This is a genomic window from Candidatus Aquicultor sp. (genome assembly GCA_036504445.1).
Classification (GTDB): domain Bacteria; phylum Actinomycetota; class Aquicultoria; order Aquicultorales; family Aquicultoraceae; genus DASXVE01.
The window spans coordinates 1-57671 of the sequence record DASXVE010000025.1; the positions used below are offsets into that span (position 1 = coordinate 1).

The 57671-nt window shown below is 50.9% G+C and carries 53 protein-coding genes and 4 tRNA genes (1 of these 57 running past the window's edge); 20 read left to right on the forward strand and 37 right to left on the reverse strand.

The annotated features are described in order from the left end of the window. The 4 genes from VGK02_07465 to VGK02_07480 form a co-directional block, all read right to left on the reverse strand. A partial coding sequence (locus VGK02_07465) for a GTP-binding protein (protein ID HEY3374884.1) occupies positions 1-122 on the reverse strand: 122 nt, incomplete at its 3' end. Positions 123-337: 215 nt separating this feature from the next. Next, a tRNA-Met gene (locus VGK02_07470) sits at positions 338-414 on the reverse strand. Positions 415-461: 47 nt separating this feature from the next. Then, positions 462-537: transfer RNA gene (locus tag VGK02_07475), tRNA-Thr, on the reverse strand. Between the two features lie 90 nt (positions 538-627). Beyond that, positions 628-709: transfer RNA gene (locus VGK02_07480), tRNA-Tyr, on the reverse strand. A 194-nt stretch (positions 710-903) separates the two neighbouring features. Here VGK02_07480 and VGK02_07485 point away from each other — a divergent pair. Further along, positions 904-1212, forward strand: a complete 309-nt coding sequence (locus VGK02_07485; protein HEY3374885.1) for an FmdB family zinc ribbon protein — start codon at positions 904-906, stop codon at positions 1210-1212. A gap of 77 nt (positions 1213-1289) precedes the next feature. Here VGK02_07485 and VGK02_07490 read toward each other — a convergent pair whose 3' ends face one another. Then, entirely contained in the window at positions 1290-1886 is a 597-nt protein-coding gene (locus VGK02_07490; protein HEY3374886.1) for an ATP-binding protein, read from the reverse strand. A gap of 491 nt (positions 1887-2377) precedes the next feature. Here VGK02_07490 and VGK02_07495 point away from each other — a divergent pair, with 491 nt between their 5' ends. Continuing rightward, complete coding sequence (locus VGK02_07495; protein HEY3374887.1) at positions 2378-3628, forward strand: divalent metal cation transporter; 1251 nt, start codon at positions 2378-2380, stop codon at positions 3626-3628. A 4-nt stretch (positions 3629-3632) separates the two neighbouring features. On the opposite strand, the gene VGK02_07500 is transcribed toward VGK02_07495, so the two are convergent. The 3 genes from VGK02_07500 to VGK02_07510 all read right to left on the reverse strand — a co-directional run bounded on the left by VGK02_07500 (position 3633) and on the right by VGK02_07510 (position 4812). Then, a tRNA-Arg gene (locus VGK02_07500) sits at positions 3633-3705 on the reverse strand. A 97-nt stretch (positions 3706-3802) separates the two neighbouring features. Continuing rightward, the gene (locus tag VGK02_07505; protein ID HEY3374888.1) at positions 3803-4327 is read right to left on the reverse strand and encodes a BON domain-containing protein; all 525 of its coding nucleotides are present in this window, start codon (positions 4325-4327) and stop codon (positions 3803-3805) included. Between the two features lie 65 nt (positions 4328-4392). Then, positions 4393-4812, reverse strand: coding sequence for a hypothetical protein (locus tag VGK02_07510; GenBank protein HEY3374889.1), 420 nt, complete (start codon positions 4810-4812; stop codon positions 4393-4395). 142 nt (positions 4813-4954) lie between these two features. Here VGK02_07510 and VGK02_07515 point away from each other — a divergent pair, with 142 nt between their 5' ends. Beyond that, entirely contained in the window at positions 4955-6328 is a 1374-nt protein-coding gene (locus VGK02_07515) for a sortase (GenBank protein ID HEY3374890.1), read from the forward strand. Positions 6329-6409: 81 nt separating this feature from the next. Here VGK02_07515 and VGK02_07520 read toward each other — a convergent pair whose 3' ends face one another. After that, on the reverse strand, positions 6410-7003 hold the full coding sequence (locus tag VGK02_07520) for a c-type cytochrome (protein ID HEY3374891.1): 594 nt from the start codon (positions 7001-7003) through the stop codon (positions 6410-6412). A gap of 433 nt (positions 7004-7436) precedes the next feature. Here VGK02_07520 and VGK02_07525 point away from each other — a divergent pair, with 433 nt between their 5' ends. Further along, on the forward strand, positions 7437-8720 hold the full coding sequence (locus tag VGK02_07525) for a hemolysin family protein (GenBank protein HEY3374892.1): 1284 nt from the start codon (positions 7437-7439) through the stop codon (positions 8718-8720). 20 nt (positions 8721-8740) lie between these two features. On the opposite strand, the gene VGK02_07530 is transcribed toward VGK02_07525, so the two are convergent. Both VGK02_07530 and VGK02_07535 read right to left on the reverse strand, forming a co-directional pair. Continuing rightward, complete coding sequence (locus VGK02_07530) at positions 8741-9484, reverse strand: hypothetical protein (GenBank protein HEY3374893.1); 744 nt, start codon at positions 9482-9484, stop codon at positions 8741-8743. 88 nt (positions 9485-9572) lie between these two features. Continuing rightward, a complete protein-coding gene (locus VGK02_07535; GenBank protein ID HEY3374894.1) occupies positions 9573-10121 on the reverse strand; it encodes a L,D-transpeptidase family protein in 549 nt (182 codons plus the stop codon). Here VGK02_07535 and VGK02_07540 point away from each other — a divergent pair. Beyond that, positions 10120-10587 (forward strand): hypothetical protein, encoded by a 468-nt coding sequence (locus VGK02_07540; GenBank protein HEY3374895.1) that lies wholly within the window; start codon positions 10120-10122, stop codon positions 10585-10587. The two genes, VGK02_07535 and VGK02_07540, sit on opposite strands and share 2 nt — an antisense overlap. A 119-nt stretch (positions 10588-10706) precedes the next feature. Here VGK02_07540 and hcp read toward each other — a convergent pair whose 3' ends face one another. The 5 genes from hcp to VGK02_07565 all read right to left on the reverse strand — a co-directional run bounded on the left by hcp (position 10707) and on the right by VGK02_07565 (position 14445). Beyond that, positions 10707-12338 (reverse strand): hydroxylamine reductase, encoded by a 1632-nt coding sequence (hcp, locus tag VGK02_07545; protein ID HEY3374896.1) that lies wholly within the window; start codon positions 12336-12338, stop codon positions 10707-10709. Between the two features lie 118 nt (positions 12339-12456). Then, positions 12457-12843: a 4Fe-4S binding protein gene (locus tag VGK02_07550; protein ID HEY3374897.1), complete on the reverse strand. Its 387-nt coding sequence runs from the start codon at positions 12841-12843 to the stop codon at positions 12457-12459. A gap of 117 nt (positions 12844-12960) precedes the next feature. Continuing rightward, on the reverse strand, positions 12961-13653 hold the full coding sequence (locus VGK02_07555) for a Crp/Fnr family transcriptional regulator (protein ID HEY3374898.1): 693 nt from the start codon (positions 13651-13653) through the stop codon (positions 12961-12963). Between the two features lie 142 nt (positions 13654-13795). Beyond that, positions 13796-14152: a cupin domain-containing protein gene (locus VGK02_07560; GenBank protein HEY3374899.1), complete on the reverse strand. Its 357-nt coding sequence runs from the start codon at positions 14150-14152 to the stop codon at positions 13796-13798. Between the two features lie 146 nt (positions 14153-14298). After that, positions 14299-14445 carry a hypothetical protein gene (locus VGK02_07565; GenBank protein ID HEY3374900.1) on the reverse strand — a complete coding sequence of 49 codons (147 nt, stop codon included), beginning with the start codon at positions 14443-14445 and terminating at the stop codon, positions 14299-14301. Positions 14446-14624: 179 nt separating this feature from the next. Between VGK02_07565 and VGK02_07570 the strand changes: the two genes are divergently transcribed. The 6 genes from VGK02_07570 to VGK02_07595 all read left to right on the forward strand — a co-directional run bounded on the left by VGK02_07570 (position 14625) and on the right by VGK02_07595 (position 24108). Continuing rightward, positions 14625-15956, forward strand: a complete 1332-nt coding sequence (locus tag VGK02_07570; GenBank protein HEY3374901.1) for an ammonium transporter — start codon at positions 14625-14627, stop codon at positions 15954-15956. A gap of 12 nt (positions 15957-15968) precedes the next feature. After that, entirely contained in the window at positions 15969-16307 is a 339-nt protein-coding gene (locus tag VGK02_07575) for a P-II family nitrogen regulator (GenBank protein ID HEY3374902.1), read from the forward strand. Between the two features lie 297 nt (positions 16308-16604). Further along, positions 16605-17924, forward strand: coding sequence for an ammonium transporter (locus tag VGK02_07580; GenBank protein ID HEY3374903.1), 1320 nt, complete (start codon positions 16605-16607; stop codon positions 17922-17924). A gap of 41 nt (positions 17925-17965) precedes the next feature. Beyond that, entirely contained in the window at positions 17966-18304 is a 339-nt protein-coding gene (locus VGK02_07585; GenBank protein ID HEY3374904.1) for a P-II family nitrogen regulator, read from the forward strand. 130 nt (positions 18305-18434) lie between these two features. Continuing rightward, positions 18435-21050, forward strand: a complete 2616-nt coding sequence (gene glnD, locus VGK02_07590) for a [protein-PII] uridylyltransferase (protein HEY3374905.1) — start codon at positions 18435-18437, stop codon at positions 21048-21050. A gap of 211 nt (positions 21051-21261) precedes the next feature. Continuing rightward, a complete protein-coding gene (locus tag VGK02_07595; protein ID HEY3374906.1) occupies positions 21262-24108 on the forward strand; it encodes an Ig-like domain-containing protein in 2847 nt (948 codons plus the stop codon). Positions 24109-24180: 72 nt separating this feature from the next. Here the strand turns inward: VGK02_07595 and VGK02_07600 are convergent, their stop codons facing one another. The 7 genes from VGK02_07600 to VGK02_07630 all read right to left on the reverse strand — a co-directional run bounded on the left by VGK02_07600 (position 24181) and on the right by VGK02_07630 (position 30913). After that, a complete protein-coding gene (locus tag VGK02_07600) occupies positions 24181-25047 on the reverse strand; it encodes an ABC transporter permease subunit (GenBank protein HEY3374907.1) in 867 nt (288 codons plus the stop codon). After that, on the reverse strand, positions 25041-25955 hold the full coding sequence (locus VGK02_07605; GenBank protein ID HEY3374908.1) for an ABC transporter ATP-binding protein: 915 nt from the start codon (positions 25953-25955) through the stop codon (positions 25041-25043). The genes VGK02_07600 and VGK02_07605 overlap by 7 nt, the downstream gene beginning before the upstream one ends. 105 nt (positions 25956-26060) lie before the next feature. Next, the gene (locus VGK02_07610; GenBank protein HEY3374909.1) at positions 26061-27230 is read right to left on the reverse strand and encodes a zf-HC2 domain-containing protein; all 1170 of its coding nucleotides are present in this window, start codon (positions 27228-27230) and stop codon (positions 26061-26063) included. Continuing rightward, positions 27220-27756, reverse strand: a complete 537-nt coding sequence (locus VGK02_07615) for a sigma-70 family RNA polymerase sigma factor (protein HEY3374910.1) — start codon at positions 27754-27756, stop codon at positions 27220-27222. Before VGK02_07615 ends, VGK02_07610 begins: the two co-directional genes overlap by 11 nt. 151 nt (positions 27757-27907) lie before the next feature. Continuing rightward, the gene (locus tag VGK02_07620; protein ID HEY3374911.1) at positions 27908-28192 is read right to left on the reverse strand and encodes a hypothetical protein; all 285 of its coding nucleotides are present in this window, start codon (positions 28190-28192) and stop codon (positions 27908-27910) included. A gap of 61 nt (positions 28193-28253) precedes the next feature. Beyond that, positions 28254-29624: a THUMP domain-containing protein gene (locus tag VGK02_07625; GenBank protein ID HEY3374912.1), complete on the reverse strand. Its 1371-nt coding sequence runs from the start codon at positions 29622-29624 to the stop codon at positions 28254-28256. 5 nt (positions 29625-29629) lie between these two features. Continuing rightward, positions 29630-30913 (reverse strand): hypothetical protein, encoded by a 1284-nt coding sequence (locus VGK02_07630; protein ID HEY3374913.1) that lies wholly within the window; start codon positions 30911-30913, stop codon positions 29630-29632. A 229-nt stretch (positions 30914-31142) separates the two neighbouring features. Between VGK02_07630 and VGK02_07635 the strand changes: the two genes are divergently transcribed. Further along, positions 31143-32510: a class I SAM-dependent RNA methyltransferase gene (locus VGK02_07635; protein ID HEY3374914.1), complete on the forward strand. Its 1368-nt coding sequence runs from the start codon at positions 31143-31145 to the stop codon at positions 32508-32510. 82 nt (positions 32511-32592) lie between these two features. Here VGK02_07635 and VGK02_07640 read toward each other — a convergent pair whose 3' ends face one another. Both VGK02_07640 and VGK02_07645 read right to left on the reverse strand, forming a co-directional pair. After that, positions 32593-33609: an S-layer homology domain-containing protein gene (locus tag VGK02_07640; GenBank protein HEY3374915.1), complete on the reverse strand. Its 1017-nt coding sequence runs from the start codon at positions 33607-33609 to the stop codon at positions 32593-32595. A gap of 144 nt (positions 33610-33753) precedes the next feature. After that, the gene (locus VGK02_07645; GenBank protein HEY3374916.1) at positions 33754-34791 is read right to left on the reverse strand and encodes a M28 family peptidase; all 1038 of its coding nucleotides are present in this window, start codon (positions 34789-34791) and stop codon (positions 33754-33756) included. A gap of 366 nt (positions 34792-35157) precedes the next feature. On the opposite strand from VGK02_07645, the gene VGK02_07650 reads away from it, so the two are divergent. Both VGK02_07650 and VGK02_07655 read left to right on the forward strand, forming a co-directional pair. Further along, on the forward strand, positions 35158-36549 hold the full coding sequence (locus VGK02_07650; protein ID HEY3374917.1) for a hypothetical protein: 1392 nt from the start codon (positions 35158-35160) through the stop codon (positions 36547-36549). Further along, entirely contained in the window at positions 36546-37721 is a 1176-nt protein-coding gene (locus VGK02_07655) for an MBOAT family O-acyltransferase (protein ID HEY3374918.1), read from the forward strand. Before VGK02_07650 ends, VGK02_07655 begins: the two co-directional genes overlap by 4 nt. A gap of 381 nt (positions 37722-38102) precedes the next feature. Here VGK02_07655 and VGK02_07660 read toward each other — a convergent pair whose 3' ends face one another. The 6 genes from VGK02_07660 to VGK02_07685 all read right to left on the reverse strand — a co-directional run bounded on the left by VGK02_07660 (position 38103) and on the right by VGK02_07685 (position 42322). Then, entirely contained in the window at positions 38103-39128 is a 1026-nt protein-coding gene (locus tag VGK02_07660; protein HEY3374919.1) for a L,D-transpeptidase, read from the reverse strand. 164 nt (positions 39129-39292) lie between these two features. Further along, positions 39293-39817: a hypothetical protein gene (locus VGK02_07665; protein ID HEY3374920.1), complete on the reverse strand. Its 525-nt coding sequence runs from the start codon at positions 39815-39817 to the stop codon at positions 39293-39295. A 121-nt stretch (positions 39818-39938) separates the two neighbouring features. After that, on the reverse strand, positions 39939-40076 hold the full coding sequence (locus tag VGK02_07670) for a hypothetical protein (GenBank protein HEY3374921.1): 138 nt from the start codon (positions 40074-40076) through the stop codon (positions 39939-39941). Continuing rightward, positions 40058-40216 carry a hypothetical protein gene (locus VGK02_07675; protein ID HEY3374922.1) on the reverse strand — a complete coding sequence of 53 codons (159 nt, stop codon included), beginning with the start codon at positions 40214-40216 and terminating at the stop codon, positions 40058-40060. The genes VGK02_07670 and VGK02_07675 overlap by 19 nt, the downstream gene beginning before the upstream one ends. Positions 40217-40276: 60 nt before the next feature. Next, complete coding sequence (locus VGK02_07680; protein HEY3374923.1) at positions 40277-41125, reverse strand: hypothetical protein; 849 nt, start codon at positions 41123-41125, stop codon at positions 40277-40279. Further along, positions 41126-42322 carry a hypothetical protein gene (locus VGK02_07685; GenBank protein HEY3374924.1) on the reverse strand — a complete coding sequence of 399 codons (1197 nt, stop codon included), beginning with the start codon at positions 42320-42322 and terminating at the stop codon, positions 41126-41128. A gap of 356 nt (positions 42323-42678) precedes the next feature. Here VGK02_07685 and VGK02_07690 point away from each other — a divergent pair, with 356 nt between their 5' ends. From VGK02_07690 to VGK02_07700, 3 genes are all read left to right on the forward strand, one after another. After that, on the forward strand, positions 42679-45639 hold the full coding sequence (locus tag VGK02_07690) for a PD-(D/E)XK nuclease family protein (GenBank protein HEY3374925.1): 2961 nt from the start codon (positions 42679-42681) through the stop codon (positions 45637-45639). Between the two features lies 1 nt (position 45640). Next, entirely contained in the window at positions 45641-49099 is a 3459-nt protein-coding gene (locus tag VGK02_07695) for a UvrD-helicase domain-containing protein (GenBank protein ID HEY3374926.1), read from the forward strand. 61 nt (positions 49100-49160) lie between these two features. Continuing rightward, on the forward strand, positions 49161-50141 hold the full coding sequence (locus VGK02_07700; protein ID HEY3374927.1) for an HD domain-containing protein: 981 nt from the start codon (positions 49161-49163) through the stop codon (positions 50139-50141). Between the two features lie 54 nt (positions 50142-50195). Here VGK02_07700 and VGK02_07705 read toward each other — a convergent pair whose 3' ends face one another. After that, positions 50196-50888, reverse strand: a complete 693-nt coding sequence (locus tag VGK02_07705) for a DUF6308 family protein (GenBank protein ID HEY3374928.1) — start codon at positions 50886-50888, stop codon at positions 50196-50198. A gap of 892 nt (positions 50889-51780) precedes the next feature. Here VGK02_07705 and VGK02_07710 point away from each other — a divergent pair. Then, on the forward strand, positions 51781-52170 hold the full coding sequence (locus tag VGK02_07710; protein HEY3374929.1) for a hypothetical protein: 390 nt from the start codon (positions 51781-51783) through the stop codon (positions 52168-52170). 4 nt (positions 52171-52174) lie between these two features. Here VGK02_07710 and VGK02_07715 read toward each other — a convergent pair whose 3' ends face one another. The 5 genes from VGK02_07715 to VGK02_07735 form a co-directional block, all read right to left on the reverse strand. Next, on the reverse strand, positions 52175-52738 hold the full coding sequence (locus VGK02_07715; protein HEY3374930.1) for a hypothetical protein: 564 nt from the start codon (positions 52736-52738) through the stop codon (positions 52175-52177). Continuing rightward, complete coding sequence (locus VGK02_07720) at positions 52728-53507, reverse strand: ImmA/IrrE family metallo-endopeptidase (GenBank protein ID HEY3374931.1); 780 nt, start codon at positions 53505-53507, stop codon at positions 52728-52730. Before VGK02_07720 ends, VGK02_07715 begins: the two co-directional genes overlap by 11 nt. Next, on the reverse strand, positions 53508-53831 hold the full coding sequence (locus VGK02_07725; GenBank protein ID HEY3374932.1) for a helix-turn-helix transcriptional regulator: 324 nt from the start codon (positions 53829-53831) through the stop codon (positions 53508-53510). It abuts the gene before it with no gap. A gap of 211 nt (positions 53832-54042) precedes the next feature. Further along, positions 54043-54207 carry a hypothetical protein gene (locus VGK02_07730; GenBank protein HEY3374933.1) on the reverse strand — a complete coding sequence of 55 codons (165 nt, stop codon included), beginning with the start codon at positions 54205-54207 and terminating at the stop codon, positions 54043-54045. A 63-nt stretch (positions 54208-54270) separates the two neighbouring features. Continuing rightward, entirely contained in the window at positions 54271-55812 is a 1542-nt protein-coding gene (locus tag VGK02_07735) for a hypothetical protein (protein HEY3374934.1), read from the reverse strand. A gap of 439 nt (positions 55813-56251) precedes the next feature. Between VGK02_07735 and hoxE the strand changes: the two genes are divergently transcribed. After that, positions 56252-56848, forward strand: a complete 597-nt coding sequence (gene hoxE, locus VGK02_07740; GenBank protein ID HEY3374935.1) for a bidirectional hydrogenase complex protein HoxE — start codon at positions 56252-56254, stop codon at positions 56846-56848. Further along, positions 56845-57671, forward strand: the 5' end (the start) of a protein-coding gene (locus VGK02_07745) for a NuoF family protein (protein ID HEY3374936.1). The gene runs 895 nt beyond the window's last position; the window shows 827 of its 1722 coding nt (coding positions 1-827); its start codon is at positions 56845-56847; its stop codon lies beyond the right edge, outside the window. The genes hoxE and VGK02_07745 overlap by 4 nt, the downstream gene beginning before the upstream one ends.

The following is a 57671-nucleotide window of genomic DNA, read 5'->3' on the forward strand; positions in this document are numbered from 1 at the left end:
CACCCCTTCTCGGCAAGGGTCTTGGTGATCGCCGCGGTAAGAGTGGTCTTGCCGTGGTCCACGTGACCGATGGTTCCGATATTCATGTGGGGTTTGTTTCTTTCAAATTTCGCTTTGGCCATACGTTTATTCCTCCCTATACGATATAAGCTATGGCATTATGCATCAAAATAGCTCGCGTGAGCCTGAGACCTCGGCTCTTTATCTCTACATTTATCCTTACATTTATGTAAAGATAAATGTAAGGCCGGGGCCCCGCAATACGGATGCTTGTGCATATTCCCCGACCCGACAATCCTTCCGGTTCTAAAAAAATCGCCCATAGGGCGATTTTCTTTGGTAGCGGTGGCTGGATTTGAACCAGCGACTCCACGGGTATGAACCGTGTGCTCTAAACCGCTGAGCTACACCGCCATTTAAAATCAGAAGCTAGAAACATACATGTTGCATACGTTTCTAGCTGGAGCCTCCGAGCGGATTTGAACCGCTGACCCCTTCCTTACCATGGAAGTGCTCTGCCGACTGAGCTACGGAGGCAAACAATAATTCATACGCCAAAGTTATTATAATGATTTGTGCTGCATTTTCAAACTGTTTTTCAAGCCAATAATCGGACCTCAGGCTCTGTGGAGGGGGAAGGATTCGAACCTTCGAAGGCTCCGCCAACGGATTTACAGTCCGTCCCCTTTGGCCGCTCGGGAACCCCTCCATACAGCAATTTACGCGCCCTTACGATGGTACTCGAAAAGTGCATTTATGTCAATTGACCAGGTTACATAAAAAATCACAGGGGTTGGGGTCGGCCTGCTTAAATGAACGTATGTGCGGTAGATATCACGGCACTTAATGCAAAACAGCCCATTATTTGGTAAAATTTTAAAAAACACTATGGTAGGTGAAGGTATGCCCACATACGGTTATCGTTGTACGGTGTGTGATCACTCATTCGAGGTAATCCAATCGGTTTCCGACGAGCCCATTAAGGATTGTCCAAAATGCAACAAGCCGGTCGCTAAGATATTCTTTCCGGTAGGTATTGCATTTAAGGGAAGCGGTTTTCACATAAACGACTACAAATCGTCACGGCGCGTAACAAACGAAAAGGAAACGTCCGAGAATGGCGCATCAAAGAGCACTGATAACGGAGTCGGCGATTCGGGATGCGCTAGCTGTGCATCTGCGGGTACGTGCGGCTCATCAAACGATGCATAACGTAACGGTTTTAATGTAGCATAATGACAAAATGACTTACTCGCGGCAGTCTAAAACGCGCGTTCCCTGCGGGGAGTTTATTTCTTGCCAAGCAACATGCTGTTGCTTGGCATAGTGTTGTTCGGCATTGCAGTAGAATTGCAGCATATGCGTTGCCGTTGCAGTACTTTTACACGCGGGCATACGGCCTCACGGAATGCAACTAAGAATACCGCCGCAACATCTCTAATAGACGGTTTTGGTTTCCGTTTTCTACTCTCTTGCCAGCCATCCCGATCGGGGTTCTCAAAAGCTAGCTCAAGCACGGTTCCCGTAGCCGATGAACGGCACTCAAACCGGTCTGTTAACCGGCGTATGAGAAACAAACCAAAACCGCCATCCTCTGAAAACACCGGTGCCTCATCAGTCAATGTGAGCCCTTTACCCTTGTCACAAACGACGAATACGAGACTATCCGATTTCAATTCGGCCCCTAATGTAATAATTGGCCGATCGTGGTCTTTCACGTAAGCGTGTCGCACAACATTTGTGCATGCCTCGGAGATCACGACAAGAATATCCCCGCCGCGCGTTTCAAACGGCGTATATTGAATGAAGCCTTCGACTTGTCTCCTGATGGCATTGAGACTCTGCGGTTTTGCCGGAAGCAGCAGCGTAAGCCGCCTGCCTGCCATCTTTTCCTCCTTGTCATTATGTAACGCTTGCTTGTTGATTTTAATTTCCCGTTTTTTTCTCATATTAAACCTTGGCTTTTGGCCAACATAACGTTATTTTTTAAACCAGCAAATATACTGCATGTAGTATGATATATTTGATGAATCATACCCGTTTTTGCGAAAACCTACCCCCTGTTATGACGGCAAATGTAATTTTATCGATATTCAAGTTATGTATTGTATTTGTTTACGATTGTTCATTATGTTTTTACAACTGTTACATCGTTATGAACGTGGTTCACATTTGCGGCTTGATATATGTTTCCAGCCTTAGCGCTTATTATCGGGCAACGGGGGGATTATTCTGATTTGCACATATCATCCGTCGCTGATTATTAAATACCATTGTGAGCTAGGTTGGTGTAAGATGGTCATGCTTATGGTTGGCTGGCAAGCCCTTTTCTGCTGCCAGACCGTTTATTTTTCAGCGACTAAGGTAATCAATAGATATGAGCGTAGCCAGAAGACTGAGAGACTTCTCTAAATACCTCGGGCCCGGGATTATCACAGGTGCTTCAGATAATGATCCGGCTGGCATATCGACGTACTCGGTAACCGGTGCGGCCACCGGATATAGTTTGTTGTGGCTAAGCCTCTATACGCTCCCTCTCGTTATAGCGGTACAAAGCATGTGTGCCCGAGTAGGCCTCATCGCGAGAGAAGGTCTCGGTACAGCCATCAAAGACAACTATGGTAAGACAATGCTTATCATCAGCGCTTTTGCCGTTCTTATACCAAATCTAGTAACCATCGGTGCCGATCTAGCCGGTATGGCCGCCGGCATCAACCTGCTCGTTCCTCGCTTCCCGATTTCCGCTATGGTCCCTGTTGTCGCCATTATCATCGCCGTAGTCGAAATCCTTGCGAGCTATAAAACTATTGAACGATATTTGAAGTGGCTGCTGCTAATCCTTTTTGCATATGTCTTTGCCGGGTTTCTCGCTCAGCCCGACTGGGGTCAAGCGCTCTATCACACAATTATTCCCACGGTCAAGTTTGATAAGACGACGCTCACGGCTATTATTGCCGTTCTTGGCACAACGATTTCACCATACTTATTTTTCTGGCAGGCGTCTGAAGAAGTCGAAGAGATTCAGGATGAGGGCGCTCAAGCGATTTCAAAACAAGAACTGCGCAGTCGTTTGCAGGAAGTCAGCGTGGGCTTTACCTTTACTAATATAGTCTTTTTCTTCATCATCCTAACAACCGCGGCAACGCTCAACAAGCAAGGAATAATGAGTATTACCAGTGCCCGGCAAGCTGCCGAGGCGCTTGCACCCATCGCTGGAAATGCAAGCTCTCTACTGTTTGCGCTCGGGATTATAGGGTCTGGCATTCTCGCGGTTCCGGTACTGGCCGGTTCAACAGCCTATGTTGTGTCCGAGATATTCGGCTGGAGAGAAGGCCTTAATGAGAAGCTTAGAAAAGCTCCGGGTTTTTACACGGTCCTCGTTGTTTCCATTCTGATCGGCACCAGTATCGACCTTCTACATATCAGCCCGATTGGTGCACTTTACTACTCCCAGGTCATAGGCGGCTTACTTGTGCCGATTTTGCTGGTAGTAATCATGCGCATTTCCAACAACAAAGAGATCATGAACGCGCATGTTAATAGCCGGCTTATGAATGTCATCGGATATACGGCGATCGTATCGATGACACTTGCCGCATTATTGTTCATATACCTATCTATCTTCTAACTTGCGCGCTCGGCAGGATTCGAACCTGCGGCCTTTGGTTCCGGAGACCAACGCTCTATCCCCTGAGCTACGAGCGCAGACGCACATGTACCGCGTGCGTATTCAAGATACCTGCTCACGCGGTACATGTCAAGCTGTATATAATCGGCCGCATAGCATGCGCCATCCCTACTATTATAGCTGGTCAGGAGCTTCGCCGGTGGCTTCACGCTGGGCAACCCGCTCCCGCATACGCTCGCCTGCGTCGCCCCGCACGGTCGGGAATATCGGTTCGGTCGGGGGCACGTATGACTTGCCCTCTTCAACCGCGTCCTGGACATCTTCGGTTACCAAAACCTCATCGGGCTTCAATACCTCGATATCTTCAAATTCCTGCTCGTCGGTTTCTTCCTCACCCGGCCACAGAACCTCACCGTCATAATCTGAAAGAACCACCTCGAGATTATTGGTGACCTGATTTATGCCTTCGATATTATCGAGAAGGCTTTCTGCCATCTCTAATTCTTCTTGCGTTCGAACGCTCCCCTCAAGCGTGACGTTTCCGTTATCGACGTGCGCCTCGGTATATGTCGGATCAATCCTATCGTCACGTGCATAGATATCAGCTATCAGATCGAGTATCTCATCTTCGGTTTCGGGCGTCTCTTCAGCCGCAAGGTCGTACGGGTTGTTCTCCTTATGTTCACCTCGCATTGCCATGTAAAACACCCCCTTATCGGACTGCTCTTTATCTTTAGCCCGCTGACACTCCTCTTATACCTGTTCTACCCGCAAATATCGAAGCTAAACAGTACAAAAACAAAAGAGGCCCCATACGGCCTCGGATTATCCGGCATTAAAGCTCTTAACAATATAATCTTCGCCTGTTTTTTCATGTGCGAGATAAGCTCCTCTTCGTGAAGTTTCGAGCATATCGACTTTACGTTGCACCAGCCGTTGCATCGCCAATTGGTATAATCGGCCGGCGGCAGTATGCCGTGTTTAAACGCCGTGTCGAGCACCGGCAATTTCTGATCGAACAGTGTTTCGATTTCGCGCTCGCTCCACAGGGGCGCATCGCAAATCTTAATGCCTTTCATGTCCATGTATGCGGCCTGTAAGCGCTCGATCTTATACGGCACAAGCCATGCGTATAAGTTGAGCTGCTGGCTGTGATTTCTAAAGGAGTAGTTGAACCTCGACATTTCATGTGCTTTCCGGTGCCGAAAAAGCCGATATAAAACAATAAATAATACGTTGAGACACGATAAAACCGCTTCTTTAGCTGGATTATGCTCGTGGTTTTCTGTAAGCTAGTGTCAGAATATGTAAAAGTGCGTAGGTATAATGGATAGCAAAACCATTTCACACTCAAATAATAAGAAACGGCAACGATTCATACGAAAACTGCGAAAGAGTCTATCGACACTCCTCATTGTGGCGGGGATTATCATTATTGTATTCCCCCTCGCTACTGAGGCCTACGGTTATTTCAAGTCACTGCAGCTCGCACAAGCCTGGGAGCAGCAAGCAGGCGACCAGAGACGTATCGCCGATATGATCCGCCAGAAGCAAGATGCACTCATCGCAGCAGGCAAACTCCCGGAGGAAGACGCCGTATTCGGCACTCCGGTGTCCAACAAAAATCGAGGCACGGGTAAATTGAAACCGTTCCCGAAAACGAAGATAAAAATACCGAAAATAAGTGTGGATCAAGTTATCATAGAAGGCAGCGGCCCCGAAATCTTGCAGTTCGGACCGGGCCACTACGCCGGCATGGTAAACCCGGGCGAGCGGGGCAATTGCGGTATAGCAGGCCACAGGGTCACCTACACCCACCCGTTTAACCGGCTCGATGAACTCTCTAAGGGCGACACCATAATTCTCGAAACCGTCGATTATATCTACGAGTACGAGGTTGAAAGCATGGAAGTCACCGATCCAAGCGATACCCATAACCTTCAGCCGACGCCCGACCCACGAATTACGCTAACCACGTGTAACCCTAAATACAGTGCCAAAACCAGGCTGAATGTCATGGGTGTGTTGATCAACAGCACGGCACGGCGCCCGACTATCATCCGGGTAGTCAAAAACATCCTCCAGGAAAAGAAGCAGCCCAAGCGATTCAGCAACAAACCGAGAACGTACGCGCAACTCCTGAAGGATTACAAGAAACAGCGCCTGCAAGTCGAGAACAATCCACTCGATGCCTATGTATACGCTGATTTTGCCAGCACCTGTATTGAGCTGGATAAATATGCAGAGGCATATAAAGCTCTCAGGAGAGCAACGCTCATTGAGCCGAATTCGGTCGATATACAGAAGCTGCAAGCGCGGTTCAGTGCGATAAAACGGAGCCTTGAAACAAACGTGGCTTTATCCGAGCAATCAATGATTAACGGCGTGCGAAACACTAACCCGGACTACTACTTTGACCTCGGCAACATGTACATCGCAACCGAAGAATACGATCGCGCGGCAACTGTCTTTAAACGTGGCGTTGACATGATGCCGTACATGTCCGACCCGTATGTATATGTAGCCGGTGCCTATGAGAAGATGGGCGTTGATAACCTGGCATTGAACTATTACAACCAGGCGCTTCAATATGACCCAACATGCCCGGATGCGTTAAGCGGGATTAAACGGATAAGAAATAAGAAGCCTATGAATGCGTTCGAGTTAACCAAACTGCACTACCGGCTGCAACCTCAATAAAAAAATAGACCAATCTTGCGATGGTCCATTTACAATTTCGAAATATTTATTACTGCATTTTATCGCTGTATTCTTTACGTATTATTCTTCGTCGCTTAACTGATTCCCCTTGTTCCTCATCGCCATACCCGAGCCGACCAATCCACCGCCGCCCAGTAAGTACCAGATTACCTCAATACCTGTTTTTGCCTGTTGTTTTGGCACGCTCGTGACGGGCGCAAGTGTTGCAGGTGGAAGCGTTGTCGTTGTGGTAGGCATCACCGTGGTTGTCGTGATTGCGGTTTTCTGAGCTTTTATATTGCCGCTGTTCGGATTCGAAGTCGTGGTTGTCGGTTTCGGCTTCTGGGTTGTCGTTGTCGTCGGCTGCTTGATGGTACCTTTACTCATCGCGGTAAGATACTCATTAACGTCATTTGTGTCTTGATCGGTGAGCTGAGCGCCCCACATCTGCATCTTATTGACGATCTTGGACCATTCTGCCTTGGTCTTCTTTTGGCCTTCCCAGTAAGTCTTACCGGTTTTGGGGTCTTTCTTTGCATCATGGCACTCGGTACAAGCTTTGTAGACGAGCTGTTTCGTGTCAACCGCGGACGCATTTTGTGCGATAAAAAGAGACGCGGTAAAGACGAGCACAAGAATCGATATCAACTTTTTGTTAGTCTTCCTGGCCGCCATTATTCTATCCTGTCTGATTCTAGTATTTCCCTATCTTAAATGATAAATATTTAACCAATGGGTTGTCAATGCCTGGAAGCAATCTATCCTGGTAAATAGTGAATATTCATATAAAAGTTGGGGTGCAAATATTGATGCATTTAGTACGTTTAAAGCCGCAGGTCATAATACGTTTTGTAGTCTTACTGCTGTAAGCAACCAGACTCCGATACCCTCACTGGTATATTATAGCTCTACCGAGGCAGTTTTGCAATATTTCTTTACTGCCGATTTTGGTATAAGTTATTTTTTTATCAAAAAGGCTAGTGAGTACGGCACCAGTTATTTTTACCGGCCACGCTCGGGATATATCAAACCCGCTGTTTGTGGTATTTTATATCTGAGCAATCAGCAAGAATGATTGCTTTTATTAGTATGAAGGATTGGTGACTCTTTGTTAGTTGATTTCATAATTATTGGCGCATTAATCCTGGTAAACGCCTTCTTTGTTGCCGCTGAAATTGCGGTCATCACGGTGCGGGAAACCCGCATCCGGCCGCTTGCGGAAAAAGGGTCGGCGCCGGCTCAAATCGTAATGAAGTTCTTGCACGACCCCAGCCAGTTTCTGGCATCAACGCAAACGGGCGTTACCGTGGCCGGTTTTCTTGCAAGTGCGACCGCGGCGGCTCAGCTCAGTGAGCCGCTTAGCAGGTACATAAGAGGCCTTAACATTCCGGTGCTATCGAGCGCTGCGGGAGCGATAAGCGTCATCATTATAACGCTTATCATCTCGTATCTGACGTTGGTTTTCGGCGAACTTGTCCCAAAACGCATCGCTATTCTTAAATCGGACCAAATCTCGCTTGCCATAGCCCGGCCGATCAACACGTTAAACATGCTTACCTATCCGGTTACCAGGGTGCTAAGTTTTTCAACCAATACAATCATCAGAGCGTTTGGGGTTAGGCCTGAAGATACCGTCCCGCAGACAACCGAAGAAGAATTAAAGCTGCTCGTTACGCAGCATTCGGCGCTCATGGACGAGGAAAAGCGCCTCATACGCCAGGCTTTTGAATTTGGCGACACGGTATCTCGGCAGATAATGGTGCCGCGCCCGGATATCGCTGCGGTCGAATCAAGCGCTACCGTACGCGATGCGCTAGAGGAATCAAAAGCAAGCGGGCATCCACGTTTGCTCGTGTATCAAGAGAACCTCGATAATATCCTCGGGGCGATCCACCTAAAAGACCTTATTGCGGATATCGAAAGCAACCGGTTCGATGCGCCGATACACGATGTTATGCGCCCCGTCCTCTACGTGCCGGAGACCAAACCCGCCATCAGCTTGTTGCAGGACCTCCAGAAAAGCAGGCTGCATATGGCCGTCGTGCTTGACGAGTACGGAGGTACTGCCGGCATAGTAACCATCGAAGACGTTGTTGAAGAAATCGTCGGTGAATTTGGCGGCACAACGGAAGAAGAGCTTATAAAAGCCGAGACAGAGCGCGAGATCGTGGTTGACGGCCATATACCGATAGATGAGCTTAATGAGCGTTTTAACCTTGGCATCCCGGTCTCACCCGAGTACGATACTGTCGCCGGTTGGATACTGGCGGAGCTCGGACACATACCGCGACCGGGCGAGGAAATCATCTTTAACGGTGTGAGGTTCCGCGTACAATCGATGCAGCAACGCCGCGTGGCGCTCGTCCGTATAACAAAAAAGCCGGAGCAATAACTCCGGCCGTTCCTGTTTGATCATTGAGCATGTTTAAGTTTCGACTGCTTCTTCGTTTTTGCAGTACCGTTCTTTTTTGTCGACCTTTTGTCTTGCGCTGCATCCGCTGGTTTCCTCGTCCACGATTGCTTAAATGCCTCGATCGACACTTCCCGAAGAAGATAGCTTCGCACATCGTCGAGGCCGCATAATATAACCTCGCACAATTCTCCGCTCTTCTTATCGCGGACGTTTATTCGCACCTTGGCGAAATCGGCGTTCCAAAAGTCATCAGCCAAGAACACATCCCGCCAAAGTCTGGTGAGCTCTTCACCGTGAGCGGGCTTCCCGTATACAGCGGTGTAAAGGTCTATCACCATGGTGTTGTTCGCGCCGTATTTCATAAAGTGGATGTTACGCACGTCAACCGCCTGTTCGGGGTGAATCACGTTTTGCAGGTTGATAAGACCGGTTATCACTTTAGCAACGGTATCGTTGGATATGGATTCATCTTTGATGTTGGCAAAAACGTCGCGGAGTGCCTCTTTGGTTAATGTGCCGGCATATTCGCTATATTCTTTGCTGCGCGGACGCGTTGCTTGCGGTGGGATGTCTGCAGTTTCGCCAGCAATACCATCGTTTTTGCTACCGCATGTGCACGACATTGCCGTACACGAACACGCTGTCGATTTCTTTTTGGTTTTTGCAATACAACCGACTGCGGCAAACGCTGAAATAATCGCAACAAGCACGGCGAGCAACTTCTTCACTCCGTTGGTTCCCATAGAGATACTCCTTCTTTGTCGAGCCACCAGGATATATCTCTCTATGTATCGAAAATTTCGAGCACCTGCTTAAGCAGATAATTTAGCTCTAATACACATAAACCAAAGAGCCCATAGGCATGTTGTTATAGATGTACTTGCAATCGACAATCGGCACGCGAACACAGCCGTGCGATGCCGGCTTCGTTGGAACGCTGGGATAGCCGTGAACGGCTACGCCGCTGTAGAAGAAGCTCGTCCAGGTCATAATACCGTCATATTTCTTCGATCTGTATTGGTAACCCGGCTTGGAATACACGCGCGCCGTCACCGACGGCGTGGTGTGACCGTGCCTGCCGGTCGATACCGGAAATATCTTTGTAACTTTGCCGCCACGTACTATAAGCAGTACCTGGAGCGCTTTATTAACCTCGACATGATCGCCTTTGTAGCGGGCTTTAATAATTTTCGGGTACGAGAGAGCGCGCAACGTGGATTTTCCCGCAGCGCCGTCCCTTGAAAGCCCGTTTACCTTCTGAAACGCTACAACCGCATAGCAGCTATGCATGTTATAGCGGCCATTAATCGCTCCCGGGTTATAACCGAGCTCGGTTAGACGCCGCTGCAAGCGTATCACATCGGCACCGCGTGAACCCATGCTGAGCCTATGGTTTGAGATAAACACCGGGGCGGGCTTTACCACCGGTTTTGGTGTTGGTTTGGGTTTTGGTTCGGGTTTCGGCTTGGGCGCCGGCGGCTTCGGTACCGGTATTGTTGTTGGTGTAGTTGTCGGTGTCGTTGACGGAGTTGCCGGCGCAAAGATCAACGTCGGCGTCTGCGAATCTTCTGCGAATGTTTTTGTTGGTATCGTATCGGCGGAAACCGGCATAGCCAAAGAGATGATGTATGCAACTAAGAAAAGTGCGGCAATAAGAATGCGAGTGGTACGCGAGCTGTATTTCCGTGCGGTCAAGGTAAACCCCCATCGTAGCCAAAATTATGTAAAGACGCCGGTTACTATACTAAAAAAGCGCTCTAAGAGCAAGGCCTTTGTGGCTTTTTTATGCCTTGCAAGCAAGTTTTTTTATAAAGAAAAACCGGAGCTGTTACTCCGGCTTTTCTAACGCTTATCGCATATTCATCGTGTTATTTCTTGAGCACGCTATGTGCGCTGCCCAACCAACATATGTAACTATTTATGCGCTATCTATAGCGCATATGTTAACGCTATAAACAGCTTGGCTTAGCCAAGTATGGCGGCCAGGTCCTCGTCCGGCGTTGAAATCGGTTTGATCCCGAAGTTCTTCACCAGAACATCAAGCACATTCGGTGTAATAAACGCCGGCAGTGACGGCCCGAGGCGGATATCCTTAATGCCGAGATGGAGCAAGGTCAACAGAATCGCGACCGCTTTTTGCTCGTACCAGGAAAGCACGAGTGATAGCGGCAGGTCGTTTACGCCGACGCCGAACGCATCCGCTAATGCAACCGCTATTTGGGTTGCCGAATAGGCGTCGTTACACTGACCGACATCGAGCAGGCGCGGTATGCCGCCGATATCGCCGAGCTCTTTGTCGAAGAAGCGGAATTTTCCGCAGGCCAGCGTAAGTACTATGCAATCGTCCGGCACCTTTTCAACAAATTCGGTGTAGTAATTACGGCCCGGTTTCGCGCCATCACACCCGGCAACCAGGAAGAAATGGCGAATGTCTTTGTTTTTAACTCCCTCGATAACTTGACCGGCCACCCCCATAACCGTGTTGCGGGCAAAGCCGACCGTGACGGATTTGCCCTCTTCGTCCTCGACAAAGCCCGGCAGCTCGAGTGCTTTTGCAACAGCCGGAGTGAAATCCTTATCGGCAATATGGGGTACACCGGGCCACGCTACGCAACCGGTTGTAAAAATATTGCCTTTATAGGAATCGAGCGGCTTCTGGATGCAGTTCGTTGTCATCACAATCGCACCCGGGAAGTTTGTAAACTCCTTGTGCTGGTTCTGCCATGCCGTACCGTAATGCCCGTAAAAGTGGTCGTATTTCTTAAGCTCCGGGTAGCCGTGCGTCGGCAGCATCTCGCCGTGAGTGTAAACGTAAATGCCCTTCCCTTCGGTTTGCTTGAGAATTGCTTCAAGGTCTTTCAAATCGTGGCCGGACACGAGAAGCGCTTTACCTGCTCTATGACCAAGCGTTACCTTGGTGGGCACCGGATGCCCGTACGTGCCCGTATTGGCTGCATCAAGCAGCTCCATGGCACAAAGATTGATCTCTCCGCACTTCAAGACTATGCCAAGCCATTCGTTCAGGTCTCCCCCGCCGCGCGCAAGCGCCGCAAGCGTATCGTGGATGAAGCCGTAAACCGCATCGTCTTCCTGGCCTAAAATCCGTGCGTGGTCGGCATACGCCGCTATTCCGTGCAAACCGAGAAGCGCAATATCCTGCAGGGATTTGATGTCGTAGTCGGCGGCTACCTCATGAGATACCCATCTGACTTGCTCGCCTTGACCAACCATCTTTTCAATAGTGTTTTCCGACACAAAACCTGCGCTTGCCTCGGCGATATCCGAAATGCCACCTGCCTCACGGACCTTCTGCCTCATGGTCTCGCGAAGCCGAACCGCACGATTGATTAGAGCCGCAAGACGCTTCGGGTCGAAATTCACGTTGGTGAGCGTTGAGAAGAGCGCTTCGGCGGTAAACGCATTTGTCTCTTGATTAACAATGCCTGCTTTCCTGCCTTCGGACGCCCAAAGACCAAGGCACTTTACGGCGTACGTAAGTAAATCCTGCAAAGCCGCTACGCCGGGCTGCTTACCGCATACGCCCGCGACCGTGCAGCCTGTGCCTTTTGCTGTTTGTTCGCATTGATAACAGAACATAGCATCTCCCTTTACCCGTAGAGCTGCAATTGAGTTATTAAATCTTTAGCCCTCGCCCGCCGAGGGGTTGTTGGCGGGCGAGGGCTAAAATATATCTCAAAATTTTTAGTTGTAAGGCTTACCCGTGAATCAGCGGCGGCAAGCATTTCACGCATACCCAGACGCTTTCACCTTTAAAGCGGGCTGGAAGCAACGGGCGGTCGGTATCCGCAGCGCCGCACCAGCGGCAATGCTGCGTAACCGGGTCAACGCTATGCACCGTCCTATGCTCGTTAACCGCCTCTTCGCTGAACTCATCAGCTTCACGCTCTATAACCGAAAGTGCGCCTTCCGGACAGGTGCCGATGCAAAAGCCGGCCCCGTCACATAGCTCCTCTTTAATAACTTTGGCTTTGCCGTTAATAATCTCGATAGCGCTTTCAGCGCACGGGCTAACGCACGCCCCACAGCCTGTGCATTTATCCTCATCAATTTTGACGATTTTTCGAAAAGTTTTTGCAGTCATGATGACCTCCTCCCTCGTACTCTTAGAATACTGTGCGCACGCCTAAATCAGCTTTGACTTAAGTCAAAGCCGGAAGATTATTTCGAAAAGTTTGTTTAGGGGGCGGTTGTTCGGCGGTTACTTGCGAAGACCTGAGGCGATTTCTTCAAGCGAGTCCATATCGAGCACCACGATCCTGCGACCCGCAATATCGATAACGCCGGTCGATTTCAGCTTACCCAGGGTCCGGGAGATGGTTTCGCTAATTGTGCCGAGCTTTTGGGCAAGCTCGGTTTTACTTGAATCAAGCTCAAATTCCACCGTTGAGTCGATGGAGCGGCCGTTTTTTACGGCAAGATCAAGTAGGTACCGGGCAACCCGAGCCGGTACGTCTTTGAGCGAGAGTTCTTCAACCAGCGTTGCAAAGCGGCGCAGGTGCCGCGACATGATAGCGATCATATTTAAGCTAAGCTGCGGGTCTTTACCGACAAGCGCTTTGAAATCATCTCGATTGAAACAGAGGGCTTCGAGCTCTGTAGAAGCGTGGGCAAAGGCGGGGTACGAGACATCGGAAAAGAGCGTGACCTCGCCAAACGGATCGCCGTCGCTCACGAAATGCAGGATTTGCTCGCGCCCGTCCATTCCGAGTTTATAGAGTTTAACCCGGCCGTGAACGACAACGTAAAACCCCTGGCCTACATCCCCGTCACAAAAGATGAGGTCTCCTTTTTTGAACCGTAAGAATACTGCGATACCGCTGAGTTCTTCAAGGTTGTTCTCAGGTAATCCCTTAAAAAGCTGGCACGTCCTGAGCGCTTCAATTTTATCCATTCAATTAACCCCGCGGTATAAACCAGTTTCTTCATTCTATGCAAAATAAAGCGGTGACCAGCCACGTCGCTTTGTAAATCGATGCATCTACTTTGCGTTCTTTTGCAAATTCACACCGCACAAACAAACGCACTGCGTAAATCTAGCCTGCGCATGTTTTCGGTGCAATCGGGATAAGGCAGATGAACTCGACATCCGCATCGCCAGTGTTTTTAAACTGGTGCTCCTCCTCGCCGGGGACAAAGATGACATCGCCGGGCGCAAACGGTACATCCGCCCCGTTGCTTACAACAACGCCGGTTCCTTTTAGAATGAAAACTTCATGCTCCCACGCGTGCATGTGCAGCGGTGTGTAACCGCCCGGGGTCATGGTAAAGACGCGCATCGCAAAGTTATCCGCGCCCTCCCGCTCGGAAATAACCCAGCGGACCGAAACATTGTTTGCCCCCGCCTCTTCAACAGCGGTTGCGTTAACTTGATCGTATTGAACCTTATACATGTAATAACCTCCGCGTAATCTTCTCAGCCCGGCAATATATGTAAGCTATCGCTCAGCGGTTTCATCCGGCAAGTATCGCCAGGCAACCTTGCACCGTATAGTGCCAGAATTACGGTGTGCGGCACATTAAAATAATAAGTCGTGCCTTAGAATCCCCATGCACCCTCATCTACTATATTACTATATAGCGTCATACTGGATTTGCCGGCGGTTTTTGCCGATACTTGCACAATCTTTTTAGCGTTGTCATCGACAGATACCGAACCATGTCCCGCCAGGTTCAGCGATTCCATACTGCAACACCGCGAAACCTATTGGTAATACTGCCGTAATCCGCACGTAATATGAATGAAATGCACATTTAATGTGCTCGAAACCGCCTTGAAACACGTACTGCCTATTATCTAAAGTAGCACAGCTGCTGAGCAACGATTGCACTTATAAGTTTACGTGATGAAAGGAGATGGTTTCAATGCAGAACATTAATACAGGCGATACGGCCTGGATGTTGATTGCAACGGCGCTGGTCATGTTTATGACCCCCGGCCTGGCGCTATTTTATGGGGGTATGGTGCGGAGCAAAAACGTACTCGGCACCCTTATGCAGAGCTTTATTATGCTCGGCGTCGGCACCATTGTATGGATTCTTATCGGCTATACCCTGGCGTTCGGCCCGGACAAATTCGGTATGATCGGCGATTTAAGCTGGATCGGCCTTAGGGGTGTAGGTATGGCTCCAAACGCCGATTATGCCGCCACGATACCGCACATCTTGTTTATGGCGTTTCAGATGATGTTTGCCATCATCACCCCGGCGCTTATAACCGGCGCATTTGCGGAGCGCATGAAGTTCAGTTCTTTTCTCGTCTTTATGGTCGCGTGGATGATACTTATCTACAGTCCGGTCGCACACTGGGTGTGGGGCGTCGGCGGCTGGGTCCGCAACTTAGGCGCACTCGATTTTGCCGGCGGAACGGTCGTTCACATCAACGCCGCGGTCGCCGCTCTTGCAGCCATCATTATTATGGGTAAACGCAAAGGATTCGGAAAAGAGGCTATGCATCCGCATAACCTGCCGATGACCATCCTCGGTGCGGCTATTCTATGGTTCGGATGGTTCGGTTTTAACGCCGGCAGCGCCCTTACCGCCGGCGGTCTTGCCGCAGTAGCATTTGTCGTAACCCAGGTCGCAACAGCGGCGGCGGCTTTAAGCTGGATTCTTTTTGAGCGAATCAAAACCGGTAAAGCGACAACGCTCGGCGCCGCATCCGGTGCGGTTGCCGGTCTGGTAGCGATTACGCCGGCGTCAGGATATGTCGGCCCGCTCGCGGCTATCGCAATCGGTTTTATTGCCGGTGCCCTATGCTACTTCGCGGTCGGCCTTAAGTATAAGCTCGGCTACGACGACTCGCTCGATGTTGTGGGTGTACACGGTGTGGGTGGTGTGACCGGAGCGCTTCTTACCGGTGTGTTCGCGACGACTGTTATTAACAGCGCCGGTGCAAACGGCCTGTTACACGGCAACCCGGGGCTTTTGGTAAAGCAGCTTATCGCTGTCGCCGTCACAATCGGATTCTCGTTTATAGGTTCGTTCGCCATTCTCAAAGTCATCGACTTGGTCATGGGCTTACGCATCAGCGAGGAAGACGAACTAACCGGTCTCGATTTAACACAGCATGCCGAGAACGGCTACGCGCTCGGCGGTTTCGGTTCGGGCACAATGGGCCATCTTGAGCCGGGGATGGCAATAAATGCACAGCCCGGTTTTGCAGCAATGAAACCGGTAACCCACAAACCCAACTAGGAGGGCCGACCTATGAAAAAGATCGAAGCGATTATTAAACCGTTTAAGTTGGATGAAGTTAAAGACGCACTCAGCGGTATCGGAGTTAACGGTCTAACCGTCCTTGAAGTGCAGGGGTTCGGTCGCCAGAAAGGCCACACCGAGGTCTATCGCGGCGCGGAGTATAATGTGGATTTCGTGCCGAAGGTAAAGCTTGAAATCATGGTCGACGATAGGCTGGCACCGCAGGTAGTCGATACCATCATGGAAGTAGCGCGCACCGGTAAGATCGGCGACGGCAAGATCTTCGTCTCCCCTGCCGACGATGTCATCCGCATCCGCACCGGCGAGCGCGGCCCCGACGCGATCTAGGTTATAGAAAATAATAGAGGTTGTAAAGCGGGTTCTGCAAAGGCGCAGATCCTTCCATCACACACAAGGGGCGGACCCGACCGCCCCTTGTGGTTTTGCTGCCCGTAACACGCCGTTAACGCCGGGGTAACACGAACTTAATATTGCAGAAACACCAGCGAAATAATCCATGCCTACAATAACCATATAATTGGCAGGCCCGTCACCCTGGTGACGGGCATCATGGTAGACGAGGGTATAATCGGGAAATTTGTGCACTCACAGGCGCGCTACCAGCTCTTTTGATGGAGGGAAATCATGGGACATATCAATACCGGTGACACCGCGTTTATGCTCATCTGCGCAGCCCTTGTGCTATTCATGACACCGGGGCTCGCATTGTTTTACGGCGGGATGGTTCGCAGCAAGAACGTGCTCGGCACTATTATGCAGAGCTTTATTATTATCGGAATCATAAATATTATATGGATGCTGTTCGGCTACTCTCTAGCATTCGGCCCGGACGCGTTCGGCGGCCTCATCGGCGGCTTGAACTGGATCGGCCTTCATGGTGTAGGCATGGCGCCAAACCCGACATATGCTCCCACGATACCTCATGAAGCCTTTATGATCTTCCAAGCGATGTTCGCCATAATTACCCCGGCGCTTATAACGGGCGCATTTGCGGAGCGCATGAAGTTCACATCATTTCTCGTCTTTACCGTCGCATGGTTTGTTATCGTATATATACCGGTTGCACACTGGGTCTGGGGCGCGGGCGGCTGGCTTCGTGATTTTGGTGCGCTCGATTTTGCCGGCGGCATCGTCGTGCACGCAAGCTCAGGTGCGGCCGCGCTTGCCGCAGCTATCTTTACCGGAAAACGAAAGGGGTTCGGAAGCGAGCCGATGATCCCGCACAACATACCGCTTACCATTATCGGTACCGGTATCCTGTGGTTCGGCTGGTTCGGCTTTAATGCAGGCAGTGCGCTTGCCGCGAACGGGGTTGCCGTAAATGCTTTCGTGACGACGCATATTGCGGCGACAGCGGCGACGGTCAGCTGGGTTATCGCTGAATGGCGCAAGAACGGTAAGCCCACAACGCTTGGCGCGGCGACCGGCGCGGTGGCGGGTCTTGCAACGATCACGCCGGCGTCCGGGTTCGTTGGCCCTGCTGCTGCTTTAGTTATCGGGCTTGTCGCCGGCGTGGTTTGCTATTATGCTATATCCTTGAAGTTCAAGCTCGGTTACGACGATTCGCTCGACGTCGTCGGAGTACATGGTGTCGGCGGTATTGTCGGGACGCTCGCGATCGGCATATTTGCGACAACAGCTATTAACAGCGCCGGTGCAAACGGCCTGCTATCTGGTAATGCAAGCCTGCTTGGGATTCAGGCCTTCGCAGTGTTGATAGTTGTGGGATTCTCTTTTGTCGCCAGCATGGTTATATTAAAAGTAATCGATGCAATCGCCGGCGTGCGCGTCGCCGATGAAGATGAGCTTACCGGCCTCGATCTCTCACAGCACAGTGAGGTCGGGTACGACATGTCCGGCTTAGGCGGTGGAGGCGGCGAATTCGTGTTCGGTAGCGAGTTTGCCGGTCATACAGCTCCTGAGGCATCGCTCGGTATGGAATAGACACCGCATCTTTATGGCTTGAATAACGAGGAGGACTCACATTGAAAAAGATCGAAGCGATTATCAAACCGTTTAAATTGGACGATGTCAAAAATGCGTTGAGCAAGCTCGGCATCCAGGGCATGACCGCGTACGAGGTCAAGGGTTTCGGCCGCCAGAAAGGCCACACCGAGGTCTATCGCGGTGCCGAGTATCGTGTCGATTTCGTACCGAAGGTAAAACTTGAAATCATGGTAAGCGATGAGCTGGCGCCGCAGGTAGTCGACACCATCGTCGAATCGGCCCGCACCGGCAAGATCGGCGACGGCAAGGTCTTTGTCTTCCCTGCCGACGATGTCATCCGCATCCGCACCGGCGAACGCGGCAACGATGCGATATAATAGCGCGCAGTGCTATTAATTAGCACGTTATGAATAGCGGCGGTGTTCAGGCCGCGTAAAAACGACACGGCTACTATAAGCGTATCAGCATATAGTAGCGCCGCAACACATGTAAGGTGGTTGAGTATATTTGGCAACTGCTTCAGGAATTGCCAAAAGATATACGGACGGGTTGGCAACACTCGAAAAGGCATACGCCGCCCGCCCGTCCGGGCGTGAGAATGCGCAGCACCACGCCGACCTCGTCGATGAGGTTATTATCGCTTTGTATAACGAAGTCATAGCGGAGCCTGGATTGGGATATGATCCGGGCTCAAACGATATCGCCATCATAGCGCTCGGCGGCTATGGCCGGCGTGAGCTTTGCCCCTATTCGGACATTGACCTCATGATTCTTCACAGGATCAAAGACAAAGCACTCATCGCCGGGATCACCGAGAAATTGTTTTACCCCTTATGGGACTTAGGATTGCAGGTCGGGTACGGTACGCGAACCGTCAAAGAAAGCCTCGTCATGGCGTCCGCAAATTTCGAATTGCAGACCTCGTTTCTCGAAGCACGCCTCATTATAGGCAACGGCGAGCTTCTCACACAGCTTGAAACCGGTCTCACGAAAGAACTTCGCGCACGTGGTGGGCGCCGCTTCATCGAACTCATACTTAAGGAAAATGAAACCCGGCACACCCAAGCCGGCCAAGCGGCGTACCTGCTTGAACCCGATCTTAAGGAGGGCGAAGGCGGCCTGCGTGATATTCATGCCATGTTGTGGGCGGCAAAAGGCTTGCTCGGCTATTCGACGATCCGGCAGCTCACACAAAGCGACTACCTGTCAGAATTCGATGCCGACAAGCTTGAAGAAGGTTTCGAGTTCTTGCTTACGATCCGTAGCCTGCTCCACTATCTTACCGGTAGAAAAAACGACCGTCTCTTTTTCGAACACCAGCTTGAGATATCGAAACGGCTCGGTTTTAAGGATGCGAACGGAATCAGCGGTATCGAAAAATTCATGCGCGCATTTTACATGCATGCAAGCGCAATAGAGCTAACACAGCGCTCATTCTGGGAACAAATAAAGACGGACTATTTAGGCGCTGTGCCGGTGAATCAAGCTAAAGGGGCGCATGAAACCACACCGGGAATAATTATGACCGGTGGCGGGCTTTCGCTGGAGAGCACAACGGTTGTCGGGATGCATCCGGGGTCGGAGATCAAACTCTTCACCAAAGCCGTCACCGAACACGTCCCGATTGCCTACGGAAACCTTGGCTTTATTCGCGAAGGAATTGACGCGATTGATCTTCAACCGGCATGGACGCACGCGACCCGCGAGGACTTTATCGCGCTGCTCAAAGCAGGACGTGCGGCGATTCCGGCTCTTGAGGTTATGGATTACCTCGGTGTAGTTGCGCGCTATATCCCCGAGTGGTCGGCTGTTCGCTGCCTGCCGCAATACGATTCGTACCATCTTTACACTGTGGATATGCACCTGTATTTAACAGTCGCCGAGCTCGAAAAGTTCGGTTCCGGTTTCTACGACGCCACAAACCCGCTGTTCGAGCAAATCTATAACGAGATAGAGCAAAAGGATCTGCTCTTCGTAGCCGGGTTACTGCATGACATCGGCAAAGGGCGCGGCAAAAACCATAGCGAAAACGGCGCGCGTATTGCCACAGCTATCTGCAAACGCATGGGCTTTAGTGAAAGCGATGTCGAAACAATCGTATTCCTTGTTGCCAACCACCTGCTGCTCTCAGACGCGGCGCTTCGCCGCGACCTCGATGACGAAAACGTAATCGTTGAAACAGCTGAGACGATTGTTAATGAGGAGCGCCTTAAGATGCTCTATCTTATCTCGATAGCCGACTCGCTTGCAACCGGTCCCAAAGCCTGGGATATGTGGAAAGATAACCTTTTGCGGGAACTCTTCATAAAAACGCTCCATATTATTAAAAGCGGCGAATATACCGGCGAGCAAACTATCGAGCGATTGCGCGTAACTGAAGCCGGTGTGAAATCCGCGCTGGTGGCCCGTTACTATGATGCGGACATCGACCGGTTCTTAAAACAAATGCCGCACTCCTACCTGCTCACCCAGGATATTGCCGATATAATCGACCATTTCAAGCAGGCGTTCGAGACGCAACACACGGGCACACCGGTCTCGGTTAAGGTAAAACGAATCAACGGAATTCACGAGCTGGTGCTTATAGCTAAGGATCAACCGGGGTTGTTCAGTAAAGTATCCGGCGTTCTCGCCATCCACGGCATCAACATTCTCGGCGCCCAGGTATATACGCGAAGCGATGGCGGGGCTCTCGATATCTTCAAAATCGCCGGCTATTTCGATCAGGGGCTGCATGCGGCCGACCAAGACGTACTGGCGAAAGACATTGCGCGTGCACTTGAAGGCAAAATCGCTCTTGAATATCGAATTGCCGAGAAAGCTAAGCGCTATCAGAACCAAAAGAAGCACACGCTCAAGAAGCCCGCACGGGTAGAGGTCGATAACGAATCATCCGATTTCTATACAATCATTGAAGTGCATGCCGAAGACCGCATCGGCCTGCTCTACACCATTACCCGGGTGATGTTCGAACTCAACCTCGACATCCACCTTGCCAAGGTCTCAACCAACGTGGATAAAGTCATAGACGTCTTTTACGTCTGGGATATGTACGGCCAGAAGCTTTCCGATGCGGAACAAATCCTCGATGTAAAACGCGCTATTTTAATGGCGCTTGAGTAAAACCGCGTTTGTTATCTTCAGCCGTGATTGGTAACAGCCAGCGCAACAAGCGCATTCTTGTAAAAATCATTGGCGAATAGGCGAATATCACTTAAATTCACCGTTTTTCATACAGTTTTCTCGCTTAGGTCTAAAATAACCGCAGATAAAACCGATAACAACTCGTATAGGTACAGTTTCACGAATTATTAGATAAGCTAGGTGAACCTGCATGATACGTAGTTTTTCCGGTTGTAAAGGTAACAGTAACGTTGCATTAAAAAGAATTGTCCTTGTCGGCGCCGTTCTGGGCACGCTGCTCGTGTTGCTTGTCCCCGAGCTGGCCTCGGCCGCTGTGGATGAATGGGTCACAAACGGCCCGAGCAACACCATTGTCTACAGCCTAAGCGCATCACCTGATTACGGCAGCGACCGCACCGTCTTTGCCGGAACCGATCACGGTATCTATAAAACCACCAACGGCGGGCAGAGCTGGTCTCAGGTCGGCCTTCCATCAACCTATGTGGAATCGATCGCGATATCACCTACCTATACCAATGACTTCACCGTCTTTGCCGGCACGATCGGCGGCGGTATCTACAAATCGGCCAACGGCGGCGCGAGCTGGACCTATATGGCTCTTACGGGTAAAGAAATCAGCGCCCTGTGCATTTCGCCGAATTACGCAACGGACCATACGGTGTTTGCCAGTACGACCGGTAGCGGCGTCTATAAATCCACCGATTCCGGGACGAACTGGACGCAGACTATATTCGGCATGGGCAACTACTTCATAAGCGCACTTGCCATATCCCCCGATTTTGCAGCTGACCAGACGGTTTTTGCGGCAACAATTGATAACCACGGTATATATAAATCAACCAACAGCGGTTCGAGCTGGACGCAGGTTAATACCGGCCTTACAAGATCATCCATAAGAGCGCTTGCAATCAGTCCGGCGTATAGTACCGACCACACGATATTTGCCGATACTTTCTGCTCGGTAAACGGAGGTGCTAATTGGGCGGCTACGGGACTGGCAGATGATGTATACTCACTCATTGTATCGCCTGGTTATGCAACGAACAATACTGTTTTCGCCGGTACATATGCCGGCGGAGTATACAGGACGACCAATAGCGGAACAAACTGGACGCAGGTTAATACTGATCTCACCAATCTTAAGATCCCGGCCCTGGCGATAGCAAACGATCCGCAATCGGGTAGTACGCTCTTTGCCGGTACCTGGAACTCCGGCGTATTTAGCACGCTTACGCAGGCCGATATAACACCCCCAAACGTGGTGAGTGCCGATCCGGTCAATGGAGCGACAGGCATTGCATCCAATAAAACCGTCACAATTACATTTAGTGAGAATATCCAGACCAGCATAGCTTACGGTATGATCACCGTAAAAGACAGCTCGAATAACCCGGTTGCGATAGCAACAAGCATCAGTAACAGAACGCTTACTATCACCGTGCCGGGCGGTTGGGGCTCGAACACTACGTACACCGTGATCATCCCCGCTGCCGCCGTCAAAGACATGGTAGTTCCGACGGGCAATAATATGGCGACGCAATACACGCTGAGCTTTACTACGCAAGATACTACGGCGCCGGCGGTCTCGAGCGCCGACCCGGTAAACGGCGTGACTGCCGTTGCCGTCAACAAGACAATAACCATTACGTTTTCCGAGCCCATTCAGGTTGGTACCGCCTACAACTCGATAGCGCTTGCAACTGGCGGCAACGCGGCAAGTATCACCAAAAGCATTAGCGGCAGTACGCTTTCGATAACGCCGCTAGGCACGTTGAATTATGGGGTGGTATATACGCTCACCGTACCGGCCGCTGCCGTGCGGGATGCAACCGGCAACGTGCTGGCGGGCCAATATACACTCACTTTTACCACCGGTGCGGATACCGAGGCCCCGACTGTTTCAAGCACGCTGCCCGCAAGCGGCGCGGCAACAGTAGCAACGGATACCACGGTAAGCGTTACATTTAGCGAAAATATCGTGACGGGAGCCCATTATGACGAAATAGCGCTAAAAGACTCGGCCGGCACAAGTGTCCCAATAACAAAGAGCATCAACTCTAAAGTGCTTAATCTGAAGCCGAGTAGCGGCCTCACGTGCTCGACCGTCTATACGGTTACCATCCCTGCCGGTGCGGTCAAGGATAGCTCTGACAACAACCTTGTCTCAGCATATACGCTGAGCTTTACGATAACACCAAACACAACACCGCCGGCTAAACCAACCGGCCTGGCAGTTGCTATAAGTACGATCTCTGCTGTCGAAATCCTGTGGAATCAAGTCACCGATTCGGAGGCCGCAGGCTACTATGTCTATCGAAAAATAAAAGGTACGAGCTCGTTTTCTAAGATCAGCTCACTCGTTACCACAACCCGGTATCAGGATACGAGCGCCGAGGCATACCTCATCTACGTTTATTACGTGACTGCGGTTAACCGTTCAGCCTACGAAAGCGCGAAATCAAGTGAAGTTGAAGCGGCAATCGGCGGTACTAAAGGTATATTTGTCGATGTGGCTCCCAGCGCGTGGTATAGAGTCCCGATTTTTAACCTTACCAAGCAAGACGTATTGTCGGGCTACACCGACGGCACTTTCAAGCCCAATAAGAACATCACCAGGGCGGAGTTTGCGAAACTCATATGTCTTGCGGCTAAATGGTCGCTTGAAGAATCAGCTTCGTCATCTACTACTACGGACACGGCCCAATCGTTCCGTGACGTCGCCGGCACCTCGTGGATGTACACATACGTCGAAACGGCGAAGGTACATGGCGTGATTAGCGGCTATCGCGACGGCGCGTTCAAACCCAATAAGAACATCACGCGCGCCGAGATGGCTAAGATGATCGCCACCGCATTCAAGCTCCCCAGTGGACCCAGCAGGTTCCGTGACGTCAAATCAAACTGGGCTCGAGGCAGCATTTACGCCTGCATCGCTGCAGATATCGTAAACGGTTATGCCGACGGCACATTTAAACCGAACCGGACAGCGACGCGAGCCGAAGCGGCAAAAATGATGGCCGAAGCCTTAGGGCTGTAACAAAATGCGGCCGCCAACTAATGCCGGCGGCCGGTTCGTTTAATTAAGCAGCTCTGCAAATCTATTTTCTATCTATCCTATATCGCGGCGTCTAAAGGCGTATGCCGCAACCCCGAGCAGCCCTAGTATATAGATGAAGACGTAGACGACCATCGCGCTACTCGGCTCTGAGGCGGCCCCAAACGGCCCAAAACTAAACGCCTCAAGAGGATTACTCGATGAACCGAACAACGCCACAACCAGTTTGCGGTACATCGCGTCGACCGGTATAACAAGGCTCGTTACAACCCCCGCATGAATCAGCGATGAATTTTGAATAAGCGCGCCGATCTGCTCGACCATGCCGCCGATAACGCCGATCATATAGACCATAAATGCCGTGATGCCGTTCGCAAGCGTGGATAAACGCGTGCTCCCCATCATGGTGACCGCCAGTAAAATTAACGGCTGCAGGGTAAATAGCCCGATGGCCGTCAACGAATTCGGGATATCCACGCCGGTCAGATACTTATTCAGCAACAGCACTGAAGTAAAGAGCAACAAGGAATAGACGATGAGCATAAGCGCATAGCCGATAAACTTGCCTATGATGATACTGCGCCGTGCAATCGGTTTAGCGAGAATAGCGTGCAGCATACCGTTTTCGACTTCCGACGAGACCGAGCCGACCGCCGAGAACACAGCGAGCACAGAAACAATCGAGCTCGAGAAATAGATGCCGAGAATGAAGAGCATCCGCTTGGATTGCTCCACCATTACGTTGGCGTTAAGTCCATCCGCCCGCCCGCCAAAGTTTTTAGCCTGTTCTTGTAACCCCAGAGTCACATAGTGTAAGCCAACTCCATATACCAGTAAAAACAGTAGCGTTAGTATAACACCGGCCAGGAGGATTTTCTTTCGCAATGCTTCTTTAAAGGTTAAGCTCGCGATGGTTAACATGAGGCATCGCCACCTTGTATCGTAGTAACAAAGAGTTCTTCAAGGGATAGCTTCTTATGGCTCAAGTTATAGAGCTGGCCTCCACTTTTTATGATAAGCGCGGCCAGTTCGGGCACATCTTCTTCCCGCTCAAGCTCAACAACATAATGCAACCCGTCATCGGCCACTACCTTGCCGAAGCGTGAAACCGTTTGACTCAGCGCACCGTTAAGATTGGTCGCGGTAATCTCGACTTCGATTTTGTTCTTCAAAAGCTCATCAAGCGAGCCGCTTTTTACAATGCGGCCGCTTTTGATGATAGCGACCTCATCGCACACCATCTCGATCTCACTGAGCAGATGGCTGTTCAAGAAGACCGCTTTACCGCGATCGCGCAACGAGGTAATAATCTCGCGTACCTCCATGCGACCGATCGGGTCGAGCGCCGAGGTGGGTTCATCTAAAAATAGCAGGTCCGGGTCGCCTACGAGCGCCGCCGCAATGCCGATGCGCTGCTGCATACCCTTGCTATACGTCCGTATCTTGGCGTCACCCGCACCCTCGAGTTTCACCACGTTGAACGCATCGCGAATGCGTTCGGCACGTTTCTCTTTCGGAACGTGCGCGAGCGCCGCGTGGTAGTGCAGCAACTCGTTGCCGGTCAACCAATCCTGATAGCGGAAGTTCTCCGGCAAAAACCCGATACGTCTACGCATCTTAATATTGCCGATCGGCTCACCCAAAAGTTTGGCGCTGCCCGATGTGGGCGCGATCAGGCCGACCAGCATCTTTACAAACGTGCTTTTGCCGGCCCCGTTCGGGCCGAGAAAGCCGAATACTTGCCCCTCGCCGACGGAGAGGTATATCTTCTCGCATCCGATCTTTTTTCCGTAGATTTTCGTTAAATCTGTGGTTTCAATTACTGCCATAATGTCTTAACCAAATCCATCTCTTTAAAATTACGCTAAACGGGAGCCGCGTATTCGTGTTTCCATTATACGCGAGGCTCCCGTTTGCTTCTATTCCAATACTTATTACTTCAGTGAACTCGCGATAGCTTGCGCCTGCTCGAGTGTTACCTCGCCGCCGACAGCGTAGACTACGCCATCTTTTTGCCAGATGAGCCCGCCCATGCTGCCAACACTTGCTCCCTCGAGTGCCTTTGCACCCTTCTCACGCATATCTTGCGGTATATCTTTCGGCGGTGTAATGAACACACCGCTGGTGCCGTTTACCGTTACATCCTTGGCGGTACCGTTGATGTTCGGGATAACCAGCGTGCTCGTCCAGTCGGTAATCCCTCTGAGCTGTGCCTTAAAGTTTTCCGGAAGCGGCATGCCGAGCAACGCATCGCGCACGACCGCCGGGTCGGTACCTTCAGGTAATACCAGTTCAGGGCTGCGTGCTTCGGCTACCGTAACCGCTTTGCCTGCCGCATTCTTGTATTCGGCGGTAGCAACGGTCGGTACCTTTACGCTAAAGGTCTTGTTGTCAAGCGATGCCGGCAGTGCCTTGCTGCCGCCGAACACCTTGATAATGCTGTTCGCCTGCTCGACGTTAAGTGTAAAGTTCGCACTAAACGCCGGTGATATCTTGTACGCTGCTGCACCGTAACCGGCGATATCCGCCGTCTTCAGGTCGAAATCAACAGCTTTTTTTGCTTCTGCAGCCGTCGACATTACCGGCTCTTTGAACCCGGTTGTCTCGAATTTGCCGAGGTTTTTAATATCGACTTTACCTCCATTTGCGCCGCCTAAATGCTGCATCTGCTGCAGGTCGTCCTGCGAAATCGTAATGGTCTGCACCTTCTCTACGCGGAAGATGTTGAGGAAGCCTGCGGCCGCCTCTCTGACCGGGGCAAAGCTGAACGATACCGCGATAATGGCTGCGGCAGCAACCGGTATAAGGATCGCTTTTGCTCTACTCTGTAACATCATATAAGCTCCTTTCTTCTGTGCCGGGGTGCCGAAACGCTCATCATGCGTTAGGCGCTGCCACGCGGCATCGGTGGTAATGCTTGTGCTGGAAATATCCTTCGCGAAGGCCGATAAGCCCACCTTCGCAACTTCGTTCGCCTCTTCAAGTCGCGCAAGCATAGCGCTACATTTTGCACAGGTAGCGATATGTGCTTCAATCTCCCAACGCTTCCGGCCCGGGAGTTCCCGGTCGAGGTAGGCCTGAAGCGTACCCTCGTTATAGCACATGGTTTCCCGTCCTTTCATATGCCTGGCGAAACTTTACTAGCGACCGGGCAATCGTGGTGCCAATGGATGACTCTTTTATTCCGGTAACCTGCGCAATCTCGCTATAGCTGAAACCGGAGAACTTGAGTACCAGGCACGTGCGGTCCCGGTCGTCGAGCGTTCGCAGTGCGGCGCGCGCCTCCGCCGCTTCGCTCGTGCGTAAAAAATCCTCTTCAAAAACATCGCGTACGAACCCTTGGGCTTCTTCGCGTTTCTTACGGTTTTTCTCGCCCCGCAGGTGGTTGTAGGCAAGATTCGTTGAGACTTTCATGAGCCACCCGGAAAGGTTCGTGAACTCACGGGGCGGATTCTCGTAGAGTTTAATAAACGTCTCCTGCGCGATATCCTCGGCTAGCGTCTTGTTACCTGTCAGGAGTATAAGGTGCCGAAGTACATGCTGGTAATTTGCAGTGAACAACTCTTTGAAATCGAAATCATCCGGCGCTATAGTCATATGTTCTTTGTGCCTGTTGTTCTGTAAAACCACGAGATCCCGTACCCCCAATATTTGGTTCCATAACTATAACACCATGGGGTAGACGAATGTGACAACAAAACCGTCAAAAAGCGGTGAAAAATTTGCGGAGTGGATACGCGTATATTATAGCCGGTGTGTCGGCAAGAATTAGACGGGGCGATTATCGTTTTTTCTTGGTGTTTTTCGCATTCTCAAGCGTGGCTTTAACGGCTTTATCGAACGCCCAGATTGAAAGGGCGATTATCGGCGAGGCTACTATCATAGCGCCACCGAAGAGCGCCACCCAGCCATAGGGTGATCCGGTAAGCGCAACGACAAAACTTTTATTGCCGGAAAACACGCCGGCGAACCGGCCGAAGATAACAAATATGGCAAGTCCTAAGAAAAAGGATGCCAAGAACATAATAAGTGCGCTTTTACCCGGTGAAATATTCTGCGGTATCATATCTTACTTCCCTCTGATGTTTGTACCCGAAATAAAGTAAAAAGACAATATTGGAGAGGGCTTAATACAGCTCAAATTTAAGAAGTCGTGACTCAATCGGCCCGTTAAAGAGGACGATCCGCTGCGATGCCTTCAACCCAATAGCCTTGGCGAGATCGGGGTTGCCGGTAAACACATAGCCGGTGTATCCCTTGCACCGCTGCTTGAACACATCGCCGATCAATTTATAGAGCCCTTCAAGCTGCTGCTTATCGCCAATGCGCTCGCCATAGGGTGGATTGAGGACGATTATGCCGGGGCCGGGGGGCGGCGTAAAATCGGCAAGATCTTTGCGGATGAACGGCACGAAGTCAACGCCCGCAGCTCGCGCGTTAGTCATGGCGGCGCGAATCGCTCTGGACGAGGCATCATAGCCCCGAATAGTCGTGCGGGCATGCCCCTTGCGCTGTGCTTCGGCATCCTTCAGCAGGCTCTTCCAAAGGCCTGCATCAAAATCGAGCCAGCGTTGAAACCCGAATGTCTTATGGATAAGCCCCGGGGCGATATTCGCGGCCTTGAGCGCCGCTTCGATTACAATCGTGCCCGAACCGCACATCGGGTCGATGAACGGACTCCTCATGTCCCATTCGGTATACTCGACAATCGCCGCAGCCAACGTTTCTTTTAGCGGCGCCTCGACCGGCTCAACCCGGTAGCCCCGTTTATGCAGGCTCTCCCCCGACGAATCGAGGCTGATGGTGCACTCATTGTTTACTATATGGATATTGATGCGAAGATCGGGGTCGGCCGTATCCACGCTCGGGCGGCTGCCGAGCAGCTCGCGGAGCTGGTCGACAATAGCGTCCTTGGCTTTCAATGCGGCATATTTCGAGTGTTTAATGGCCGAATCGCGCACGTTGGCATCTATCGCCAGGGTCATTTTCGGTGTCAGATACCGGCGCCAGTCGATACGGCGCATACCCTCGTAAAGCTCGTCGTCGGAGCGGCAGATAAATTCGCGAACCGGCAAGAGAATCCGGTTTGCAGTTCGAAGCCACAGATTTGCCCGGTACATGTCGGCCTTTGTGCCGGTAAATGAGACACCGCCGGCGTCTTGCCGTACGTCCTTCATGCCAAGCGCTGTAAGCTCACCTGCCAAAACCGGCTCGACACCCTTGGCGGCAGACACAAAAAGGCGTAAGTTATTGGGGTTAGTTGTTTTGTTGTTGTTTGGTCCGCTATTCCTACTATGCGGTCTTTTTTCCGCCATGTTATCCTTTTCCGTAACCGTCTTCGTTGCAGTCGTGCTGTCTTTACTATCGTTGCCGTCTTCGCTATCTTCGCAAACTTCTCGCTCGTCATTCCAAGATATTTCGAAGTTAATATACCCTGTTGATTGTAAACGGCCTGCTTGGATAGAGCAAGCAATTAAACTGTGTGCGTTAGCGCGCATCTACCTTACCTTACCGCTTTTGTTGCGACCTGGCCCTGGCCGTAGGCGATCGTCGCCTCTTCGCGGTGTGAATACCGTTTATATCTGTCCTGATAAGTGATCACGACGCGGTATTTCACGCCTTTCTTAACCGCTACTTTTACCGGGAACGACCAGTACGGCGTGGCCCCGGGCATAGAACCGGCACGCTGGCGCTTCGTCGAATATATGAGCTTGCCGTTTGCCGCATACACAGCCGTGGTAACGTCCCCCATTGCCTGGATATTTCCGGTGCTCTTGAGATAATGGCGAATGAGAAGGCCCTTGCTGGTAAAACCCACCTTCCCTGTTGCTGCCGCGCTGAAATCGGTTCTAACCGCGCTCCCGTCTGAGACCGCCGCCCAGTTTATGGATTGGGACGCGAGCTCTTTTGCCGTATCGGCGTAAGAAGCGAGGCGCGAGTGCCACCAGAAATCCATAACCTTAAAGGTGAAATAGACTAATTTGCCTTTGCCGTACTGCCCCGCCCACAGCGCCGGCGTCCCATTCGAGTACCACATAACCGGCGCCACATTTTTATTAACCGTACCAGGGAGCGCCTGGGTGTAAACAACACCGGCGGCCTGCGGCTCGACCAGTGTGATCGAGCTGTCGTCGAGCGTGCTTTTGGTCGCGTTGATAATCGGATGTGTTGAAGTGCGGCTCGAGACCGTGAAACCCGAATCGAACGGGTCGTTGATAAAACGAATCTGCAAGAGCTCGCTGATCGGGCCCCACTCCCACGCATCGTGGGCAAAATAGCGGATATAGAGGCCGAACGGCGGGTAGACGCGCGAAATATCAAAGAGCATAACGGCCGAGCCGCCCTGCCCCACATAGTCGCGCACCGTGGCCCCCTGGGCCTCATCCATCATAAACATCCATGGGAACACGACAACCGGGTATTGCTGAAGCGTCGCCAGACTCTTGAGGTCGGAATCGCTCACCTTCACGACATCATAGCCCCGTTTCTCAAGCATGTTGTAGACTATGGTCTCGCGTTCGATAACCGCAACCTGGCCCATGTTGCTTCCCGGATGCGTTTTCTGTTTGCCCGATTCCTCGGTTTGGTACGAGAAGACAACCCCGATTTTACCGGTCGCCTGCTCGAGGCCCGATGCCGCCGGCTTGCCGGACATCGATAGTGCCGGGATAACCGCCCCCCGGGCCTCACGTGGTGATGTTGCGGCAGCCAGCGCAAACGCCAGGAATAAAACGCAAATCAACCACAACACCAGATCAACTTTTGTGGTATCATCCAATCGCCTCATGTATCCTCCCTTAAGACTAGAATAAAAAACACCTGGTTCGTGTGTTTGTGGAAAGTGCTTGTATTGCTTATTTTGCATGATAAAGATGCGGCTCGTAGTGCAGGTATGAATTACTAATAATTACCATATGATACTATTAATATCGGTGGCTCCCTTGCAAACCTATAGGCTAATTAGCTATCGTATGGTGGGTTTGAATTGGATATTAGAATTTGGGGATTTAAAGCATATGGCTCAACAACGACGAAGAAATAATCAGAAGACAGGCGGCAAACCGTTGCCGGAAAATGTAGTGCTGGTTGCAGGGCCGCCGGCTTACGGCGGATACACGATCGGCCGCATTCCGGCGGAAGTAGAACGCAGTGACGAAGAGCAGCCCGGCGGCGAACCTCGTAGTAAAGTCGCGCTCATTCGAGGTGCGATTCCCGGCGAGCTTGTCGAAGTATCCGCCATCGAAGAAAAGAAAGATTACTACATCGCCCAGGTCGACCGTATCATCGAGCCCTCACCCTACCGCGTGCGCCCGAAGTACGGGTACTGCACGGGCTGCCAGCTCGAATATATCGCCTATGACAAGCAAGTAGAGATTAAGCAAGACGTGCTTGCCGACGCCTTGCGGCGCATCGGCGGTCTCAATATTGTGCTTGACGAGCCGCTTGCGCTCAAAGAAAGCGCCTGGCACTACCGCTACCGAGCACAGTTTAAGCTGCAGGATGGCAAAATCGGCTTTTTTAAAGAGCGCACCAATGAAGTAACCGATATGGAGTATAGTCCGCTTCTTATCGAACCGATCAATATCGGGCTTAAGCGCACACATGATGCACTGCACAAGCAGCCGAAGCTTTTTGAGGGTGTGACCGAGATTCATATAGCGTACGGGGACGGCCTGTTCGCCACGATAAAAACTAATCCGGCGGCAGACGTGCCGAACAGGCACTGGGACGAGCTGGCGCACGCCATGATTAATTACGATTTCAGAGGTATCCTCATCGAAACCGGTACACGCAACCAGCGGAAATCTCTGGCATTCGGCGAGGAATTCCTGGTGCTAAAACTGGACCCGATTACCTATACCGTATCGCCGAACAGCTTCTTCCAGAGCAACTGGCTGCTTAATCAAAAACTGGTCGCGCTGATCCGGGAGAAACTCCGGCCGCTCCATGTGCGGCGCGTGCTCGACCTTTATTCGGGCGCCGGCAACTTTGCGCTTCCGGTCGCTCTTGATGCTGGTTATGTGGTTGCCGTCGAAGAAAACCCTGTCGCGGTTAAGGACGGTTTGCGCAATCTGTCTATCAACAAGATCGAAAATGTGGAGTTTGTGCGTTCATCAGCCGAGGACTTCGATATAGAAGGCTTGATCCCGCTCGATGTTGTGCTCCTCGACCCGCCGCGCGCGGGTGTCTCACCTACCTTGATTGACGGGTTGATAGAAGCTAGTCCCCAACGTATCGTCTACGTGTCGTGCAACCCGTCGACATTCGCGCGTGACCTGAAGAAACTTATCGCTAATTACGAGGTAGAATCGGTCCGCCTTGTCGATTTCTTCCCGCAGACGTACCATATCGAAGCGGTCGGCTTCTTAAATAGAAGATGGTAACAACGGCTATCGCGCTGAAATCCGCCACAGAAAAAGCGCCCTCGTAAGGACGCTTTTTGTAATGCAATATTTTGTGCGGCGTCTACTCGCCGACCAACCTTGCGATTATCTTGACGGCCTCAGCGCGTGTTGCCGTATTTGCGGGTCTGAACGTCCCGTCGGCGTATCCGCTGACGATTCCCGCCTTAACACAGGCGGTAATGTAGTCGCTAGCCCAGTTCTTATTGATATCTTTCAGCGAGCTGGTGCCCGGTGAGAGACCTAATACTTCGGCGATTACCTTGGTAATCTCTGCTCTGGTTATTTTTTTATTGGGACCGAACGTTCCATCCGTATAGCCCGTGATAACGCCCCGGGACTTAGCGGTTTCGATATAACGGTACGCCCAGTTGTCGTAAGGAACATCGCTGAAGGATGCCTTTGCCGGGTCATCCAGCATGTAATCCATCGCGAAGCAGACCATCTTGGCGAATTCAGCCCGCGTTACCGATGCGGCCGGGCTAAACGACCCGTCGCTATAACCGGAGATTATACCTTTACTAAACAACTTGGCGATGTATGCGTTCGCCCAATGTGACGCCGGGACATCGTTAAATAAAATCGGTGGCTTTTCGGCTGCCGATACCGGGCCCGTCATAGCACCTTCATTATCGGTTGTATCATAGGCCGACACCCAATAGTAATATGTGGTACCTGCTGATACATCCCGGTCGATGTAACTCAGATTGTCCTGCAACAAATTTGCGAGCTTAAACGCCTGGGTTGCATCGTTGGTCGTTGTGCGGTAGATGCGATATCCCCAGAGGTCGTTCTCGGTATTTGCCTTCCACGAAACCGTTATCTGGCCTTCTCCTGCCGTTGCGGCGAGGCCTGTCGGCGCGGCCGGCGGTGCCGTATCCGTACTTAAAGCGCTATAACCGCTCGTTGCCATTGTCTTGGTGGTATTCCCCAACAGAACAGCATGTCCGCCATTCACTGATGATTGCACTGCGAACGCCGGCAGTACCGGCATAACGCAAAAACTTAGCATGATCGCGATACACGATATGAACGCTCTCCACAATACCGTAGGTTTGTTTGGTGTGGTATTACTAATCACGACAATTGCCTCCTCTATCAGCAGAACTCGTGCTCTATGCGCTTTTTAGCGCGAGCGCAAGCCCAGTTCAACGTTCCCACTAGAAGTATCGGCTCCAGGGCATACGACTTTACAAAAATGGCAGGCAGCATCGGCGACACGGCACTACCTGAAATCGCGGATGGTGTTTACCAGCATATCGCCTGAGAACGAGACTCGTTTGAGGACAAGATGCGAGGTAATGTCGCCCATCGTATGGTATACCGGGTCTGTTTCGCAACAAAACCAGACGCTTGGGATACCCGCCTTCTCGAACGGCTCGTGGTCGCTCCATTCGGGCGCTTTTTCGTAAACCATATCGACCCCGAGCAATTTCGCCTGGTTGATGAGCATGTTGCACACCGTTTTCGGGCCTTTTCCAAGCGAGCGGGCCCTGAACTGCGAGCCGTATCCCACCATGTCGACCGATATCATGCCGGCGATTTTGTTTATCTCGTTGGCGCTGAGCTGCTTCACGTAGTAGCGAGACCCGAGGTGGTGCTGGTCGAGCGCTTTGTTGCCGTACTCTTCGGCCCCGAACACCATAAGACGAAGCGTTACCGGCGGCGCCTGCTGTTTGAATATCCGGGCCAGCTCCAGCACGATTGCAACACCGAGCGCGTCGTCGTTCGCGCCAAGCGTGGTCGGCCGCGAATCGATGTGTCCGCCGATCAACAATATTTTCCCGGGACTTTTCGCCCCGGGGATATCGACTATGAGATTCTGGCACGGCTTGCCCGGCGGCAATGTGAACGGCTGCCTGGTCACGGCATATCCCATGCTTTTGAATTTCGATTCCGCGAAGGCGGCGGCGGCGCGCTCGTTTTTGCTGCCTTCCGCGCGGATGCCGAATGCGGTAATCGCCTTAACGTCGACCATGACGCGGTCGGTATCAAACGGGATCGGTTTAGTCTCCGCTGTCGTTGCCGTGGGCGCAAACGTCGTAGTTGTCGCCGATGCTTCGCTGGTAGCGCTTTGTTTGTTCGTGGTGCTCTGGGCTTGGCGCTCGGTTGTTATGGATGCCGTTCTGTTCGAAACCCTTTCCTGCGCGCACCCGCCTATTAATGCAGCGAATACCATGCCAAGTAATGCAAGCAGTTGAAGACGGCGGGCGCCGGTTACATTATCTAACGCCCTGCAGTAACTTGATTTCTTCTGGCTCATTGCACGACCTCTTTTACCTCATAAAATGTAGCATCAGCTGGCTGTCCCTAGACACCATAGCTACAGGCTATGCATAATAGCACAGCTTTGACATGCAGCAAAACCGGCCCCAGCATAATGGCACGAAATTATAGCTGGTTACTACTACATGAGCATATTATGGCACAACGCTATATGCCCTTCTACTTCTAGAGGCTCCCAGCTGGCGGCTACCGATAACTTGCCGATAATGGTATGATGTAGACGGCAGGCACCGATCACATCATTCAACATAACAACTGATACCAACCTGATATGTTTTCTATACCACAAAATAACCGGCAGGCGCATAACGATTCAGGCAACACCCCCTCCAGGGTTCAAACGATGCCGCCTCGGTCGGAGCTCCCGGCGTTTCGAGTGATCAGGCGACTTGCGTTCGCCCTTATCTTCTTTGCCTTAATCGACATTCTTGTGGGACGTGCCGTAACACGTTCGATGACACCGGCGTTTGATAGCCAGTACCGTTTCAAAAGCGGCACCGATATTACGTCGCTTCGCCTCTACGTGGATCACATCGGGCAAATTCATGCTAACAACACGGACAATCGTAAAATCGTGGCGTTCTTAGGCGCATCGCCTACGTACGGCTACCGGATTAAGAATGCCCGCAACACGTACCCGTATGCGTTTGAATCTACGGTGAATACCCTGATGAGGAAGCCTGAGAAAACCCAAAAAGAAGTTTACCGGAATGCAGTGCAAACAGGTGCCGAAGCCGCTGCAGATTTAAAGCACAATATGGGTCCCCGAACTATCGGAGATATAGATGATAAACCAGATACTAAAGTTGTTATACCCCCGGCTTATAATCAAAGCCCGAAGACAATTAAGGCCTACAACCTCGCATCGAACGGGCAGCTTGTGGCCGACCAGTATTATATCGCAAAAGCGCTCATAGGCAATGCGGACGCGTTTGTCATCCAGCTTAACTACCACACGTTTAACCCGCATGACGCAAACCGCCCGCACATACGCTATGCCGACCTGCCCCACCGCCTCGGCGGGCCGGTCTCAAGCGGCGAGGCAAAAACGCTCGGCTCCACTAGAACGCTGGACCAGCGCGCGAACGCGACACTCTCAAGCGCCCTATCGCGATACAGTTTCACCTTTGCCCAGCGTGACTATATTACGAGCACCGTGTTCGGCGGGTCGCCTAAAGCACTCTTTGCGCAACTTAACCCGGCCACGGCCGGTGCCGGTACGGATATAGTTGATGGTAAAACCACTCCGATTAACGGCGGTGCAGGCTCGAGCGCCGGCGGTGCTGAAGCAAACGCACTGGCCGGCGATACCGGTGAGAGCAGCAAGCCGTTTGATTCACTCTCGGCGGCGCAAAAACTTCTTATCATCAAGCGCTGCTCTCAGCTCTATGATTACAAAATCGACCCGAATGATAGCGAGATATTTTTCTTGAAGCGCCTGCTCGCGCTTCTGGCCGAACATAAAAAACGGGCGTTTTTCTTTATCGCGCCGCTTAACGTCCAGGCGCTCGACGAGTACGGCATCTATAGCTGGGATTCGTATGATGCCAACTCAAAAACCCTACGGTCAATCGTGGAGGCGCAAGGGTTCCCGTTTGCCGATGCTAACCTGGGGGCCGGCGTTGTCGCCGCCGATCAATTCTTCGATATCAGCCACACCACCGACGCCGGCGGCATTGCCTGCGGCAAGTGGATTACCGACCTAACCGCGGGCTACATCTGGGAGCGGCAATGATATTTACGAGCCTTATCTATCCCCTGTTTTTACTGGCGGCAGTCCTGGTGTTTCATCTGCTGCCGAAGCAATGGCGCCCGGTATGGATAACCCTGTGCGGCACGGCCTTTTACACCTTTTACGCCGGCGGCTTCCTGTTGTTTATCCTGGTTGAGGCGGTTGCCGTCTACGTGCTCGCACGCAACTCCGTGCGGCACGGCGGCACCTTTATCGTCGGGCTTTCGCTCGCAATCGGCGCGCTCGCCTATTACAAATACCGGATTATGCTCTTCAACCTGGTCGCAACTCTATTTCATATGACGCCGCTTTCGGCCGAGCGCATTATCATACCGCTCGCGCTCTCGTTCTATACGTTCGAGTTCATCCACTACCTGGCCGACATGCGAAAAGGCACCATTGCCGAGCACGGCTTTTTCGAGTTCATGGCCTTTACCATGTTCTTCCCGACCATGGTTGCCGGGCCGATCAAACGCTTCCAGGACTTCACGCCGAAGCTTCGCGATGCGGGGCTTTCCTGGGCGCTGGTGAACGCCGGCGTGCTTCGCATAGCTGTGGGTGTTGCTAAAAAAGTGGTGATCGCCGATAGCATCAGCACCTGGGTCGACCCGTTAACGCAGGCAACCGGGCATGTGAGCGCCGGCGTTGTCGCGATATCACTGGTTGCATATTCGGTTAAGATATACATGGACTTCTCCGGCTATTCCGATATCGCTATCGGCTCGGCGGCGCTCTTCGGCATCGCGGTGCCCGAGAACTTCTCGCTGCCCTACTTTAAAACCAGTATCGCCAACTTCTGGAAGAGCTGGCACATCTCGCTTACCAGGTGGATCATCGATTACGTTTTCATTCCACTCGGCGGCAGCAGAAGTGGTTTTGCACTCGCCGGCATTAATACGGTGATCGCGATGTCGATCTCGGGCTTGTGGCACGGAGCCGCGCTTAACTTTGCTTTCTGGGGGCTCTACCACGGGTTATTGCTTGTGGGATATCGGGCTTACCGGGTGTTTATAAAGCCGTTGATTGCACTGCCTTCCGCATTCCGACCGGTCACCAATATTGCAAGCGGCGTGTTTACGTTTGCACTGGTTTCCTTCGGCTGGGGGTTCTTCATTATGCCAGCCGGTAAGTTCTTAGGTATCATCACCGAAATCGCTAAGGGGGTTATTGGATGAGAGATATGCTTGTCGATGCCGCATACGGCCTCGTGATAGCGGCGCTTATCATGCTCATCATCATGTTCTCAAGCGGCACCACCAAGTTTTTATACATCGACTTTTAAGAGAAGCGGTTTGGAGTTCTAGAAGTAGCGTGAAAACGTACAATTCCCGGCACTCAGCATAAAACGATTTCTGCTCGTTTTAGCCCAAATTTCATTAACTTATGCCAATATTTTATCTTTAGACGATAAAAGTGGAGCAAAACTTGAAAGTTTGCTCCGCCACTGTTCTCATACTTACTTATAACTGCTGTGCTGACCAGGCGTTATCATACCCAGCAACGGCTTACATTTTTGTTCCATAGGCCGCTAGTGTTACTACACTTCAACGGCGTTACTACTCTTCCACGAAAACAGCGGAGCCGATTTTGACTTTGTCGAACAGCTGGATTACATCCTCATTGTAGAGGCGGATGCAGCCGTGCGAGGCCATCTTGCCGATGCTGCTCGGGCGGTTGGTGCCGTGAATATTGTAACCGCTGTAGTGCGGCCCGTCTTTGCGTTTTTGGTACAGCACTAGGCGCCGTGCGCCCCAATCGCCGTCCGGACTGGTATAGAGCTTCTTGCCTACATAAAATACGCCTGCCGGTGTGGGTGTCGCCGGAGTGCCGATGGCAATCGGATACAGAATTGATAACTTGCCGTTTTCAAACAGTGAGAGCGACATATCGCCTTTACTAACAAGGATATAGTTGAGCGGCTTTACTGTTCCACTCCGCACTAGCGCTGTCTTGGTGAAGGTTTTGCCCCATGCATTGCAGGCAATAACCTGGATATGCGAATACCCCTGTCGCAGCCACACATTTTTAAATCCGTAAACTCCATTTACCGGTGTCGTGCGGTAAGTGATCTTCCCATTTATAGCTAAATAGAGACTTTGCGTGCGATCATCGACATTGCCGTTTATTGTCAGCCGGCCAGGAATCGCCATGTTGTCGGTAACGTCCCATGACGGCGTAAGCGGCCGATAATCGTCGAGGTTAACATAGATGCTATTGCTCATGGCAACCATGACTCCACTCGCATCATATGCAACCGCGGTGTATTCATGGCTATCATCGGGAGCAACGACGGTAAACGTCGTCTCGGCGCTTGCGTGATCCTGCAGCGCAGTTGCAACTACTTTACCGTCGCTCTTGAGCTGTATCTGGCTTACACCGTTTTGTTTAGCTACCGAAAAGTGGAGCCCGTTATCCTCGTAAGATGGTTGTTGCAGCGACAAAGTTATAAAGTTGCCGGCATTTGCTACGAGTGATGCTATCATGGCGAACGCCACAGTAAACAGTAATACTGTGATAATCCGCTTCATTCCTGTATTCTCTTGATAAACGTGCTCCTGGTGCATATTAATCACATCATTCATGCCAGGGTAACTCTTAGCAAGTATGCACCTCATTACTGCAGCTTGTGCTAGCCGCCTGCGGCTGTAAAGCGCCTGTTCAGCAGCTTGTGAGATTGTGATACTTGCACCTACATAGTAGCATACCCACCGTGGTATATGCAACAAAAGCGCTGGTTAGATGCTTATTAATAACTACGAACGATAATCTGGGTTACTTTACCGGCTTTAACGAAGAAATCGGTGCCCACTTTGCTGCCTAGCCAGTAGTGATTGTAGACGCGACCGGCTTTAAACTTTAGGTTCTTGCCATACTTCGCTTTGAGCTGAGCCTCGGTTGAGCCGACCTTTGTTCCCTCGTCGGTCGGGTATGCGGACGCGTTGATCGCAAACATAAAGACTTTGTGCTTTGTATCGCTATAGATCTCGAGCGGGTATTCGCCGTTTTTGTTCGCCTTGCCGTAGAACTTGTAGTAGACGACCCGGCCTTCATACTCAGAATCCTTGCCTGATTTGGATGGTTTGCCTATCGCCTTCACGGCGTTCGTGTCGGTAACGCCGAGCTTGACTGCGCCAAAGCCTTTATTTACGTGGATAACGAGTTTTGTCGCCGCTTGAGCTGATACGGCGGCAGTAATGAGTAGCAGCGCCACAAGCAGGGCGAGAGAACCTCTAGAGATACGAGAGGCATTAAACAGTTTTCGTGCGCGCATGGTGCCTCCAATGCTAGTAAAAAACTTTTGTTGTTGTTACGGTTATTGTTCCCCCTATGCTTGCATGTCAAACATACAAGCTCAAGGCAACAATTCCAGCTAGTTGTAATACCTTTGAACCCTATTTTACATCAATTGTCTGCCCGTCGCTAACCGTTATAACGGAAAAGTCGCTGCCGAGTTTCGCATCAAAGAGCGAATGGTTTTCGGTGTGAACCGGCACGACGATTTCCGGCTCAATCAAGCGGATGAGTTCCATGAGCTCAGGCCCGGAAATGTGCCCGGACGAGTGCTATTAAACGCGAACGCGGATGTGCCCGGTACCGAGTGATCGACCGGATACGCCCAGTATTCCATGCCAGCGATGTTTTGCGCGTCGTCTAGAACGGTAAGCTTCATATCTCCCACCTGCCGTATGAACATAGATTACTCACCGGACGCTAAGCACTTTACTATGTGCTATTCGTCAAATGCAAGAAGGCTGCGGCCGTAGTTTTTCTCGGGTAATGTGGCACCGGCTTCTTTGAAAAAGGCCTGCCAGAACTTTTGTACGAGCATCGCTTTTGAAATGGTGTTTGCCTTGGCACCGCTCACATACACCGTCACGCCGGAGAGGTTCGGAAGAACGCCTTCGCTTTTTTCATGCTTGATTAATACGGGGATGCTCTTCTCGTTGAACGACGGATTAGTGAAATCGTAACCGGCGGCTTCCCCCGGCTGGTGGTACATATCGCTAAAGACGATGAGCACGCGCTTTTTGTCCTGGTAGGTATCGAACACCCGCTGGGCTACCTTAAAGGCGCCGAACATCTCGGTGGCCTCGCTGTTCTTCTCGAGCAGCGTTTTTACCTGGGCTAGAATTGCGTCTTTTTGCTGCTTGACCCGCTTGGGTAGATCGCGCTGCTTTGTATAGGCCTTTATCTGGTTTTCATTAGGGTCGCTTTTAAGCTGCTTGATCGTCTCATTGATGGGAAACGTCGAGTCGGATAAAGAGTTACTGTCGATGCGCTCGGCAACTATCACGTCGCCCGGGTTAAGACCATCCAGAACCTTCCGAAAATCCTTCAGGTACTGGCCGCGATCCGACGAGGTGCTGTTCGAGATGTCGAACAAGGCGAGAACGACTTTCGATTGCGTACCCGTCTGAGCTGTTGAAGAACCGCAGCCCGAAATGAGCGGTAAACAGGTTAATAAGATGGCTATAGAGATGACAATAGGCGCCGGTAATTTAACCAGTATGCTTAGATGCGTTATCAGCTTCGCGCTTAAAATATTATGGTTTTTGCCAGGTATTTTATACCGTCTCATTTAAGCGCTCTCCATATCCTCTGCGGTGTCTTGCGGAACAACCACGCGCAGGTTATCGGTGCTGATATTGCGTCCGGCAATCGATTCAAGCACGTGAATCTGGTTATCGATCTCCTGATACGCGTTCGACAGGCACGCCGGCTCAGCGATGACCGGTTCGACCGAGAAACTCGCGATATCCCGCTCGCTATCCTTGCGCCACCTGATATTTGAGCGGCGATAAATCCGTATGACCTGCTTAGCCTGCGCCCGGCGCCCGTCGGCCATCGACTTGGTGGCATTTCGGTGTTTTATGAGTTCAGTGGTTGAATCCTGGGCGTTTCTAATCAAAGTGAATAGTTCGCGCTCGAGAGAATCACGGTTCTCTAAAGTGCTTTCAAGCTCTGACGCCGCCCGTTTCGCCCCGTCCTCCCTGCACTTGAAGAGCTGCGGGTTCTTTACCTGGCAGGCATATGACGTCCAGTACGCCGCCCCGACAATGAGCAGGTTCGCCGAGAAAAACATGACCCCGGACAAAAACCCGCTGACGTGGATATTGAGCGCCTGGTCGATTGCCATTGCACTCATGACCTGCGTTCGCAAATACGAGATGCCGAGTAGAAAAACCAGCAGCACGGCCGATATCGCGATGAATTTGGGGCTGACGCGCTCCCCTTCCCGCAGTTTTGATTCCTGCCCTGCCAGGTGGGCAAGCCACGGGATTGCAAAGCATATGCCGGCCGCCATCAAGTATGTCTCAGTTCTTGAGCCCCCGAACAGGCTAAAGACAAACGAGTTTAACGGGACTTCGGTAAACGCCAGCACACCGATGATCGGCCAGACTATCCACGGTCGAAGATGCGGGTGCTCCTGGCCGCGCATCTCTTCCTGTGCCTCCCGGTTCTCCTCCTGCGCCGTTGCAAGATCAAGATTTGCCTGGTAAAGCTTCTCCTTGATCAGCCCTTCGCGGTGCGCCCTATCCGATATCGCTCTCGTAAAATGAGAGAGCCTGTCGGTTAGCTGTTTCGCCAGCGCGCACATGTATTCTTCGGCCTGGTCTTTAACGTCGATTTCAAATTGTGGAGATCCTGTCTGATCCTTGGTCGGGATGTTGAGCCGCCCGTCGGCAAAGCCCTGACGCCACGCAAAAAAGTTGCCGTTAGAATTCTGATTTGCTATCCGCTTCGGTGCTTTTTTAGGTGCTTTTCGCTTTTTCATAGCTTCCCTTACTTAGTTACCGATTTCGGACTGGTTGCAGGGATGAGTCGTAGGTACCATTAAGCTTTTCCCCGACTACTCTGCGGATTAACCGATTCGTACGAAAATTCACAACTTATTCATGAATCACAATACGGATATTTTGCCTTATTGCCGCTTTCCACCTTATTCCAAGCACTCTTTTAGCCACATCGCGGGCAGATCTCTCCGATGTCGTGCTCGACCAATAGCAATATCAGCTAAATATATTAACCGACTACCACATAAGTGAACCTGCCGCGTGCTTCTGATAAAATAAGTTACGACTAGCATGGCGAGCATTTCCAGGAATTGCCCATATCTACCGGGAGCCATATATGCCTCTTAACGTTATTATCGGTCCAGCGCGGAGCGGGAAGAAAAATGTGCTGTTTGAGCGCTTTATCGATCGGCTCGATGATACTCCTCTTCTTCTCGTGCCCAGCGAAACCGAAGCCATCTCTATTCGAAGGGAGCTCCTTCAGGCTCTTAATGCGGCTGTAGGGATAAGCATCACAACGTATGATGAATTTCTAGATCAGTTGGCAAAAAGTGCAGAAATAACCCAGCACCGAATCGACCCCATCCAGCAGGAGTTTATTGTGAGGCGAATCGTCGAAGACGCCGACCTCACTTCGCTTGCCAAATCGGCCCGATATCCGGGCTTTAGTAAGGCTCTAATCTACCTATTTAACGATTTAAAGCAGGGCATGAACACTCCTGAAAAACTCAAAGAGGCCTTTGCGAAGTGGGCCGGGAACAGCTTTAGGGCTGCTAATTATCTCAATGATATCCTTAAGCTGTACCAAAGCTACTTGGAGGAGCTTCAAAACCTCAACCTACTTGATGAGCAGCTTCTTCGCTGGGAAATTGTTGATGCGCTTGAGAACGGCGAATTTGTGGAAACCCGCCCGATTTTTCTATACGGGTTTGATGATTTCACCACCAGCCAGCGGCGAATCATAGAACTTCTAAGCCTCAACGCGAACATCACATTTGCGCTCACCTTCGAAGATACGGATGCCTTCCTTGGCCGAAAAGAGGCGGTCGAGGAGCTCGTGAACGCCGCGGACAGCGTAGCCTGGACGAGCGCGGGCTTACCCGGGGGCGATCCCAAGCCGGTATTACAACCCAACTTTCTCGTAGCCGCCGGCGAGCGGGGCGAGATTGAGCTCGTTGGCGCCAAAATCCTAGAGCTCATCAGAAAAGATGGCTTTAAACCCGAGGAGATAGCGGTGATCATGCGAGAACCGAGCAGGTATGCTCGCACCCTCATCCAGGTGTTTGAGGATTTCGCTCTCCCCTATTCGTTGAGCGAGCTGACGCCACTTGGCCAAAGCTCACTGGGACGTGCGATGCTGGCACTTTTAAGCTTCTGCTATGCATCGAAAGATATTGCCGACCTTGTCACCTATCTGCGAATTCGCTATATAAACAAGCAAAGTGAAATCGACCGGTTTGCGCGAGAAGTAAGGCTTAATAGAATTGTTGAGACGCACGAAGTGCTCGATCTCTGGGCACAGGTATCCGGTATCGGTGCGAAAGAGATCAACGATCTTATGGCAATCGGCAATTTCTCGGAGATGGTACCACTGGTACGCTCGATCGGCTCCGAGCTCCTCACCTGTATCTTGGTAAGCAATTTGGATTCGAGCAACAGGCCGGATGGCAACAACGCACCCATATTTACCTACGATGAGAAGGCCGGCCTAAAGGCGCTATCGGTTATTGAAGACACACTTAACAGTCTTGGCGGGCTTGTGTCTGTTGACCCCAAATTCAACCCGGACCTAGCCGATGTTTATAAAATCCTTTCAAGCACCGAGATGCGTGTCAACCGCGAGGCAGAGGCCGAAAAGGTGCACGTTCTAAGAGTCCATCGCTCTCGCGGACGCTCCTATAGAGCTGTCTTCTTGCTTGGCTTAAATGAGGGCTCCTTCCCGCAGTCAACGAGCGAAGATCCGTTTTTCAATCTGGAAGAGCGCAAGCAGCTCGCATCATATGATCTTGAAATAGATACCAGGGGCGGCGATATAGCCGAGGAGCGCTATTTGTTTTATATCGCTGCAACCAGGGCAACTGAGAGGTTGTTTTTGAGCTATCAAAGCGTTAACAGTAACGGCAGGGCCCTGTTAAAGTCCTCGTTCCTCAGCGACCTCCAGGAGTCGATCGATGAAGACGACCTAATAAAGCTGACCATGAGACGCTATCTATCTGATGTGGTGTTTAATGGCAACCTCGTATCCATACCGAGCGCTAAAGAAGCTATCCGTTTGGCCGCAAGTTGCCATAGTAAGCAGCCAAACCTTACAAAAACCGTCATTGAAAGCATAGGTGGCTCCCATCAGCTGGGGGGTATACTAGCCAGAGTCCCCTCCCCACCGGCACGCTTCATCTCAACCGGGGCGAGAGAACTGATTTCAAACCGCGATACCTTTAGCATCACCGAGCTTGAGTCGTTTGCGAATTGCCCCTTCAAATGGTATGTAGAGAGAATGCTTAAGCCACAGGCAATTGAAGTTGAGCTTGATGCTCTCAATAAGGGGTCGATCCTCCACTCAACGCTGGAAAAGTTCTACAGGGCTCTTCCTGAGCGCTTCGGTGTAGGCAAGCCGGTTAAAGATAAACTTGATGACATGGAGTCGTTCCTTGTAGAGATATTCGAAGAAGAGTTCGGGCATGAAGCGGCGGACACAAAGAGCGTTGATGCCAAGTTTAGCCGCCATGAGATGGCTGAAAATCTCAAGCGCTTTATCAGGGCTGAGGCCGTCAGGTCGACCGGGTTTACACCCGGCCTTTTTGAAGCGTCCTTTGGTCTACCCGCCGAGGAGTACAATAACGAGCATAAACAGGAGTGCCTTGTGCTTGAAGACGGCACTAAGATCCGGGGCAAGATCGACCGCATCGATATCGACGAGAACAACCGGGCAGTGGTTATCGATTATAAAAGTAGGGGCATCCCGAGCGCGAAAGATATAGAATCGGGAAAAAGCCTGCAAGTATCGCTCTATATCGAGGCCGTCAAGAAGCTTTGGGGCTTGCACCCGGTCGCCGGTGGTTACCTTTCCATCGCAAGAATCAACGCCGAGGGTATGTATAATAGCGATGCCATCGAAAAAACCGCCCTACCGTTAAGAGCAGCGAAAAGTGACGAGGAGTTCGAGGCAATACTCTCCAATGCCCTTGAGAAGACCGGTGAGATAGCCGGGCGCATCAGGAATGGCTCCTTCGCCCCCGCCGACGATGCGGACTGCACGTTCTGCGAGCTCACTCACATATGCCGGAAGGGTCGTGCGTAGAATGACTGAGTTTAAACCCAACCCCCAACAAGAAGAAGCGATAAATTTACGCAAAGGTAACGTCTTTGTCAGCGCCGCTGCAGGAAGCGGCAAGACCAAAGCCATGACCGAGCGCTTTGCTGCGGCCGTCATGGATGATAAAATCCCGGTCGATCAAATTCTCACTCTTACCTTTACCAACGAGGCTGCGGCCCAGCTTCAGGACAAAACGAAGAAGCGTCTCGCGGAAGTGGGCTTCATCGAGGCGGGCAGAAAGCTTCCCGATGCCTATATCAGCACCATCCACAGCTTTTGCTCACGCGTCCTTAAAGCCTATCCTTTTGCGGCAGGCATCGATCCCAACTTTACCGTGGTCGAAGACGTAGCAGCAAAAACCCTTGTAAAAGAGGCAATCGAGCAGGCTATGGACGAGTTCGCGGGTGGCGGCGAGGGGTGTGCAGGGTTCATCTACCGGATCGGCAAAGACAAACTCGCAGATGTGATTCTGTCATTGTACGGCGCATTGAGAAGCGCCGGTTTTAGCGATCCTTCACATGGTATTCCTGAGGCCGACGCCCAGCCGCAGAACCGGTCGGAAATTAATGTCGTCATTGATGAGCTTACAAACGAGGTCACAGGAGTATTGAGCACAGCAGACAGAGATGCCGGCCCGAAAACCTACATCACCAACTTCAGTGTCGCTGAGGACCTGGTCGCCTACCTCGATATTCAAGGCTACGGCCTGCTGCCCGGTTTAGGCGGCAGGTTTAAACTGAGCATGGCGGCGGGGCTCTCCAAGACGGTTTTTGGCATGGCCAAGGACCTGCTCGATACAATCGACCGTATGCTCGCTGAGGATATGGCACACCGATACTACGGTTTTTATGCCGAGCTTCTCCGCCTATTTTCGACCATATACCAGCAGAAAAAAGCGGAGATCTCCGCGCTTGATTTTGAGGATCTTCAGCTCTTGACCAAGGATCTATTCGAGCACCACCCCGAGATACAACAGAGCTACCGGCAGCGATTTAAAATGATAATGGTCGATGAGTTTCAGGATACCAACGGGCTCCAATGCAACCTCATCGATCTCATCGCTAACGATAACCTCTTTACCGTTGGTGACGAGTTTCAATCGATATATAAGTTCCGCCATGCAGATGTCTCCATCTTCAGGGGTCTTCGTGACCGCACGCAAACGAGCGCGGGTAAGTTCGTCACATTCCCGGAAAACTTCCGCAGTCGCGAAGAAGTGCTCGCCTTCGTGAATCAGGTCGGACGCAGTACGAAGTTCTTCGGCGACGCCCACCTGCACCTCAAACCGGGTAGAGCTCACGACGACTTCAAGCAACCTGAGGGTACGGCAGTTGAACTTGCGGTTGTCGATACTACGTGGGAAGAGGTTTCTTCGGCACAAGCCGAAGCCGACTTCATCGCCGATCGGATTAAGGAGATTACCGCCCAGAGCCCGTACGAGCCGAACGATATCGCCATCCTTATCCCAAAGAGAACCAAGCTAAAGGAGATCGAAGATGCCCTCAAGCTTCGCGGTATCCCCTATCACACGGTTGACGGCACCGGCTATTACGCCACCGATGAGGTCGCCGAGGTACGAGATCTCCTCGCAACACTGGTAAACCCATATGATGATATCTCGCTCATCGGCGTTCTTCGCGGACCGTGCGTTCGCTTAAGCGATGACGCACTTTACCTGATGCGGAAAGCGGCTGGAAGAATCAACGGGGACGACGCCCCGCTCTGGCACGCCGTAATCGACAAGAATGTATCGCTTGAGACGCCCGACAACGAAAAGCTTGAGCGCTTTGCCGCTATGCTCAACGAGCTTCGGCGGTTCGCCGCTTACTCCGGGCTCTCTGCGGTTATAGAGAAAGCAATCTCGGAGACAGGCTACGATCTTTGCTCGCTTATGCGGGACCATAACGGAACCTTACGCTATGCGAACATCAGAAAGCTCATGCGCCTTGCCGACGCCTACGAGGACGTACACGGCCCCAATCTGGCGGGCTTCGTCGACTATCTCGCGCTACAGAAGGGCCTCTCGAGCCGTGAGGGCGAAGCCGTCCTTGCCGACGAGAACCTCGGAGCAGTGCGCATAATGACGGTACATGCTGCTAAGGGCCTGCAATTTCCCGTGGTATTTCTCGCATTATCGAAGGGCGCACCGATGTACGGCACACCTGGTAGCAGCGAAATGGTGCTTTTCCGCACCGCGAAACCCGCTATAGCGTTCAAAGTAGCCGGCATAGATAAGCCCTTTGAAGCGCCTGGTTATCCCGAGCTAAAGGATAAGCTTAAAGCCGATACCGATGACGAAGACAAGCGGCTCTTGCACGTCGCCATAACGAGGGCCGAGGAGCGCCTGGTTATAACCGGTATCTGTAATATTGATAAGAAAGACCCTGCCAAGAGCGAGAACAATACCTATGTCGAGTGGCTAATGGCGGCCCTTGAACTCAGCCACCACACCGTTCGAGATCTAAGGGACGGTGGATCGTATGCGTGGCATGAGAGCGGTATCGATTGCCGTATAATCTGCCCTGGGGCTATCGTTGATACCGGCAAGAAGACTGTAATTCTCCTTGCAGATGGTTCGGACACCGACATGGAGCATGCTGAAGAAGCACTACCGGTGATCGATCTCACGCCGGTTAATTCGGTAAGCCGTCTTCATGTCCGTCAACTCACCTATTCCTCTCTCAAGGATTATCAAGCGTGTCCGCACGCGTTCTATCTAAAGAGAATAATCGGCACCAAAGCGGACGGCTTGATGCCGCCCGTCGAGGGCGAAGCGGTCTCTCCCCCCGCTTCCTCGTTCGGGTCCATCGTGCATGAGGTATTTGAGAACATAGATATCACCGTCCTGCTTGAAGACGGCGTGTCGGCCGTTAGCGAGAATGTGGAGATTGTTCTTGCAAATTATCCCGATCTGAGCGAAAGCGATATAAGTCGCACATTCGGCATCCTTGGAGAATTCGCCGTATCGCCCATAGCTAAGCGGCTCGCACGGGCTTCGATCATCCAAAAAGAAATATCCTTCTCCTTCCTGATCGGCGACGTAGTCATCTCGGGCCGTATCGATGCTCTGGCCGCAGAGGGTGATCGCACATTGATTGTCGACTACAAGACCGGTAACAAACACGCGAGCCTGGAGGCGCTTGAAGAAAAATATAGCCTGCAGATGGATATCTATGGCTTGGCACTGCTGAAAAGTGGCGCCGAGCGGATCGAGGTGGCCGTAGTCGAGCTTGAAAACGGAGCCCGGACAATTAGCCGTGCTTATGATCGACAAGGGGCTGCAGCATACGAGGCTCGGCTACTGGCGATGGTGGACGCCATAAATAGCATCGATCAGAGCTGGCCTTTCACGGACGATGAAAGCAAGTGCAGGTTCTGCGGGGTTGCGGGCTTCTGCCGGCGGAGTTTAGTCTCCGGGCCCCATCTATTCAAATCGTTAGCCTAGCAAACCAGTGCTTACTAGTTTTATAATCAGGCTAAGAAGTAGCTACGATTAAGGATGACTAATGACTATCGATCTCAATAAGCTCAGAGATGGCGAACAAGTAAATTGCTGCCTCCTGGTTTTTAAGAAAGAGAGAAAGCTGGACAAAAACGGTAAGCCTTATGGCGACCTCCTGATCGGGAACAAGACCGGTTCTATCCAAGCAAGGATATGGGATTTAAACGATGCGACCTACAATCTCTTCAGCGTAGAATCGGTTGTTGAAATATCGGGAATTGCAGGGTCGTTTGCAGGCCGACCGCAAATAAAGATAAACAGCATCAGCCCCGTCGATGAGGGCAAAATCGACTACGCCGAGTTCCTTCCGACAACCGGCAAAGATATGGGTGAGCTGCAAGCAGAGCTTCTCGCATTAATCGGCTCATTCCGGAATGTTCATATCGAGCAATTGATCAACCGCGTCTTCGATAGCCATCCCGTCTTCGAAAGCTTCCTAAAAGCACCGGCCGCTAAGGCTTTCCACCACGCATACCTCGGTGGCCTGCTTGAGCATACGGTTAGCGTGGCGAACCTGTGCGATTCCGTCGCCAAAAACTATCCCATCGACGTGAATCGCGACTTGCTGGTAGCCGGCGCATTGCTGCACGATATCGGCAAGATTAAAGAGTTGTCCTATCTTAAATCGATTGATTACACAACTGAAGGCCGCCTGATCGGGCATCATGTTATTGGGTACGAAATGCTGAAACAAGCGGCAAGTGGGCTTGCCGATATCCCCGATGAGGTCGTGCTTCAGCTTAGCCACCTCATCCTTAGCCACCACGGATCATACGAGCTGCAATCACCACGAAGGCCTAAAACGATCGAGGCCCTGCTTCTGCACTTTTGCGACGACGCTGATGCAAAAATCAATATGTTCTTGCAAGCAGACGAGATCGCCGATGAGGATGCCGAGTGGAGCTCTTATGTTAAGCCTCTTGAGCGCTTTATGTATCTGAAGAGGCTGAATAGTACCGAGAATGAGGCGTTGTTGCCGGAGTAGAATTGCTGTCGTCGGTACGGATTCTATGGTAACGAAATAAAAACCTATACGTATTTACAAAGCATTAATTTTACCGGGACCTGCGGTATCAGACAGTAACCAAATCGCAAGCTCCAAAATCCGTACATCGGTCAAACTGAATCCATTATCACCGCTTGAGATACGGTTTTGAATCTTGGCGATAGCAGCCTGGTTGCTATCGAGCACTAGATCGTTTCTAAAGTGATTAAATATAATACTTGAAGCCGACTCTACTTGCTGGACATTGTCTTGCGATGTCAAGCTCCACCCCAAATAGAACTGCGCAACAATGCGTTCAACAACCGGGATCAAATTCGGGCGCTTTTTATGAAGAATCTTGATAGCGATAGGCGACCCAATACCGTTGACTGTAAGCATCTCTGTGAGCAATGCTTTAAATCTTACCTCATATTCGCTTGCCGCCTCGTCAGTTAGATGCCAGCCGGCATCAACTTGCTCGAGTTTCGCATTGACTTCATGCCACTTGCTTTTTGTCCCTTCGTCCCAAAGCGCGTCACGAACATTCTTCCAATTAGGAACACCGTTCAGCAGAATGCTGACAGTCCAATCTTGCGGCGATATTTCGTTATCTTGTTTTACATCTGCAGCATCGTAAAAGTGTAAGAATTGAAGGCCTACCACTTTGTCTGCAAACTCTTTGGCAGGTATACTTACCTGGTTTTCCTTGTTACTTCTTAATATGAGCTCTCCGCTTATTCTCTCCATCAAGCATCTTCTTTCTTTTAGGCTGATATTATGCGCTTCGTTAGTTACCTATGAAAACGCCGGTTCTCAATTTAACGGTTGCCCCATCAATTTTGCCGGACGTCTCGATTAGCCAAACTTTAGCCTTGCGCTTAGGGACCTAGCTTACTCTTCTAGGTCGCGCGGGATATTATCTACTGGAATTGCAACGACGGAAGCTTCGTTAGTATCGACTAATTATACCATATGCTTGAATTTGCTTAATGCGTGGTTCGTCGAGGGTATCCATGCAATCGCTGTTAGACATTATTTGATCGAGAGTAAGATTTCGCATTTATTCTGAGGTCTTTTTATAATTTTACTACTTTGCCGTTATTTACATAGGCTAGAGGTGATGCTTTTAATTAAATAGTGCTGACGCGAATTAGCAGAAGTGTACTTGTTTGAGTACGAGACGATCGGTTAAGCCGGAATGCATATTGGTGAATTTATCGAAGACGTCTGCAAACACAAGAGACTGCGCTCAGTGCTTGGCTGTATGCACCGAGTGATTTTGAGGAATGCGTAGTGTCGATATTAGCTTAACTGTGGGTGTGCCAAATATAGGTTTCACTCCAATTCGTTGTCGATAGGGTTAGCCTGATCTATACTGAAAGCATGAACCAACGCGAAGCGGTTATCCGGACAATGGCAGAAAACGATGGTATTGCAACGCTCGGATACCTATACCAAAATGCCCTGAAGGTCAAAAAATTGCGTGGAAAACGAGAACGCCATTTGCCAGCATCCGCCGAATTGTTCAAAATGATAAATACTTTTTTAGGATTAAACCAGGTTTGTGGGCGCTGAAGTCTCATAGAGACAAGCTGCCGCCCGAGATTACGGAGAGTATGCGGCACCTGGCGTAAAAGCCTTGGAATTCAACCATAGTTATTACCAGGGGTTATTGGTTGAAATAGGAAACCTTAAGAAACTCAACACCTTTGTACCGAACCAGGATAGAAACAAGCGGTTTCTCAATAAGAGACTTTGTGAAATAACTACGCTTGACTCTATATGCCAGTTCAGCTACAACCATATTATTAATAAGGCACAGACAGTAGATGTGACCTGGTTTAACCTAAGACAAATGCCAGCAAGCTTTTTTGAGGTCGAGCACTCAACAGATATTCATAACTCGCTCTTGAAGTTTGTGGAGTTACAGGATTTCTATACAGATTTCTTCATTGTCGCAGATCAACATAGATACAGAGAATTTAAAGCAACCGGCTTTCTTTACAGATACCGGATAGCCCAGGTATGAAGCCCTACAGTTCCACCCTTTTACTCATACTATCTAAGAGCACATCAAACTCGGCTCTACTGCTAATCGGGCTCCAATATGGGCCAAGCGGTAATCTTGTCATCTCATCGTGGTACTGCCACGCTTCATCAGGACTTATAGAGCCGTTTGCCGCAAACATCGCAAGCAAACCGACAGTCCCGATATATGGAATCCCATATGTAGTAGCGGCCCTCCTGGCAACAGCATCATCCACAACCGCTACGAGATCATATCTCTTAGCTAAAACAAGCGCAGCCGCTTCACCTTTGTTTCGATCCACCTTCCCCCAGCGACGAATTAACCTGGCAAAAAGATCGAGGTTATCAAGCTCAGTAATTTCCAGCGTCTGCAACCAATCGGCTTCTCGAATTGCCATAAGGCTCTGCGCAATATCCGGATATTCGCTGATGCCAAGATCGACCTCGATTGCTACCTCTTTGGGGATATGGGATGCTGTTAGATTATCCCTTAGTAAATGCAGGCAATTAGTTCGGGCAAAGTAGTTTAGGCTTGTGGTATCAAAAACATAGCCCTTTTTAGACGTCATCCGCGCCCTCAAGGATGCTTGGTTCTTTTTGTGATATGCCTCTGTCAACAAGAAATGCATGCAGCTCAGAGGGATCTTTCTCAAGAAGCTCAGCAAGCTTGTTTAAGGAAATATCCGCTTGCTCATAAGCCTTTATGGCTCGCTTCACGAAAGCGGCCGGTAGGTGCTTGATGCTTTTGTCAGCATCCTCATATACATCAAAATAGCCAATTTCGAGGGCTAATTTTCTTGGCTTCAGAGTCACCCACTCTTCCCTCGTTCGCTTCGAAATAACGCCCAAGTTTAGGATGTGATATAAAGCTGCTTGATAGCTGACGCCAAAATGCCGTTGTAAGTGGACTACATCGTGTGGCGTCAACTGCCTCGGGGAATCATATATGCCAAGGACAGAACGCACACCAGATTCAGGCATCAAGAGGTGTGCCGCAAAAGCATTAGCTCTTTTTTCTGCAATCGTGGCCGCATCGAAGATATCATGATCTATTGTAAGCCCGTCATTATCAAACAAATGATGGGCGTATTCATGCGCTGCGGTAAATCGCTGTCTTCCTAGAGTCCGACTATTATTTATCGCAATCAACACATCTTCATTATGTTTAGCATAAATACCATCCGGGCCATCTTCACCCATCGGTCTTCTTGCAACTAAAATGCCTTGCTCTTCAAGGAAATGAAAGATGTCACTTATGGCGTCGACTCCCAGACCAAAACGATCTCGGATTTCCTGAGCTTTGCCTCTGACTTCAAGCGTATACTGCGGAGCTGCCACCTAACCTAGCTCCTTTAAAAACTCATAATTCTCGAAGAATCCGTTAACCCACTTAATCTGCTGCTTAATTGATTCCGGTTCACTTTCCGGCGCACGCAAATAAATCGCTTCTGTTTCTTGAACAGTAAGAAGGGATAACTCGGTTACACCTAACGCTGCGGCAATCTTAACCAGTTCTATGCTGTCTACTTTTCTGCTCCCAGACTCAACACGCGATATTGCCGAGCGATCAAGCTCAACTAAATCGGCAAGCTGCTGCTGATTTAAACCAGCGTTGACCCTTGCTTGCTCTATATTTTGCCCCAATGTTATCTCATTTAGCATATTTGCCACTCCTTTAGTGTATATATTACACTATCGGCACTTTATTAAACAATATTATGTGCTATTATAGCACATTTCCAGACAAACCTTTAGCGGTTACCTTATCGCGAGTGCGTCACAGATAAGCGGTATCTACCTTGAAGTATGCACGCCACTCTTATGAGCTTATTAAATGTATGGTTTTCGCTGGCATGGGGGATATGTTGTATGGCTATTTCTTGCTCGAGTCGTTCTTCTGTAGTTCTTCTTTGGCTCTGCTAATCGTTTGGCCCAGCTTGTCCTGAACGCCAGTATTAAATAAGTATGAAGAAGGGTTCTTATCCTCCCACGTGAGGTTCGCAGGACCTGGTTCCCCTGTCTTAATGACTTTTACCATAATTTACCTCCACATTCAATACTAACATATTCAAAACATCAAACTAAATAGAAGTTCCAGAAGCTATTGGTGAGCTTCTGATAATCTGTTACTACCCGAAAGGGACAGCCCGAGATATCCTTCAAGGATAGTCATACCCGAACCATCATTCTCTAAGCGCTTTACCGTAAACGTTATCGCATTTGTTAATATCCCAAATAGTAGATCGGCACATTGCTCGATGCTCCGAACTACTAAAACGCCGTTGGATACACCTGACGCCAAGTTGACCTGCAAGGCAAGCGGATGGATCGCTCGCAGCGTTCTTGCCCGTTTCTCGTAATTGTGATGCTCGGCAATAGAGAGAATTCGGCACATCTTGTCGAAAACCTCTCGATTCCGTGCCTTGAATTCATCTTCTTTTTCTTGCCATAAGAGAAAAGGCTGTGCCTTTCTGTGAATTTCCAGCTCTTCATGGAATTTATTGATCACTACGTCATAATCCAAATCAAACGCTTTTAGATCTGGTAGGCACTTTTCGTCTTCAAATATGCCTTCGGCTTGAAGTATAAGCGATCTGGTTTTGAAATAATCGAGCGGGTATTTTCTGATCTTATCTGTGTGCCTTTCAATATCGATAGAAGGAATATAAGCTATGACCGGCTTACCTTGGGCTAAAGTCGCCGCCAGTTCAGAGTCTTTACCCATTGTGTCGGTTTCTTGCGCCATATATACCGTGCAATAAGCGCGCTTTACCATCAGGCCTTCGATCAAACCTTTGTCGATTCGGTCAGCGCACAGCGACGATGTCGGATCAAAATACCTGAGATTGAGCGGTTTAAGACGTTTATCTTCAAACAGTCTCTCGATAAAACCTGCTGTCTCTTCAAATTCCCATCTTGCCCGCATAGAGGTCGCGATATAAATATCCATGTAATCCCAGGTCAAGTAGATATCTGTATTCCTTGTCGCGACTGCTGCTACTTCCTTACGTCTGGCATCTGCAGTATGATATATCTCTGCAACCTCAACCAGCCTTTCGAACTCAACGCCTGGCAGGCCTTCTTTGCTTTCAGGCCAGTTGTTGATCAGTTCATCAATTTGATCGCCCTGTCGTTTTATAACGCGAGGCGCTATATAGCCCGTATACCAGGTCTCACTGCTGTTTATTGGTGCCACCTCGACCGCTATTGGCGGGCGAATTGAGAGATCGGGTGGCACAAATGAACGGTCTTTAACGAAACTACTGATCTCGCTTTCAGTCATTCTAATAAGCTGCTTATAAGCGGATTTGAAGTTGCCAAAATAGAGCAAAGCATGAGCGCGATACCTCTTGATGCCCTCCTGCAACTCTACCAACGAAATGGTCCCGTCTGAAAAGAAGAACTCGAAAAACCCAATGCTAACCCTATCCTGGTTAAGCAGAAGCAATATCTCGTTGAACTCTGCATAGCCGAGCCCTCTACTTTTCATTCCGTTCAGTAGGCTAAAAAGCAGCTCCTTGTCATCGTCATCCTTCAGAACATTTTCAGTGCATTCTGCACACAAGCACTCTATGATCATAGTGGCAATGCTTTCAGGTTCCTCAAGCTTAAATTTCTTCAGCTCAAGATCAGCAAATTCCATTTAAGAGACTCCCAGCCTATTGTGTGGATACTAACCTTACGATGGTTATGCTGTATGATGCTTGCTTATCATAATACGACTTATTAGCCACCATCTAGCATTCACCTATAGTAGAGATAATTCCTGCAAAAGGCAGAAGCGTTTCAATGGAGATTCGTGCATATGCAGCAATGTATTTGTTAAACAGCACCTTTCTATCCAAGCACCAGCCATGAAGCGTCACTGGTTGCATTCCCGTCTCTCCACAAAACAGCTCGCCTTTATTGCCTGCAACCAAAGCCAGATCACTTCCGCCAATAATTCACACCGTACATGGGTATCAACACATATAACAAAAACAAATGCAAAAGCGACAAGCGCTTTTGCGAATCCAGAACCCTGCAAATATAAGGTTCTGCAGAAACAAAGCTTTACGGCAACCACTGAGAGGATGGTTCCCTTGATAAGTTTCGAGAAGCCTTCACCGCCTTCGGACGACCGGAGGTGGAAACTTGTCGACAGAACGATGCGCCAATACGGTTATGCGCCGGACGCGGTTATCCAGGTGCTGCATACGGTTCAGGAAACGTTCGGCTTCCTTGACATTGATGCGATGAATTACGTGGCCGCTTCGCTGCGCGTGCCGTTGAGCCAGGTGTACGGCGTAGCGACGTTTTACCACTTCTTCACGCTAAAGCCCCAGGGCGAACACACCTGCGTGGTATGCACGGGGACGGCGTGCTACATCAAGGGTGCTCAGGATTTGCTCGACGCCGTTGAGGAGGTTACCGGGGCAAAACCCGGCGAGACAAGCGTCGATGGCAAGGTATCGGTTCTAACCGCCAGGTGCCTTGGCGCGTGCGGGCTCGCAGCGGCGGCGGTTTACGACGGTGAAATCGCGGCAAAAGTTACCCCGGACGCCATCAAGAAACAGGTGCACGAGTGGACCGACATCGTCGAAGAGGCAGCCGGCAGCCCGCCGCAAGGTATCCCTACCACGCCTCCCGAAGGCCCCGCCCCGCAAAATCCGATCATTGAAGGGGTGACCGCCGAATGACGCACGATGAGCTTGCGGAAATCCGCAAAGCCGAACAGGAGCGCAAGCAGAAATATAAGCACAAGATCAACGTCTGCATGGCGTCGGGTTGCCTGTCGCTTCGAAGCGACCTGGTCAAAGAGGCCATTACAAAGGAAGTGGATAAAGAATGCCTCGCAGACAGCGTGCTCGTGAGCAAAGTGGGCTGTGTGGGCCTCTGCTCTCAAGGGCCGATTGTCGTGCTCGAAACCAAAGGCGAGGTTCGCGAAGGCATCACGCCTGAAGATGCCGAAGCGATAATTAAGAGCCTTGGTGCGGAGCACGATGGTGGTAACAGCAACGAGCTAGTTGACGGTGTCGTGCTCCGGTTGGATAGTAAGTTTTTCACCCGCCAGAAAAAGATCGTCATGGAGCACTCGGGCTTGATCGACCCGGACCGTATCGAAGACTATATCGCCGTCGGCGGTTACGAGTCCGTGCTCGATGTGCTCACCGAAATGAGCCCGGCGGAAGTTATCGACCAGGTGACCCGGAGCGGTCTGCGCGGCCGGGGCGGTGCCGGGTACCCGACCGGTTTGAAGTGGAGCACCGTCGCCAAGGCGTTTAGCAGTAGCGGCGAGAAGTTCATTATCTGCAATGCCGACGAGGGCGACCCCGGCGCGTACATGGACCGCAGCATTCTGGAGAGCAATCCGCACCAGGTCATCGAGGGCATGATAATCGGTGCGTTTGCGGTCGGCGCATCCAAGGGATTTGTTTACGTGCGGGCGGAGTATCCGCTTGCGATAGAGCGCTTGAAAATCGCGCTCAAACAGGCCGAGAAATTCGGCTTTCTCGGGCACAA

What these genes read in the sequence shown, in the direction of transcription:
- VGK02_07485 (HEY3374885.1), top strand. Translation starts at nt 904, where the DNA reads ATGCCCACATACGGTTATCGTTGTACGGTGTGTGATCACTCATTCGAG.
- VGK02_07490 (HEY3374886.1), bottom strand. Translation starts at nt 1,886, where the DNA reads ATGGCAGGCAGGCGGCTTACGCTGCTGCTTCCGGCAAAACCGCAGAGT.
- VGK02_07495 (HEY3374887.1), top strand. Translation starts at nt 2,378, where the DNA reads ATGAGCGTAGCCAGAAGACTGAGAGACTTCTCTAAATACCTCGGGCCC.
- VGK02_07505 (HEY3374888.1), bottom strand. Translation starts at nt 4,327, where the DNA reads ATGGCAATGCGAGGTGAACATAAGGAGAACAACCCGTACGACCTTGCG.
- VGK02_07510 (HEY3374889.1), bottom strand. Translation starts at nt 4,812, where the DNA reads ATGTCGAGGTTCAACTACTCCTTTAGAAATCACAGCCAGCAGCTCAAC.
- VGK02_07515 (HEY3374890.1), top strand. Translation starts at nt 4,955, where the DNA reads ATGGATAGCAAAACCATTTCACACTCAAATAATAAGAAACGGCAACGA.
- VGK02_07520 (HEY3374891.1), bottom strand. Translation starts at nt 7,003, where the DNA reads ATGGCGGCCAGGAAGACTAACAAAAAGTTGATATCGATTCTTGTGCTC.
- VGK02_07530 (HEY3374893.1), bottom strand. Translation starts at nt 9,484, where the DNA reads ATGGGAACCAACGGAGTGAAGAAGTTGCTCGCCGTGCTTGTTGCGATT.
- VGK02_07540 (HEY3374895.1), top strand. Translation starts at nt 10,120, where the DNA reads ATGCTGAGCCTATGGTTTGAGATAAACACCGGGGCGGGCTTTACCACC.
- VGK02_07535 (HEY3374894.1), bottom strand. Translation starts at nt 10,121, where the DNA reads ATGGGTTCACGCGGTGCCGATGTGATACGCTTGCAGCGGCGTCTAACC.
- hcp (HEY3374896.1), bottom strand. Translation starts at nt 12,338, where the DNA reads ATGTTCTGTTATCAATGCGAACAAACAGCAAAAGGCACAGGCTGCACG.
- VGK02_07550 (HEY3374897.1), bottom strand. Translation starts at nt 12,843, where the DNA reads ATGACTGCAAAAACTTTTCGAAAAATCGTCAAAATTGATGAGGATAAA.
- VGK02_07555 (HEY3374898.1), bottom strand. Translation starts at nt 13,653, where the DNA reads ATGGATAAAATTGAAGCGCTCAGGACGTGCCAGCTTTTTAAGGGATTA.
- VGK02_07560 (HEY3374899.1), bottom strand. Translation starts at nt 14,152, where the DNA reads ATGTATAAGGTTCAATACGATCAAGTTAACGCAACCGCTGTTGAAGAG.
- VGK02_07565 (HEY3374900.1), bottom strand. Translation starts at nt 14,445, where the DNA reads ATGGAATCGCTGAACCTGGCGGGACATGGTTCGGTATCTGTCGATGAC.
- VGK02_07570 (HEY3374901.1), top strand. Translation starts at nt 14,625, where the DNA reads ATGCAGAACATTAATACAGGCGATACGGCCTGGATGTTGATTGCAACG.
- VGK02_07575 (HEY3374902.1), top strand. Translation starts at nt 15,969, where the DNA reads ATGAAAAAGATCGAAGCGATTATTAAACCGTTTAAGTTGGATGAAGTT.
- VGK02_07580 (HEY3374903.1), top strand. Translation starts at nt 16,605, where the DNA reads ATGGGACATATCAATACCGGTGACACCGCGTTTATGCTCATCTGCGCA.
- VGK02_07595 (HEY3374906.1), top strand. Translation starts at nt 21,262, where the DNA reads ATGATACGTAGTTTTTCCGGTTGTAAAGGTAACAGTAACGTTGCATTA.
- VGK02_07600 (HEY3374907.1), bottom strand. Translation starts at nt 25,047, where the DNA reads ATGTTAACCATCGCGAGCTTAACCTTTAAAGAAGCATTGCGAAAGAAA.
- VGK02_07605 (HEY3374908.1), bottom strand. Translation starts at nt 25,955, where the DNA reads ATGGCAGTAATTGAAACCACAGATTTAACGAAAATCTACGGAAAAAAG.
- VGK02_07610 (HEY3374909.1), bottom strand. Translation starts at nt 27,230, where the DNA reads ATGTGCTATAACGAGGGTACGCTTCAGGCCTACCTCGACCGGGAACTC.
- VGK02_07620 (HEY3374911.1), bottom strand. Translation starts at nt 28,192, where the DNA reads ATGATACCGCAGAATATTTCACCGGGTAAAAGCGCACTTATTATGTTC.
- VGK02_07625 (HEY3374912.1), bottom strand. Translation starts at nt 29,624, where the DNA reads ATGCGCGCTAACGCACACAGTTTAATTGCTTGCTCTATCCAAGCAGGC.
- VGK02_07630 (HEY3374913.1), bottom strand. Translation starts at nt 30,913, where the DNA reads ATGAGGCGATTGGATGATACCACAAAAGTTGATCTGGTGTTGTGGTTG.
- VGK02_07635 (HEY3374914.1), top strand. Translation starts at nt 31,143, where the DNA reads ATGGCTCAACAACGACGAAGAAATAATCAGAAGACAGGCGGCAAACCG.
- VGK02_07645 (HEY3374916.1), bottom strand. Translation starts at nt 34,791, where the DNA reads ATGAGCCAGAAGAAATCAAGTTACTGCAGGGCGTTAGATAATGTAACC.
- VGK02_07650 (HEY3374917.1), top strand. Translation starts at nt 35,158, where the DNA reads ATGCCGCCTCGGTCGGAGCTCCCGGCGTTTCGAGTGATCAGGCGACTT.
- VGK02_07655 (HEY3374918.1), top strand. Translation starts at nt 36,546, where the DNA reads ATGATATTTACGAGCCTTATCTATCCCCTGTTTTTACTGGCGGCAGTC.
- VGK02_07660 (HEY3374919.1), bottom strand. Translation starts at nt 39,128, where the DNA reads ATGAATGATGTGATTAATATGCACCAGGAGCACGTTTATCAAGAGAAT.
- VGK02_07665 (HEY3374920.1), bottom strand. Translation starts at nt 39,817, where the DNA reads ATGCGCGCACGAAAACTGTTTAATGCCTCTCGTATCTCTAGAGGTTCT.
- VGK02_07670 (HEY3374921.1), bottom strand. Translation starts at nt 40,076, where the DNA reads ATGGAACTCATCCGCTTGATTGAGCCGGAAATCGTCGTGCCGGTTCAC.
- VGK02_07675 (HEY3374922.1), bottom strand. Translation starts at nt 40,216, where the DNA reads ATGAAGCTTACCGTTCTAGACGACGCGCAAAACATCGCTGGCATGGAA.
- VGK02_07680 (HEY3374923.1), bottom strand. Translation starts at nt 41,125, where the DNA reads ATGAGACGGTATAAAATACCTGGCAAAAACCATAATATTTTAAGCGCG.
- VGK02_07685 (HEY3374924.1), bottom strand. Translation starts at nt 42,322, where the DNA reads ATGAAAAAGCGAAAAGCACCTAAAAAAGCACCGAAGCGGATAGCAAAT.
- VGK02_07690 (HEY3374925.1), top strand. Translation starts at nt 42,679, where the DNA reads ATGCCTCTTAACGTTATTATCGGTCCAGCGCGGAGCGGGAAGAAAAAT.
- VGK02_07695 (HEY3374926.1), top strand. Translation starts at nt 45,641, where the DNA reads ATGACTGAGTTTAAACCCAACCCCCAACAAGAAGAAGCGATAAATTTA.
- VGK02_07700 (HEY3374927.1), top strand. Translation starts at nt 49,161, where the DNA reads ATGACTATCGATCTCAATAAGCTCAGAGATGGCGAACAAGTAAATTGC.
- VGK02_07705 (HEY3374928.1), bottom strand. Translation starts at nt 50,888, where the DNA reads ATGGAGAGAATAAGCGGAGAGCTCATATTAAGAAGTAACAAGGAAAAC.
- VGK02_07715 (HEY3374930.1), bottom strand. Translation starts at nt 52,738, where the DNA reads ATGACGTCTAAAAAGGGCTATGTTTTTGATACCACAAGCCTAAACTAC.
- VGK02_07725 (HEY3374932.1), bottom strand. Translation starts at nt 53,831, where the DNA reads ATGCTAAATGAGATAACATTGGGGCAAAATATAGAGCAAGCAAGGGTC.
- VGK02_07730 (HEY3374933.1), bottom strand. Translation starts at nt 54,207, where the DNA reads ATGGTAAAAGTCATTAAGACAGGGGAACCAGGTCCTGCGAACCTCACG.
- VGK02_07735 (HEY3374934.1), bottom strand. Translation starts at nt 55,812, where the DNA reads ATGGAATTTGCTGATCTTGAGCTGAAGAAATTTAAGCTTGAGGAACCT.